This window comes from Isoalcanivorax pacificus W11-5 (assembly GCF_000299335.2).
Classification (GTDB): domain Bacteria; phylum Pseudomonadota; class Gammaproteobacteria; order Pseudomonadales; family Alcanivoracaceae; genus Isoalcanivorax; species Isoalcanivorax pacificus.
This window is the reverse complement of the sequence record NZ_CP004387.1, coordinates 1,029,202-1,086,872: the sequence shown is the minus strand read 5'-3', so window position 1 is coordinate 1,086,872 and position 57,671 is coordinate 1,029,202. Positions and strand designations below refer to the sequence as shown.

General features: G+C 62.4%; 49 protein-coding genes and 1 pseudogene (2 of these 50 only partly in view). 31 read left to right on the top strand and 19 right to left on the bottom strand.

What is annotated here, in order from left to right; translation table 11 throughout:
* The 6 genes from S7S_RS05085 to S7S_RS18765 form a co-directional block, all read left to right on the top strand.
* A protein-coding gene (locus S7S_RS05085) for a sensor histidine kinase (RefSeq protein WP_008737339.1) crosses the window boundary here: on the top strand, positions 1–220 show its 3' end. 1,574 nt of this gene lie to the left of the window's left edge; the window shows 220 of its 1,794 coding nt (coding positions 1,575–1,794); its start codon lies beyond the left edge, outside the window; the stop codon is at positions 218–220.
* Positions 221–227: 7 nt separating this feature from the next.
* Positions 228–2,447, top strand: a complete 2,220-nt coding sequence (locus S7S_RS05080) for a multiheme c-type cytochrome (RefSeq protein ID WP_008737338.1) — start codon at positions 228–230, stop codon at positions 2,445–2,447.
* 25 nt (positions 2,448–2,472) lie between these two features.
* Positions 2,473–4,731, top strand: a complete 2,259-nt coding sequence (locus S7S_RS05075; protein WP_008737335.1) for a sulfatase-like hydrolase/transferase — start codon at positions 2,473–2,475, stop codon at positions 4,729–4,731.
* A gap of 95 nt (positions 4,732–4,826) precedes the next feature.
* On the top strand, positions 4,827–5,615 hold the full coding sequence (locus S7S_RS05070) for an outer membrane protein (protein WP_008737334.1): 789 nt from the start codon (positions 4,827–4,829) through the stop codon (positions 5,613–5,615).
* 63 nt (positions 5,616–5,678) lie between these two features.
* Complete coding sequence (locus tag S7S_RS05065; protein ID WP_008737332.1) at positions 5,679–8,051, top strand: sulfatase family protein; 2,373 nt, start codon at positions 5,679–5,681, stop codon at positions 8,049–8,051.
* 406 nt (positions 8,052–8,457) lie between these two features.
* The gene (locus S7S_RS18765; protein WP_008737330.1) at positions 8,458–10,170 is read left to right on the top strand and encodes an outer membrane protein assembly factor BamB family protein; all 1,713 of its coding nucleotides are present in this window, start codon (positions 8,458–8,460) and stop codon (positions 10,168–10,170) included.
* Positions 10,171–10,420: 250 nt separating this feature from the next.
* On the opposite strand, the gene groL is transcribed toward S7S_RS18765, so the two are convergent.
* Together groL and S7S_RS05050 are read right to left on the bottom strand one after the other, a co-directional pair.
* Positions 10,421–12,067, bottom strand: coding sequence for a chaperonin GroEL (gene groL, locus S7S_RS05055; RefSeq protein ID WP_008737328.1), 1,647 nt, complete (start codon positions 12,065–12,067; stop codon positions 10,421–10,423).
* Between the two features lie 56 nt (positions 12,068–12,123).
* Complete coding sequence (locus tag S7S_RS05050) at positions 12,124–12,414, bottom strand: co-chaperone GroES (protein ID WP_008737326.1); 291 nt, start codon at positions 12,412–12,414, stop codon at positions 12,124–12,126.
* Positions 12,415–12,755: 341 nt separating this feature from the next.
* On the opposite strand from S7S_RS05050, the gene S7S_RS05045 reads away from it, so the two are divergent.
* The 11 genes from S7S_RS05045 (at position 12,756) to S7S_RS04995 (ending at position 22,966) form a co-directional block, all read left to right on the top strand.
* Positions 12,756–13,514 carry an SDR family oxidoreductase gene (locus tag S7S_RS05045; RefSeq protein ID WP_008737324.1) on the top strand — a complete coding sequence of 253 codons (759 nt, stop codon included), beginning with the start codon at positions 12,756–12,758 and terminating at the stop codon, positions 13,512–13,514.
* Positions 13,515–13,516: 2 nt separating this feature from the next.
* Positions 13,517–13,807, top strand: a complete 291-nt coding sequence (locus S7S_RS05040; protein ID WP_008737322.1) for an MGMT family protein — start codon at positions 13,517–13,519, stop codon at positions 13,805–13,807.
* A 53-nt stretch (positions 13,808–13,860) separates the two neighbouring features.
* Positions 13,861–15,228, top strand: a complete 1,368-nt coding sequence (locus S7S_RS05035) for an AmpG family muropeptide MFS transporter (protein WP_008737320.1) — start codon at positions 13,861–13,863, stop codon at positions 15,226–15,228.
* Positions 15,229–15,309: 81 nt separating this feature from the next.
* Positions 15,310–16,290 (top strand): GGDEF domain-containing response regulator, encoded by a 981-nt coding sequence (locus S7S_RS05030; protein ID WP_008737318.1) that lies wholly within the window; start codon positions 15,310–15,312, stop codon positions 16,288–16,290.
* 2 nt (positions 16,291–16,292) lie between these two features.
* Entirely contained in the window at positions 16,293–17,162 is an 870-nt protein-coding gene (locus S7S_RS05025) for a ketopantoate reductase family protein (protein WP_008737316.1), read from the top strand.
* A 101-nt stretch (positions 17,163–17,263) separates the two neighbouring features.
* Entirely contained in the window at positions 17,264–19,276 is a 2,013-nt protein-coding gene (locus S7S_RS05020; RefSeq protein WP_008737315.1) for a TonB-dependent receptor, read from the top strand.
* Positions 19,273–19,827 carry a cob(I)yrinic acid a,c-diamide adenosyltransferase gene (locus S7S_RS05015; protein WP_008737313.1) on the top strand — a complete coding sequence of 185 codons (555 nt, stop codon included), beginning with the start codon at positions 19,273–19,275 and terminating at the stop codon, positions 19,825–19,827. Before S7S_RS05020 ends, S7S_RS05015 begins: the two co-directional genes overlap by 4 nt.
* Positions 19,820–20,230, top strand: coding sequence for a YkvA family protein (locus S7S_RS05010; RefSeq protein ID WP_082027790.1), 411 nt, complete (start codon positions 19,820–19,822; stop codon positions 20,228–20,230). Before S7S_RS05015 ends, S7S_RS05010 begins: the two co-directional genes overlap by 8 nt.
* Positions 20,231–20,478: 248 nt before the next feature.
* Positions 20,479–21,795 (top strand): ATP-binding protein, encoded by a 1,317-nt coding sequence (locus S7S_RS05005; protein WP_008737309.1) that lies wholly within the window; start codon positions 20,479–20,481, stop codon positions 21,793–21,795.
* Positions 21,796–21,806: 11 nt separating this feature from the next.
* Entirely contained in the window at positions 21,807–22,505 is a 699-nt protein-coding gene (locus tag S7S_RS05000) for a response regulator (protein ID WP_008737308.1), read from the top strand.
* Between the two features lie 98 nt (positions 22,506–22,603).
* Positions 22,604–22,966, top strand: a complete 363-nt coding sequence (locus S7S_RS04995) for a periplasmic heavy metal sensor (protein ID WP_008737306.1) — start codon at positions 22,604–22,606, stop codon at positions 22,964–22,966.
* A gap of 61 nt (positions 22,967–23,027) precedes the next feature.
* Here S7S_RS04995 and aceF read toward each other — a convergent pair whose 3' ends face one another.
* From aceF to S7S_RS19980, 5 genes are all read right to left on the bottom strand, one after another.
* Positions 23,028–24,638: a dihydrolipoyllysine-residue acetyltransferase gene (aceF, locus tag S7S_RS04990; RefSeq protein WP_008737304.1), complete on the bottom strand. Its 1,611-nt coding sequence runs from the start codon at positions 24,636–24,638 to the stop codon at positions 23,028–23,030.
* A 32-nt stretch (positions 24,639–24,670) separates the two neighbouring features.
* Positions 24,671–27,370, bottom strand: coding sequence for a pyruvate dehydrogenase (acetyl-transferring), homodimeric type (aceE, locus tag S7S_RS04985; protein ID WP_008737303.1), 2,700 nt, complete (start codon positions 27,368–27,370; stop codon positions 24,671–24,673).
* A 220-nt stretch (positions 27,371–27,590) separates the two neighbouring features.
* Positions 27,591–28,439 carry a regulatory signaling modulator protein AmpE gene (locus S7S_RS04980; RefSeq protein ID WP_008737300.1) on the bottom strand — a complete coding sequence of 283 codons (849 nt, stop codon included), beginning with the start codon at positions 28,437–28,439 and terminating at the stop codon, positions 27,591–27,593.
* Positions 28,436–29,002: a 1,6-anhydro-N-acetylmuramyl-L-alanine amidase AmpD gene (gene ampD, locus S7S_RS04975; protein WP_008737298.1), complete on the bottom strand. Its 567-nt coding sequence runs from the start codon at positions 29,000–29,002 to the stop codon at positions 28,436–28,438. Before ampD ends, S7S_RS04980 begins: the two co-directional genes overlap by 4 nt.
* Before the next feature lie 44 nt (positions 29,003–29,046).
* On the bottom strand, positions 29,047–31,686 hold the full coding sequence (locus S7S_RS19980; protein ID WP_238582939.1) for a DUF1631 domain-containing protein: 2,640 nt from the start codon (positions 31,684–31,686) through the stop codon (positions 29,047–29,049).
* Between the two features lie 359 nt (positions 31,687–32,045).
* Between S7S_RS19980 and S7S_RS04965 the strand changes: the two genes are divergently transcribed.
* From S7S_RS04965 to S7S_RS04945, 5 genes are all read left to right on the top strand, one after another.
* Positions 32,046–33,401 carry an alanine/glycine:cation symporter family protein gene (locus tag S7S_RS04965; RefSeq protein WP_008739591.1) on the top strand — a complete coding sequence of 452 codons (1,356 nt, stop codon included), beginning with the start codon at positions 32,046–32,048 and terminating at the stop codon, positions 33,399–33,401.
* Positions 33,373–34,239, top strand: a complete 867-nt coding sequence (gene nadC, locus S7S_RS04960) for a carboxylating nicotinate-nucleotide diphosphorylase (RefSeq protein WP_008739588.1) — start codon at positions 33,373–33,375, stop codon at positions 34,237–34,239. The genes S7S_RS04965 and nadC overlap by 29 nt, the downstream gene beginning before the upstream one ends.
* 58 nt (positions 34,240–34,297) lie before the next feature.
* Positions 34,298–34,549 carry a hypothetical protein gene (locus S7S_RS04955; protein WP_008739587.1) on the top strand — a complete coding sequence of 84 codons (252 nt, stop codon included), beginning with the start codon at positions 34,298–34,300 and terminating at the stop codon, positions 34,547–34,549.
* Positions 34,549–35,337, top strand: a complete 789-nt coding sequence (locus S7S_RS04950; RefSeq protein WP_144401595.1) for a nucleotidyl transferase AbiEii/AbiGii toxin family protein — start codon at positions 34,549–34,551, stop codon at positions 35,335–35,337. Before S7S_RS04955 ends, S7S_RS04950 begins: the two co-directional genes overlap by 1 nt.
* Before the next feature lie 138 nt (positions 35,338–35,475).
* Positions 35,476–35,850: a hypothetical protein gene (locus tag S7S_RS04945; protein ID WP_008739585.1), complete on the top strand. Its 375-nt coding sequence runs from the start codon at positions 35,476–35,478 to the stop codon at positions 35,848–35,850.
* 184 nt (positions 35,851–36,034) lie between these two features.
* On the opposite strand, the gene S7S_RS04940 is transcribed toward S7S_RS04945, so the two are convergent.
* Positions 36,035–37,108: an Rpn family recombination-promoting nuclease/putative transposase gene (locus tag S7S_RS04940; RefSeq protein ID WP_041025931.1), complete on the bottom strand. Its 1,074-nt coding sequence runs from the start codon at positions 37,106–37,108 to the stop codon at positions 36,035–36,037.
* 246 nt (positions 37,109–37,354) lie between these two features.
* Here S7S_RS04940 and S7S_RS20180 point away from each other — a divergent pair, with 246 nt between their 5' ends.
* The 3 genes and pseudogenes from S7S_RS20180 (at position 37,355) to S7S_RS04935 (ending at position 38,409) form a co-directional block, all read left to right on the top strand.
* The gene (locus S7S_RS20180) at positions 37,355–37,810 is read left to right on the top strand and encodes a transposase (protein ID WP_008739576.1); all 456 of its coding nucleotides are present in this window, start codon (positions 37,355–37,357) and stop codon (positions 37,808–37,810) included.
* A pseudogene (locus S7S_RS20175) lies at positions 37,720–37,962 on the top strand (transposase); the annotation flags it as partial. The gene S7S_RS20180 and the pseudogene S7S_RS20175, both read left to right, overlap by 91 nt.
* Before the next feature lie 180 nt (positions 37,963–38,142).
* Complete coding sequence (locus S7S_RS04935) at positions 38,143–38,409, top strand: hypothetical protein (RefSeq protein WP_008739575.1); 267 nt, start codon at positions 38,143–38,145, stop codon at positions 38,407–38,409.
* A 36-nt stretch (positions 38,410–38,445) separates the two neighbouring features.
* Here the strand turns inward: S7S_RS04935 and S7S_RS04930 are convergent, their stop codons facing one another.
* From S7S_RS04930 to S7S_RS04915, 4 genes are all read right to left on the bottom strand, one after another.
* Positions 38,446–39,438 carry a transposase gene (locus S7S_RS04930; RefSeq protein WP_008739573.1) on the bottom strand — a complete coding sequence of 331 codons (993 nt, stop codon included), beginning with the start codon at positions 39,436–39,438 and terminating at the stop codon, positions 38,446–38,448.
* Between the two features lie 147 nt (positions 39,439–39,585).
* The gene (locus S7S_RS04925) at positions 39,586–40,680 is read right to left on the bottom strand and encodes an acyltransferase family protein (RefSeq protein ID WP_202966526.1); all 1,095 of its coding nucleotides are present in this window, start codon (positions 40,678–40,680) and stop codon (positions 39,586–39,588) included.
* Positions 40,681–40,926: 246 nt separating this feature from the next.
* Entirely contained in the window at positions 40,927–42,087 is a 1,161-nt protein-coding gene (locus tag S7S_RS04920; protein ID WP_169745548.1) for a serine hydrolase domain-containing protein, read from the bottom strand.
* Between the two features lie 225 nt (positions 42,088–42,312).
* Positions 42,313–42,780: a pilin gene (locus S7S_RS04915; RefSeq protein WP_008739567.1), complete on the bottom strand. Its 468-nt coding sequence runs from the start codon at positions 42,778–42,780 to the stop codon at positions 42,313–42,315.
* 486 nt (positions 42,781–43,266) lie between these two features.
* Here S7S_RS04915 and pilB point away from each other — a divergent pair, with 486 nt between their 5' ends.
* The 5 genes from pilB to yacG all read left to right on the top strand — a co-directional run bounded on the left by pilB (position 43,267) and on the right by yacG (position 47,990).
* Positions 43,267–44,973 (top strand): type IV-A pilus assembly ATPase PilB, encoded by a 1,707-nt coding sequence (gene pilB / locus S7S_RS04910; RefSeq protein WP_035205748.1) that lies wholly within the window; start codon positions 43,267–43,269, stop codon positions 44,971–44,973.
* Positions 44,974–44,975: 2 nt separating this feature from the next.
* Positions 44,976–46,205, top strand: coding sequence for a type II secretion system F family protein (locus S7S_RS04905; protein ID WP_008739564.1), 1,230 nt, complete (start codon positions 44,976–44,978; stop codon positions 46,203–46,205).
* Between the two features lie 12 nt (positions 46,206–46,217).
* Positions 46,218–47,090 (top strand): prepilin peptidase, encoded by an 873-nt coding sequence (locus S7S_RS04900; RefSeq protein ID WP_008739563.1) that lies wholly within the window; start codon positions 46,218–46,220, stop codon positions 47,088–47,090.
* Between the two features lie 98 nt (positions 47,091–47,188).
* Complete coding sequence (gene coaE, locus S7S_RS04895) at positions 47,189–47,803, top strand: dephospho-CoA kinase (protein WP_008739562.1); 615 nt, start codon at positions 47,189–47,191, stop codon at positions 47,801–47,803.
* Positions 47,804–47,807: 4 nt separating this feature from the next.
* A complete protein-coding gene (gene yacG, locus S7S_RS04890; RefSeq protein WP_008739561.1) occupies positions 47,808–47,990 on the top strand; it encodes a DNA gyrase inhibitor YacG in 183 nt (60 codons plus the stop codon).
* 48 nt (positions 47,991–48,038) lie between these two features.
* On the opposite strand, the gene S7S_RS04885 is transcribed toward yacG, so the two are convergent.
* From S7S_RS04885 to S7S_RS04870, 4 genes are all read right to left on the bottom strand, one after another.
* Entirely contained in the window at positions 48,039–48,950 is a 912-nt protein-coding gene (locus S7S_RS04885) for a Nudix family hydrolase (RefSeq protein WP_008739560.1), read from the bottom strand.
* A gap of 30 nt (positions 48,951–48,980) precedes the next feature.
* Complete coding sequence (argJ, locus tag S7S_RS04880) at positions 48,981–50,180, bottom strand: bifunctional glutamate N-acetyltransferase/amino-acid acetyltransferase ArgJ (RefSeq protein ID WP_008739559.1); 1,200 nt, start codon at positions 50,178–50,180, stop codon at positions 48,981–48,983.
* Between the two features lie 138 nt (positions 50,181–50,318).
* Positions 50,319–53,051, bottom strand: a complete 2,733-nt coding sequence (secA, locus tag S7S_RS04875) for a preprotein translocase subunit SecA (RefSeq protein WP_008739558.1) — start codon at positions 53,049–53,051, stop codon at positions 50,319–50,321.
* A 283-nt stretch (positions 53,052–53,334) separates the two neighbouring features.
* The gene (locus S7S_RS04870; protein WP_008739551.1) at positions 53,335–54,267 is read right to left on the bottom strand and encodes a M23 family metallopeptidase; all 933 of its coding nucleotides are present in this window, start codon (positions 54,265–54,267) and stop codon (positions 53,335–53,337) included.
* 105 nt (positions 54,268–54,372) lie between these two features.
* Here S7S_RS04870 and S7S_RS04865 point away from each other — a divergent pair, with 105 nt between their 5' ends.
* Positions 54,373–54,813, top strand: a complete 441-nt coding sequence (locus S7S_RS04865) for a DciA family protein (RefSeq protein WP_144401594.1) — start codon at positions 54,373–54,375, stop codon at positions 54,811–54,813.
* 319 nt (positions 54,814–55,132) lie between these two features.
* Here S7S_RS04865 and lpxC read toward each other — a convergent pair whose 3' ends face one another.
* The 3 genes from lpxC to ftsA all read right to left on the bottom strand — a co-directional run.
* Complete coding sequence (gene lpxC, locus S7S_RS04860; RefSeq protein WP_008739548.1) at positions 55,133–56,047, bottom strand: UDP-3-O-acyl-N-acetylglucosamine deacetylase; 915 nt, start codon at positions 56,045–56,047, stop codon at positions 55,133–55,135.
* 161 nt (positions 56,048–56,208) lie between these two features.
* Positions 56,209–57,369, bottom strand: a complete 1,161-nt coding sequence (gene ftsZ / locus S7S_RS04855) for a cell division protein FtsZ (protein ID WP_008739547.1) — start codon at positions 57,367–57,369, stop codon at positions 56,209–56,211.
* A gap of 112 nt (positions 57,370–57,481) precedes the next feature.
* Positions 57,482–57,671, bottom strand: the 3' portion of a protein-coding gene (gene ftsA, locus S7S_RS04850) for a cell division protein FtsA (protein ID WP_008739546.1). The gene runs 1,049 nt beyond the window's last position; 190 of the gene's 1,239 nt are visible here — the last part of the coding sequence; the start codon falls outside the window, past its right edge; its stop codon occupies positions 57,482–57,484.

Genomic DNA, 57,671 nt, shown 5'->3' with positions numbered 1-57,671 from the left:
CAGCGTGCAAGGCAGCGACGACGATGGCCACGCGCGCATCGAAGTGGAAAACAACGGCCTGCCCTTCCCGCGCAACCCGGACCGCTGCGGCACCGGGCTGAACAATATGCGCCGCCGCATCCGCGCGCTGGACGGCCGCATCGAGATAGAGCCACTGGAACAGGGCACGCGCCTGACACTGTGGCTGCCACGGCAATTGCCGGAATCGTCCCCGGAGTGAGTGGCCCATGCGACCGTCCCGCGCACTGCTGCTGATCCTACCCCTGAGTGCCGTGGCGCTCGCTGGCGGCTGGTGGCTGTCGCGTGGCGAGAGCGGTGACGTCGCCAGTGCGCCGCACTGGGTGGACGAAAACCAGTGCCGGCAATGCCACGCGCCACAATTCCGAGACTGGCAGAATTCCCATCACCATCTTGCGATGCGGTTGCCCACCGGCGATACCGTGCGCGGCGATTTCAACGACGTCACTTTCCGGAGCGATCGGGAAACCACCCGCTTCTTTCGTGACGGCAACAGGTTTCTGGTCCACACGCCAAATGCCGACGGGCAACCCGAAACCTTCCCGGTCGCCTACACCTTCGGCTGGGCACCCTTGCAGCAATACCTGCTGGCCCTGGACGACGGCCGCCTGCAAGCCCTCGGCGTGGCCTGGGATACCGCACAGCAACGCTGGTTTCACCTCTACGACGGCGAAGGCGTGGACGCGCACCATCCGTTGCACTGGCAGCAACCGGCACAGAACGCCAACACCCAATGCATCGAATGCCACACCACCGATTTCCGGACCGGCTTTGACGAAACCACGCAACGCTTCGACAGCCAGTGGCACAGCCTCGGCGTCGGCTGCCAGGGCTGCCATGGCCCCGCCGCCGATCACCTGCGCTGGGCCAACGCACTGAATGAGACGCCGGATACCACCGCCGGCAAGGGTTTTGCCCGCCAACTCGACCGGGCCCCGCAACAGCTCGACACCTGCGGCACCTGCCACAGCCGCCGCACGCCACTGGGCACGCCCACTCACAGCGCGACATTGCAGGACGATTATCTACTTAGCCAGTTAACGGCGGACCTGTACGAAGTGGACGGCAAGATTCAGGGCGAAGTGTTCGAATACGGCTCCTTCCTGCAAAGCCGCATGCACCAGGCCGGCGTGGTCTGCGCCGATTGCCACAACCCGCACAGCGGCCAGTTGCGCGCGCCGGACAACGCCGTCTGCACCCAGTGCCACAACCCGGCAGCCACGCCGGTGCGCGCAGCGATTCGCGGCACGCATCTGGCGGCAAAGGACTACGACAGCCCGGCGCATCACCATCACGCCCCCGGCTCGCCCGGCGCCGCCTGCAAGGCGTGTCATATGCCGGGCAAAACCTACATGGGCAACGACCTGCGCCACGATCACAGTTTCAGTTCACCCGATCCCGAACAGGCACTCGCACTCGGCCACAGCGATGCCTGCCTGGGATGTCATGAAAACAGCGATACCGACACACTGCTGACTCACTTTCGCCAGTGGTATCCCGCACACCAGCCGCGCGACGGCGGCTATGCGCGCGCGCTGTTCAAAGCGCGGCACGGTGACGCCGGCGCGGCCGAGGCACTGCTCACGCAACTGGCGCGCGGCGACCTGCCGGGACTGCGCCGCGCCGCATTGATCGCGGAATTGCCGGCGTACCCTTCCCGCGCTGCGCAGCAGGCCGTGTCCGCCGCACTGACACATGCCGACCCGAGCGTGCGCCGCGCCGCCATCGAGGCGTTACCACCCGGCATGCAATCCGAACTGCCGGGCTTATTGAACGACCCCGTGCGCGCCGTGCGTCTGGGCGCCGCCGAACAATGGCTCTCGCTGGCCGACCAGCAAGGCATGTCATTACCCGCCGACGCACTGAGCGAATACGAACAGGTGCAACGGCAACTGCCAGCCAACGCCGAAGCCCACACCAATCTCGCCAACCTGTACCGGCTCACCGGCCGCGACGAACAGGTGGCACCGGCCCTGCACGCCGCACTGCAACGCAACCCGCGCTTCGTGCCCGCCATCGTGCTGCTGGCCCAGTGGCAGGCCGCGCAGGGCGACGGCGACAGCGGCCGCCGGCAATTGAGCCAGGCGCTGCGCGACCAGCCCGACAATGCCGTGCTGCATCACGCCTACGGCCTGGCCAGCATCCGTGCAGGGCAACTGCAAGAAGGCGTGCGCGCACTGGAAAAAGCCCACGCCCTGGCACCGGACAACGACACTTACGCCTTTGTACTGGCCGTGGCCTGGCACGACACCGGGCAACGCCCGCGCGCGCTGCAACTGCTGCGCGAACAACTGGCGCGCCACCCGGCCAGCCGGTCACTGCGGCTGGCGCTGTACCAGTACCTGCCGCGCGGCCCGGAGCAGGACGCACTGCTGCAAACACTGACACAACAAAACCCGCAGGACCCACTGCTGCACGCACATCACTGATTCACGGACGAGGGGGGACTCTCATATGAAACTGCATAGCCTGTCATTCATCATCCTGCCACTGCTGGCCCTCGGTGGCTGCGGAGGTTCCGGTTCATCCGGTTCGGGCGGCGGCACACCGCCACCGCCGAAACCGAACATCCTGCTGGTGATCATGGACGATGTGGGCATCGACCAGATGTCCTCCTTCGGTTACGGCGGTGTCGAAACACCTTTGCCGCCACCGCTGACCGGCGACCACCGCGGCCCGGCCCTGCCCAGCATCGATGCCATCGCCGGCCAGGGGCTGAAGTTCCGCAACACCTGGTCGATGCCGGAATGCTCGCCGGGCCGTTCCGTGCTGCTGACCGGCCGCTACCCGCAGCGCAACAACATCTATCAGGCCATTGGCCCCAATGACCTGGCCAACTCGCAGCTTTCCGAATACGAAATCACCGCGCCGAAACTGCTGAAACAGGCCGGTTATGAAAACGCGATGTTCGGCAAATTCCATCTGGCCGGCCCGGACAACAACATGGCGGGCAGCGACACACCGGCACAACTGGGCTGGGATTATTTCTACGGCTGGATCGAGGGCCTGCCGGCCTCCATCGATACCACCGCAGGCGGCGTTTACGACGAAGGCCGCTGGTCATGCGGTTTCTATCCGCATCATCTGGCGGGCGCCTGCTACTACCCCGACGGCACCTGCCAGGACATGAGCGCACCGGACTTGACCGGGGATGGCAGCGGCCTGCTATGCCTGAGCCGGGGCGGTATTTTTGTGCGCGGCTTTGATGTGCCGGAAGATCACGACGGCCTGAGCGGCTACCAGACCTGCGACGACCCGCTACCTAATGACGTCACGCTCGATTTTGAAAAACAGAATGCCTACTACGTGTCACCGCTGGTCATCATCGAGAACGGCGCGCGCGAAGACGTACCGCTCACCGATCCGCGCGCACGCGGCTACCGCACCACCATCGAAACCAATGCCGCCATCGACTGGATCACCTCACGCGACGACAGCACGCCCTGGATGGCCACGGTCAGTTATTCCAGCGCCCACACCCCGTGGCAACAGGCGCCGATGGAGCTGACACCGATCACGCCCAACCTGTCCGGCAACATTCTGGACTGCACCAGCTCACTGCATGGCCGCGTGATTCAGGACCAGATGACCGAAGCGATGGACACCGAATTCGGCCGCCTGATGGTGGAAACCGGGCTGGCCACCCGCGCTGAAGACGGCACCCTGAACTACAACCCGGACAGCAACACGCTGGTGATTATCGTGGGCGACAACGGCACCCTCGGCAACGCCGTCAAGCTGCCGTTTGATCCGACCCGCGCCAAGAGCACGGCCTATCAGACCGGCGTCTGGGTGCCGCTGATCATCGCCGGCCCGATGGTCAGCGAACCGGGCCGCTCGGTGGAAGCCATGGTCAACATGGCGGATATTTTCCATCTTCTCGGCGAAACCGCGGGCATCGACATGTCCGCCGCCGTGCCGCGCGTGCTGGATGCCGAACCGCTGCTGCCCTACCTGCTCAATCCCGAACAGGAAAGCCTGCGTCAGTTCAACTTCACCCAGGGTGGCCTGAACCTGCAGAAAGACGGCGGCCGCAACGGCCCGTGCGCCATCGGCAATCTCTGCTCCCACACTCCGGTCAACAAAGGCGTGTGCGAGGACAATGGCGGTGTCTGGTGGGGCCAGGGCGCTGACGACAGCAATGCCGTGGCGGCTATCAGCAACCTGGGCTTCAGCCCGGAAGAAGGGCTGGAAATGTGCTGGCAGATCAACCAGGCACTGCATCAACTCGATCCGGACAATTACTCAAGCGATAAAAAAGAAATCGCCACCACCTACGCCGTCGCGGTGCGCAACGAGCACTACAAACTGGTGCGCAACGAAATCACCGACTACGACATCGCGTCCGACACCGGCGTCACAGTCAACACCGAAGAGCTTTATGAAATCAACCAGGACGCAGAAGCCCCCCTGCTGGACCGGGCAGACAGCGATCTGCTCGCGGATGGCGAAGGCGCGCTGACACCAGCACAAGAGCAAAACCTGACACAGCTTCGGGCGGAACTGGCCGCGATACTGGATTCACAACACGCCTGCCCCGGTGACGGCAATGACGATGGCGCGGTCAATCAGACCGACCTGGACGAGTTCGAACGCATCACTGTGACCGAAGGCTGGAGTGGCTCCAGCACCTACGACTTCAACCTCGACGGCGCCACCAATGAACAGGATCTCCAGGTGATCGAGGACAACCTGGGCACCACCTGCTGGTAAAAAACGGCCCTTGCCCCGTCACCCCGGACACACATGGTGCGGCCGGGAATGGCGGGGTGACTGTCCGCCATGGATAAAGGACAGAGACAAAAAAGATGAACGGAAAAATCACCACAAGCACCGCCCTTTGCCTGTGCGCGCTGGCCACCGCACCCGGTGCCAGCGCCGGGCACGGTTTTTATCTCGGTGCCACTGCCGGCGCCGGGGATGTCATGGCAACAGACCTGCGGCAACGCGGCGCCGTGCATTTGGGACCTGGCAAGCTGCCCATTGACGCCGAAGGCCCCACAGAACATCGCACGCGTGTGCATCTCGGCAGCCTTCAGCTCGGCTACGATTTCGCCCCGTGGCAGACAGCGCAATCACCGTGGGGCATCACGCCCGCGCTGGAACTGGAAGGGATTTACATCGACAAGCACAGCCCCACCGGCAACATGCCGGTGCATCCCGCGTTTCTGGGCACGCAATACGTCACCGTGCCGACGCGGGCCGGGTTACTGATGGGCAACGCCGTCCTGACCTTCCGCACGCCCTGGGCCGAGAGCATTTTTCCCGTGCTCGGCGTGGGTGCCGGTGCCGCATTTGTTTCCATCCGGGGCGCGGATTCCGCCAACCCAGGGGAGCCGGGTATCAATCATTTCAACAGTGACCCGGATGCCTCGGACACGGCGCTCGCCCTGCAACTCCGTGCGGGCCTGAACATAAAACTGGGCGCGAACCTGCATCTGCTGACCGAATACCGCTACCTGACAATCGATGCAACACGCTACACCTTCGGTGCTACCGATTACCCCGGCGAGCATCAGCCAACAGACCGCTGGCGGCTCGACATGGCGCGCCAGATATATCACCTGATGACCGTCGGCATTCACTATCGCTTCTGAAAAAACCTGTGCACTCGCAAACCGGAACATTGCGAGACAACACATCACAAGAGGGGGATATTCATGATGAAAACCTGCCACAGCATACTGGCCGGCCTGTGCCTGGCCACCATCGCCGGGTGTGGAGGCTCCAGCTCCGGCAAAAGCAACCCGCCGGACGCGCCCACACCGCCGAACATCCTGTTCATCGTGATCGATGACGTCGGTGTCGATCAGTTCGATTTTTACGGCTACGGTGGCGCCGTGCCGCCACAGACGCCCAACCTCCAGACAATTGCCGACGAGGGCCTGAAGTTCCGCAATGCGTGGGCGATGCCCACCTGCACGCCGACACGTGCCACCTATTTCACTGGCCGCTATCCGTCCAGCACCAATATCCTGAACGCCGTGGTGCAAACCGACCTGGCCAACTCGGAAATCTCGCCGTATGAGATGACACTGCCCAAGCTGCTGAAAACCGCCGGCTACACCAGCGCCATGATCGGCAAAATGCACCTGACCGGCACCAACCTCGGCACCTCGGCGAACCTGCCCTACGGCCTGCAAACCATGTGGAAGCTGGGTTTCGATCACTTCGACGGCTATCTCGACGGCGCGCCGTACCCGATCGATACCCGCGCCGGCCTCAAGACCTGGGGCGACGATGTGGCCGAAGGCCCGTATCAGTGCGGTTTTGTTCCGCGCGCCAGCTTCGAAAATGGCGCGGACAGTGGCGCCTGTTATTTCGTGGACAACACCTGCACCGATCTCAGCGTGTCCGAACCGGATGACACCGCCCCCGGCCGCACCTGCATGGAACAGGGCGGCATTTTTGATCCCGGCCAGATCTGTCAGGCCACGACACCCGAGCACATCGACTTTGAAGCCCAGAACGGCTACTACACCGGCAAGTTCGTCTGGAGCGATGCCGACGGCAACGCGGGCGAAGTGCTGGCGACCGATGCCTCGGCACGCGGTTATCGCAGCACGCTGGAAACCGACCGTGCCATCGAATGGGTGAACGCCCAGTCCGGAGACAAACCCTGGATGCTGTCGCTGGGCTACTCGGCGGTTCACGCACCATTGCAACTGCCGCCCAAAGCGCTGATTGCCGAAGACACTCCCGGCCGCAACGACCCGCTGGTTTGCTCGCCAGCCAGCAGTGAAATTGAAGGCGTACCGGGGGCCATCACAAGCATGGTTGATGACCGCCTGATCACCAACCTGATGCTTGAAGCGATGGACAAGGAAATCGGCCGCCTGCTGGTGGAAACCGGCCTGGCCACCCGCGCTGAAGACGGCACCCTGGCCTACAACCCGGACAGCAACACCGTGGTGGTCATCACGGGCGACAACGGCACCTACGTCAACAGCGTGAAAATCACCGCGCCCGGCCAGTTCGACATGACCCGCGCCAAAGGCTCGCCGTACCAGACCGGCGTCAATGTGCCGCTGCTGGTGGCGGGAGCCATCGTCAGCGAGCCTGGCCGTGAAGTGCCGTATCAAGTGAGTTCGCCCGACCTGTACCGCCTGTTTGCCGACATCGCCGGGGCCGGCATCGACGCCCACATTTCCGCCCAGCGCCCACTGGATGGTCAGCCAATGCTGGCCTACCTGACCGACCCGGCGGCGGAGGCCGTCCGTGAGATCAACTTCAGCGAAATGGGCACCAACTTCGTCAACCCAGAAGCCGGTATCGTGCCGCAGCCGTGTGTGGTGGAAGCGGCGGATACCTGTTTTGTCATCTTCCCGAACAAGGCACTGTGCGACGATCAAAGCGGCGTCTGGTATGGCGAAGGCTCAGGGCTGCCAGGCGTGCCGGAAGACGGCTTTGCACATTGCGGTCAGGTCATGTCCTATCTCCAGGCGCTGAACCCCGCTGACGCGACCAAGGTACTGCCGGATTCCTCCAAGGCCGCCAGCGACGGCACGTACAAACTGGTGCGCATGAATCGCAGAACCTATACGGAAGACCTGGAGAATCCGGTGAACTCCGCATATACCGGCGTGAACACCAATATGGACGAGTTCTATCAGATCAACATGCTCGCCACCCCCAACCCTGTCATTGACAGGGAAGGAGATGAACTGCTGATTGGTGAAGCACCGCTGGATATCTCCGACCCCGTTGGCTTTGGCCAACTGGACACCGAGGCTCAGGCTGCGTACATCCAGCTCAAGCAGGAAATGGACAAGCGCGATGCCGTGGCGGCCTACAATTACAACTACGACACGGATGACATCAATGGCTGTCCCGGCGACGGCAACCGTGATTTCAAAGTGGATGAAACCGACCTGGCCAACTGGGAGGAATTAAGCGAACTGAACAGGCATCCGACTGAGCACTACGCACAATCCACCTGGTATGACTTCAATCACGATGGCAAAACCGACGAGAACGATCGCTACATTATCGAAGCCAACCTCGGCCGGATTTGTACACCACCGGAAGCCTGAACCTTTCACCCGGCCCGTTCAGGGCCGGGTGAAAATCCGGCCAATGAGGGGCGTTGCCGGTTATCCCGGCCCTTTTTTCTCCCGCCTTGCACCGCCCCGCCGGGCACGCTTGCTGGCGACCAGCGGCATACCCGCCTGCCTCGCCCAATCGATGGGAGGGCGCTGCACAGCCCAGAAATGTTTCTCGGGATGCCATGTATTGTCTATTGGCGGTTGATCAGGGAACGCTTCTTTCTTGTATCATTCGTCACAGAAGCGCGGTGGATTCTTACAGAGCGTCGCAACGACTGTAAATCGAAGTCCATGACTGATGTGAACAGTGCCTGAAGCCGGGGCATGGCTGTCTCTTTGCCGCGTCGGCAGTGTTCGCAATAACAATATTCCAGATTCATCGAGGGGGAAAATAATGGCCGCGGAAACAAAACGGATTACCCTGGCACTCATGCTGCTATGGCTGACCAGCGCGCTCGCCGCCTGCAATGGTTCCGACGGTGCCACGGGGGCTCAGGGCGAACCCGGCGAACCGGCCGGCCCGGTGATCGCCAATCTGTCGGTACTGGGCTCACCCATCCATCCCGGTGGCCAGGCGCAGGTGTTTATCTCCGCGTACAGCCCCACCGACCAGCCGCTGAGTTACAGCTGGCATATTCCCGCGGGATGGGGTGGCACCGATTCCGGCAGCAACCTGGTGGTGCTGACGGCACCGGAGGAGCAGGCGGCTACGGCGCTGGTGGGCGTGACGGTCAGCGACGGCGTGCGCACCCGTGAAGCGCAGGTCATGCTCGCAACACGCGGGCCGGCCATTGAAGCCTTGTCCGTGGCCGGCAACGAGCCTCTGGCGCCGGGCGACCTTCTGGGCGTGTCCGTGACCGCTTACAACCGGGACGGCGAGCCGCTCAGCTATGACTACAACCTGGGCGGGCTTTCCGTCGAGCCGGCCGCCCCCGAGTGGAGCTGGGTGTCGACGGCCGCCATGAGCGGCATCTACCGCCTCACCTCGACCGTCAAGGATGGCAACGACCTCACCGCCAGCGCGAGCCTGGATCTCCAGCTTCAGGGCATTTCTCCCTGGCCGGCCTTTGGCGGCGACCGGCACCACACCCGGCGCAGTGCCAGCGCCGGCGCCACGGTTGGGGAAGGCACCGTGCGCTGGGCGGTGACAACGGGCGGCCCTATGTATGCCTCGCCGGTCATCGGGCCGGATGGCACCGTGTATATCGGCTCCCTCGACAAAAACGTGTACGCGCTGGACCCGGACGATGGCAGCGAGATCTGGTCCTTCCTGGCGGGCAGCGCGGTGCGGGGTTCACTGGCCGTCGGGGCGGACGGCACGGTGTATGCGGGGTCATCCGACGGCACGGTGTACGCACTGGATCCAGACGACGGCAGCGAACTCTGGTCCCAGCCGCACGGCATCGGGGCGGCGGTCTTCTCCCTGGCCCTGGGAGCGGGTGGCACCCTGTATGTCGGTTCGATCAACGGGACGGTGTACGCGCTGAACCCGGACAATGGCAGCGAGATCTGGTCCTTCGCCACCCACAGCGCTGTGCGTTCCACCCCGGCCCAGGGCGCCGACGGCACCCTGTATATCGGCTCGACCAACGGCAAGACCTACGCGCTGAATCCGGAGGATGGCAGCGAGCGCTGGTCTTTTAACAGCGACTCTGTGCATTCCTCACCGGCCGTCGGGGCGGACGGCACCGTGTATGTGGGGTCGTACAACGGGAAGGTGTACGCACTGAATCCGGACGATGGCAGCGAAATCTGGTCCTTTACAACGGCCGGCTCCGTAGGTGAATCCTCCCCGGCCATCGGGGCGGACGGTACCGTGTATATCGGCTCGTACGACAAGAAGGTGTACGCGCTGAACCCGGACGATGGCAGCGAAATCTGGTCCTTCACAACCGGCTATCTGTTGAGATCCTCCCCGGCCATCGGGGCGGATGGCACCGTCTATATCGCCTCCTCCGACCAGCAACTTTACGCACTGGATCCGAGCGACGGCAGCGAGATCTGGTCCGTGACAACCGGCGAGGCGGTGGAATCCTCTCCGGCCATCGGGGCGGACGGCACGGTGTACATCGGTTCGCTCGGCGGGACGATCTATGCCATCCAGTAACCTCGTCATCCGGACTGGGCAACGCATCGTGGACATTATCGATCTGATGGAATCCGGCTGCCGCGCCAGGCGCCGCCGGAAACCGGCATAGCCGTCAGGCGTCCTGCCTGATCGGGCCTGGGGCGCGCCTCGCGTCCGGCTTCAAGCGCTTGACGGGGATACTGTCTCCTTCCGCGATACCACAAAAAAGCCCCGCGATGTTCATCGCGGGGCTTTTTAGGTGTTGCCTGGATCGCAGAGGACGAACGGCTTACATCATGCCGCCCATGCCACCCATACCGCCCATGCCACCCATGTCCGGCGCGCCGCCTTTGCCGTCGTCCGGCTTGTCGGCCACCATCGCTTCGGTGGTAATCATCAGGCCGGCGATGGAGGCTGCCGCCTGCAGGGCGGAACGGGTCACTTTGGCCGGGTCGATGATGCCCAGCTCCAGCATGTCGCCGTATTCGCCGGTGGCGGCGTTGAAGCCGAAGTTGCCTTCGCCGTTACGCACGGTCTGCACCACAACGGAGGCTTCTGCGCCGGCGTTGTAGGAGATCTGGCGCAGCGGAGCTTCCAGCGCGCGGATCGCCAGGGCGATACCCACGTTCTGGTCTTCGTTGTCGCCTTTCAGGCCGCCAATCTTGCTCAGGGCACGTACCAGCGCTACGCCGCCGCCCGGTACCACGCCTTCTTCAACGGCTGCACGGGTCGCATGCAGAGCGTCGTCGACACGGGCTTTCTTCTCTTTCATTTCCACTTCGGTGGCCGCACCAACCTTGATGACCGCGACGCCGCCGGCCAGTTTGGCCACGCGCTCTTGCAGTTTTTCGCGATCGTAGTCGGAAGAGGATTTCTCGATCTCGGCACGGATCTGGTCAACGCGGGCCTTGATGTCGCCTTCGTTGCCGGCACCGCCAACGATGGTGGTGTTTTCTTTATCGATGTTCACTTTCTTGGCAGAACCCAGGTCTTCCAGGGAAGCGCTTTCCAGGCTCAGGCCTACTTCCTCGGAGATCACGGTGCCGCCGGTCAGGATGGCAATATCCTGCAGCATGGCCTTGCGGCGGTCACCGAAGCCCGGCGCTTTTACGGCGGCGCACTTGATGATGCCGCGCATGGTGTTCACCACCAGCGTGGCCAGTGCTTCGCCTTCCACGTCTTCGGCGATGATCAGCAGCGGTTTGCCGGATTTGGCAACGGCTTCCAGTACCGGCAGCAGCTCGCGGATGTTGGAGATTTTCTTGTCCACCAGCAGCAGGTAGGGGTCTTCCAGCTCGACCGCCATTTTTTCCTGGTTGTTGATGAAGTACGGGCTCAGGTAGCCACGGTCGAACTGCATGCCTTCGACCACTTCCAGTTCGTTGTCCAGGCTGGTGCCTTCTTCAACGGTGATCACGCCTTCCTTGCCGACTTTTTCCATGGCGTTGGCAATGATCTTGCCCACGGAGCTGTCGGAGTTGGCGGAAATGGTGCCGACCTGCTCGATACCCTTGGAGGTTTCGCACGGGGTGGACAGTTTTTTCAGTTCCTCGACCACCGCCGTCACGGCCTTGTCGATGCCGCGCTTGAGGTCCATCGGGTTCATGCCGGCGGCAACGGATTTCAGACCTTCGTTGACGATGGCCTGGGCCAGCACGGTGGCGGTGGTGGTGCCGTCACCGGCTTCGTCGTTGGCCTTGGAAGCGACTTCCTTGACCATCTGTGCGCCCATGTTCTCGAACTTGTCTTCCAGCTCGATTTCCTTGGCCACGGACACACCGTCTTTGGTGATCAGCGGTGCGCCGAAGGATTTTTCCAGGACCACGTTGCGGCCTTTCGGGCCCAGGGTCACTTTTACTGCGTCAGCCAGGATGTTGACGCCACGCAGCATGCGCTGGCGGGCTTCATCACGGAACAGAACTTCTTTAGCGGCCATGTTATTGATTCCTCAATTCTGAATTCGGGGTGGTTGCGTGAATCCGGCGGGCCGGATCAGCCTTCGATAACGGCCAGGACTTCGCCTTCGCCCATCACCAGCAGCTCTTCACCGTCGAGCTTGACGGTGTTGCCGGCGTACTGGCCGAAGATCACCTGGTCACCCACTTTCACGTCCAGCGGGCGCACATCACCGCTGTCGGTGATCTTGCCGTTGCCCACCGCCAGCACTTCGCCACGGGCCGGTTTCTCAGCGGCCGAACCGGGCAGTACGATGCCGCCCGCACTTTTGGTTTCTTCTTCAGCGCGGCGTACCACGATGCGATCATGCAAAGGACGGATTTTCATTGCCTCTGTTCTCCTGTTGAGGTCCAAGCAATTTGCGGTTTCAGCGTTCCGGCGGCGCGGCACCGATCTGGCACTCGCGTCGCCCGAGTGTTAGCACTCTCTCTTCGAGAGTGCCAATCATAGTAACCCGGCCGCGCGAGTCAATAGCGCTGGCCAGCATTCCGGAAGGCCCGGACGGGTCTGGGAGTTGAGGATCAGGGCCGCGCTTTTCAAGGGCCGGCGCAAAGATAGTCCGTCCGGGGCGGGCTGCCGGGCGTGCGCGCCCCGGTCATGGCGGGCCCGGCCTGCCCCACGCATAATCGGCACTTCGCCCCACTGCCTGTCTGAAGAAGGAGCATTGCATGAACGTGAATGACCGGGTTGTCGTGGTCACCGGTGCCGGCCGTGGCCTGGGCCGTGGCATTGCCACGCTGTTTGCCGGCAAGGGTGCCAAAGTGGCCTGCGTGGACCTGAACCAGGCCGATCTGGACGAGACCGTGGCCCAGTGCAAGGCCGCCGGCGGCGATGGCCGGGCCTACCTGGCCAACGTCGCCAAAGAGGACGACGTGGTGAAGCTGTTCAATGACGTGGTGGCCGATTTCGGCACCCTGCACGGCGTGGTCAACAATGCCGGCATCACCCGCGACGGCCTGCTGGTAAAGGCGAAGGACGGCGAAGTCAGCAGCATGAGCCTGCAACAGTGGCAGGCGGTGATCGACGTCAACCTGACCGGCGTGTTCCTGTGTGGCCGCGAGGCCGCCGCCCACATGATCCGCCTGGGCGTGGACGAAGGCGTGATCGTCAATATCTCCTCGCTGGCCCGCCACGGCAGCTTTGGCCAGACCAACTACTCCGCCGCCAAGGCCGGCGTGGCCGCCATGGCCGAGGTGTGGGCAAAGGAACTGGCGCGCTACAACATCCGCACCGGCGCCGTGGCGCCCGGCACCATCAACACCGACATGATCGCGGCGATGAAGCCGGAAGCCCGCGAGCGGCTGGTCAGCGCAGTGCCGCTCAAGCGCCTGGGCGAGCCGGACCATATCGCCATGAGCGTGCTGTTCATCTTCGAGAACAGCTACTTTACCGGCCGCTGCATCGATACCGACGGCGGGCTGCGCTGAGCGTGGACGCGCCGTCGTTCGAGGAGGCGGTCTGGCAGATCGTCGGCGCGGTCCCGCAGGGCCGCGTCTGCAGCTACGGCCAGGTGGCGGCGCTGGCGGGTTATCCGCGCCATGCCCGCCACGTGGGCCGTACCCTGTCGCACCTGCCGCCCGGCTCAAAACTGCCCTGGCACCGCATCGTGCGTGCCGATGGCCAGTTGCCGATGGGCGCCGAACAGGCGCGCCGGCTGCGTGCCGAAGGGGTGGTGGTGCGTGCCGGCCGCGTCAGTGTGGCGCAGCTCGGCTGGCCGTGATGGCTTGCCCGCAGGCATACTTGCCAGCTTGTGTTTCCACCTGAAGGCTGCCGATGCGACCCCGTCTGTTCCCGTCCTTTGCCCGTGGCCTGCAACCCTATCTGACCCGCCGCATGCTGACGCTGCTGGCGCTGGGCTTTGCCAGCGGCCTGCCGGCGCCGCTGGTGTTCAGCAACCTGTCCATCTGGCTCAAGGACGCTGGTGTCAGCCGCACGGATATCGGCCTGTTCGCCCTGGCCGCCACCCCGTACGCCATCAATTTTCTCTGGGCGCCGCTGATCGACCGGCTGCGCCTGCCCTGGTTCTGCGCCACCTTCGGCCAGCGGCGTGGCTGGGCGCTGTTTACGCAGCTGTGGCTGATGGCTGCGATCCTGTGGATGTCATTCGCCTCACCCGGCCAGCACCTGCTGATGATGGCCATGGCCACGCTGCTGGTCACCACCGCCAGTGCCACCCAGGACATCGTCATTGATGCCTACCGCATCGAAGTGCTGCCTGCGGAACAGCTCGGCAACGGCTCCGCCGTGGCGATCTGGGGCTGGCACCTGGGCGGCACTGTGATCGGCGGCGCCGGCGGCCTGTATCTGGCCAAGGCGTTTGGCTGGCACACGGCCTATCAGGTGCTGGCACTGGCCGTGCTGGTGGGCATGCTGGCCATCCTGCTCAGCCCGGAACCGCAGCGGCGCAGCGTGCAGGCGGTGGACGAGGAAGAAGAGAAGACCCGTGCCCGGCTGGCCGCACGCTTCCCGTCACGGCTCGCGGCGCTGCTGGCCTGGATGAACAGCGCCGTGGTGGCGCCGTTTGCAGAGTTCATGCGTCGCGACGGCTGGCTGCTGATGCTGGCGTTCATTTTCCTGTTCAAGTTCGGCGACGCCATGCTCGGGCGCATGTCGGGCGTGTTTTACCGGGAACTGGGTTTCGAGCTGGACGAGATCGCCAATATCGCCAAGCTGTACGGGTTTGCTGCCAACATGCTCGGCGTGTTGCTCGGCGGTGTGCTGGCGCACCGGCTCGGCTATCTCAAGGCACTGTTCGTCGCCGGCCTGCTGGCGGCGGCCACCAACCTGACCTATTCCCTGCTCGCGGTGGTCGGCCAGCAGACCTGGATGCTGGCCATTGCGGTGATCTCCGACAACCTCACCAGTGGCCTGGTGACGGTGGCATTCGTGGCCTATATCTCCAGCCTGTGCAACGTGGCCTACACCGCCACGCAGTATTCACTGCTGGCCTCGCTGGGCAACCTGTCGCGCATCTGGCTGTCCGCCGGCAGCGGCTATATGGTCGACCGGCTCGACGGCAACTGGTCGGTATTCTTCCTGATCACCGCCGCGCTGGCACTGTGCGGGCTGCCGCTGCTGTGGCTGCTGATGCGCCGCTTCCCGACCCACACCGAGGTCGCGCGCCGCACTGACAGTGGCTGACCGGCGCGCCGGCGATTTCCCCACCGCAGGCGCGCGACTATAGTCACCTCGCACAATGATGGACTCTCCGGCAGGGCAACCATGACCAATCCCGACACCCGCGTACTGGTGGTCGATGACACCCGCTTCTCGGCCACCCTGGTCGCCCGCACGCTGGGCCAGGCCGGCTACCGGGACGTGCGCCACGCCAGCTCTGCCAGCGAGGCCCTGAGCGTGCTGGCCGAACAGCCGGCACAGATCGTCATCGCCGACTGGATGATGCCGGACATCGACGGCCTCGCCCTGACCCGCCGCATCCGCCAGATGGATGAAGCGCACAACCGCTACACGTACGTGATCCTGCTCACCGCCCGCGAAGAACAGGACGCGCTGCGGCAGGCGTTCGATGAAGGGGTCGATGACTTCGTGCCGAAATCCGGCATGACCGCGCAGCTGCTGCCACGCGTGTTCGCCGCCGACCGGCTGGTGGCGATGCAGAACCGCATCCTGGCCGACAACCAGCGGCTCCTCGACGCCCTGTCGACCATGCAGAAGCAGACGCTGATCGACCCGCTCACCGGCTTCGGCAACCAGCCCTATGCCAAGCGCCGCCTGCACGACGCCCTGCGCCATGCGCACGCCCGCGGCGGGGCCGCCAGCCTGCTGCTGTGCCGCATCGACACACTCGACGCCCTGCAACAGCAATTCGGCACGCGCCTGTGTGACCAGCTGCTGCTGGCCTTCAGCCGGCGCCTGAAGCAGATGGTGCGGCCGCTGGATATTCTCGCCCGGCTGGCACCGGATACCTTTGCCCTGATCACCTGGCAACCGGACCGGGCGCACAGCACCCCCGGCAGTTTCAAGCGGCTGTATGATGGCCTCAATCACCGCGCCTTCCAGACCACCGGTGGCTTCCATTCGCTGCAGGTCAGCATCAGCCTGTGTACCGCCGACCAGCCGTCCCGCCAGCAGGCCGATGACCTGTTCAGCGCTGCCCGCGACGCGCTGCCGGAATCGGCGCTGTTGCAACGCATTGTCGAAGTGCCCTGCCCGATGCTCGCCCCCCATGCCCCGGGCGCCTGACCATGCACTGGCATCTGCTCGGCGCCGGTAACCTTGGCACGCTGGCGGCCTTTTATTTCGGACAGGCCGGCTTTGCCGTGCGGCTGGCCGGCCGCAGCGCCACCCGCCGCCGCCTGACACTGCCCGACGGCACGGTGCACGATCTGCAGCTGGCCGGCGACGACAACGCGCCGATCACCCATCTGGTGCTGGCCACCAAGGCGGCCCAGAGCCTCGGCGCGCTCGCACCGCTGCGAGCGCGCCTGAACGCAGACACCACACTGATCCGGTTACAGAACGGCCTCGGCAGCCTGGACGGCCTGCCGGCGCCGTCTCCGCATATCATCGAGGCCATCGCCAACAGTGGTGCCTGGCGCGAAGCACTGCCCGGCGGTGGCGAACATGTTCACCTCGCTGCGCAAAACCCGACGCTGTTCGGCGACGGACACAGCACGCCGCCGGACTGGTTCGCCCCCCTCGCCCGTCACTGGCCGCAATTGCACTGGCGCACCGATATTCACCTGCAGCAATGGCTGAAACTCTCCGTCAACGCGATCATCAACCCGCTCACCGCGCTGCATGATTGCGACAACGGCGCGCTGCTCACCGATACCGCGTTGCACCCGCGTCTGCATGCCCTCGCCGCCGAGGTCGATCAGGTCGCCAGCCAGCTGCTGCCGGACTGGCCCGGCGACACCGCCGGCCGCGCGCTGGCCCTGGCCCACGCCACCGCCGCCAATACCTCGTCGATGCGCGCGGACGTGCGTGCCGGTCGCGTGACCGAAATCGATTTCATCAACGGGTATCTGCTGCGCGAGGCGGCCCGGCTCGGCATCGCGCTGCCCGGGCAGGCCCGTCTCATTGCGGAAGTTGGTGCGCTGGCGCCGCGTTGATTACCATGGCACACGACTTTCACAGACGGCATCGGCGCGCTGTTGTAAGGTGCGTCAGACGGCGCATTCCGGACGCGCCGCTGCCCGCAGAGGACATCAGGATGTTCAGATCCACCTTGCTTGCTCCCCCCGTACGCCTCACCGCCCTGACGCTGGCCCTGACCTGCGCCCTGCCCGTGCAGGCGGATGAGCCTGGCCGGCTGTCGCCGGTGGAAGTGACCGCCTCGCGGACCGGCGACCGGGTCAGCCGCCTGCCCGTCGGCAGCGTGGTACTGACCGCCGAGGATATCCGCCGCATGCCGGTCACCACACTGGGCGATGTGCTGGACAGCGTCGGCGGTGTCAGCGCCGCACGTTTTTACGGTATCGGCGACAGCCGCGTTGCGGCGGATCTGCTCGGCTTTGGTGGCACCGCTGCACAGAACACACTGGTGCTGCTCAATGGCCGGCGCCTGAATGACGTGGACCTGGCCGGGGTGGATTTCTCCGCCATTCCGCTGGCCATGATCGACCGTATCGAAGTGCTTCCCGGCGCAGGTGCCGTGCTGTACGGCAGTGGCGCGTCGTCGGGGATCATCAATATCGTCACGAAAGAAGACCCGCACACCGGCGCGGGCGTCTCGGTGACAGGCGGCAGCTACGACACCAAGGCTGGCGACGCCTGGGGCGCGCTGGCCAACGAGCGCAGCAGCGTGCTGGCCTCGGTGCAGGCGCGCAACACCGACGGTTACCGCGACAACAACGCGCTCAAGCAGCGCACTGCCTTTGCCGACCTGCGCCACCGGCTGGACGACACGACCTTCTATCTCACCGCGCAGGCCGACAGGCAGGAGTTGGGTATTCCCGGCGGCCGGCAGGTCAATCCCGGGGCCGGCATCAATGCGTTCCGCGATGACCCGGAGGGTACCGGTACGCCACTGGACTGGGCCGATCAGGACGGCGTGTATGTGATGCCGGGCGTCGTGATTCACGGCGACAAGGTGAACATTCACCTGGAAGCCGGCGCACGCCGCAAGCGCCAGCAATACTACTTCGACGACTCCAGCTTTCCGTTCTATGCGGAAACCGAGATCAAGGGCTTCAGCGTCACACCACGCCTGACCGGCGTGCTCGATACCGGGCCAGTGCGTCACGAATGGACGCTCGGCTGGGATCTGTACCAGAGCGATTACGAAGCCGACACCGCCGATGTGAAAGCCAATATCGGCAACCCCACCGGCACAAAGGACATCGATCAACGCCAGGAAGCCTGGTACGCACAGAGCACCAGCCGCCTGACCGAGCGTCTGCATGTCACCGCCGGGGTGCGCAGTGAAAAGGTGACGCAAACCACAGATGAAATGAACCCATTTGCCAGCGCCTCGGACCGCTTCACCGATCGCTATGAAATCTACGAGGCCGGCCTGACCTATTTCCCGGTACAGCAACTGGCGCTATTTATCAGCGGCAGTCGCAACGCGCGTGTCGCCACGCTGGATGAGCTCTCGCCGGCCACCGGCGTCGGCACCGTAATCCCGCAGACCGGCAAGCTCTACACCACCGGCCTGCGCTGGCAACAGGGTCGCCAGCGCTCGTCGCTGACCTACTGGCGCGGCCGCTACGAGAACGAAATCATCTATGACCCCGGCGCCGGCCCGTTTGGTGGCAACACCAACCTCGACGACGACACCCGCCGCGACGGCGTTACCCTCAATAGCCAGTGGCAACTCGAAGAAGGCCTGTGGCTGACCGTCAACGGCACGCTGCAACGCGCACGCTTTGTCGACGGTCCTTATGCCCGCAATGACGTCCCCGGCGTGCCGGAACGCAGCGGCTATCTGCAACTGGACTGGCAGGCGCTGGACTGGCTGCGCCTGGCCGTGTCGCAACGCTATATCGGCAAGCGCTATATCGGTAACGATCTGGACAACAACCTCCAGCAACTGGACAGCTATCGCTGGACCGACCTCGCCGCCACGGCGCGCTACCGCGCGCTTTACCTGCGCGCCGCCGTGCACAACCTGCAGGATCGCAATGTCACCGACATCGCCTTCCTGAACGCCGCCGGCGATGCGTGGGACACCTACCCCCTGCCGGGCCGGCACTACATGGTGACGCTGGGAGCCGAGTTTTGAACGACGACAAGCATCGCATCAGCCGTGTCACCACCCGCAGTGGCGACGGCGGCGAAAGCGGCCTGGCGGACGGTTCGCGGCATCCGAAAGACGCACCGGTATTTGCTGCGCTCGGCGATCTGGATGAACTGAATGCCGCGCTTGGTGTATTGCGTACCCACACCCTCGGCGACCTGGACGGGCCACTGGACAGCGTGCAGCAGCGGCTGTTTGATCTCGGCGCGGAACTGGCGGTGCCGGGCCTGATACGGCTGCGCGACGAGCACGTCAGCGAACTGGAACATCAACAGGTGCTGCTCAACGACACCCTGCCACCGCTGAAGGAATTCGTGTTGCCCGGCGGCCATCCGGCCGCTGCCTGGGCGCACATGGTGCGCACCATCGCACGCCGCGCCGAGCGCCGTCTGGTGACGCTGCATGCCGTGCAATCCCAGAACACCGTCAGCCTCGCCTACCTGAACCGGCTGTCGGACTTTCTGTTCGTACTGGCCCGCGCGCTGAACCAGCGGCACACCCACCCGGAAACCCTGTGGCGGAATGATCATGGCTAAAATCACCTCGTTTCTGCGCGACCGCTTTCTGCGCTTCCGGCGCGAAGTCATCGTACTCTGGTATGCCTTCCGCCACCCGGCGACGCCAACCTGGCTCAAACTCGTCAGCCTGCTGCTGGCGATCTACCTGATCAGCCCGTTTGATCTGATCCCGATCATGATTCCGTTTCTCGGCGTGGTGGATGATCTGATCATTGTGCCGCTGGGGGTGAGCTTCGTGGTCAAGCGGCTGCCGACAGAGGTGCGCACCGAGTCCGAGCAACAGGCGACACGCTGGATCGGCCGCTATATCAAGCGTCCGTTGCTGTTCACCCTGATCGTGCTGCTGGTGCTGCTGCTTATCTGGGCCGGGTTGTTCTGGTTGCTCTGGCACTTTTGGTTGAGTGGCTTGTTGGGGGGGTGAGAGGCGGTTCTGCCGGGGTTGCGGGAGAGCGGCGGGCATGGACACGGTGGGATTCGCCGTTGGCTCTTCCCACCCTACGGCAGCGTCGACGGGGGGGTAGGGTGGGAAGAGCCAACGGCGAATCCCACCAACCAGACACCCAGCAAACACCAACACCACAGGCAATATGAAAAAACGGTGCACGCCGGCGCCAGGTTCAGGCGCTGGGGTATCATGCCGATAACACGCACCCTGCCCCGGGCCTTGTCATGCACAGTATCCGCACCCGCCTGTTTCTGGTTCTCTCCGCCACCGGCATCTTCCTGGTGCTGGCGGCGGCGGCGTTATACCAGTTCAGTTTCGAGCGGGCATTGCAGGACTATCTCGACAAGCGCGAGCGCTACCGACTGACGGAATTCAGCGAACGGCTGGCAGACTATTACCTCAACGAAGGCGGCTGGCCGGAAGGCCCGGGCGCGCACCCTCGCCCCGGCCTGCGCATTCCGCCTCACCTGATTCTGCTGGATGCGCACCGACGCCCGGTGGCCGGTGGCTTGCCGCCCTCACCGGCCGTGGTCTTCCTGCCGGTGAAGGCCAACGAGCGCACTGTCGGCTGGCTCGGCTACCAGCCACGCGAAGCGCGCATCAGCGATGGCATCGACCGCAGTTTTGAAGCACGCCAGTGGCGTACGCTGCTGCTCACCACCTGTATCGCGTTGCTGATCGCGCTGCTCGGTTCCTGGATTGTGTCGCGTTACCTGGTGCAACCCATCACGGCCATTGCCGCGATGTCGCGACGCATGGCCAACGGCGATTATTCGCGCCGGCTGTATGCTGACCGCCGCGACGAACTCGGCGCCCTCAGCCGCGACATCAATCACCTGGCCGGCAATCTGGAACGCGCCGCACGCGCACGCGATCGCTGGCTGGCGGATATCTCGCACGAGCTGCGCACGCCGCTGGCCATCCTGCAGGGCGAAATCGAGGCCCTGGTGGACGGCATCCGCCCGGCCGACCCCAAACGGCTGGAGTCGCTGCACCAGGAAATCCTGCACCTGCGCCGGCTGATCGACGATCTGCACGATCTGGCCCTGGCGGATGCCGGCACGCTGCGCTATCGCATGGAGCAGCTTGACCTCGCCGACCTGATCGAAGAGCAGGCCAGCCTGTTTGAGGATTCATTCCGGCAGCGGCATATCGATTTTACACGGCAGATGCCCGAGACATTACCGATCAACGGCGACGCCACGCGCCTGCGGCAACTTCTCGCCAACCTGCTGCACAACAGCACCAAGTACACGGATACCGGCGGTGAGGCACGGCTGCGCGCCCTTCGCGACGGCCAGCGCATTGTCGTGACACTGGAAGACAGCGCACCGGGGGTGCCGGAGGAGGCACTGGAGCGGCTGTTTGATCACCTGTACCGTGCCGAAACCGCCTCGCGCAACCGCGAGTTCGGTGGCTCCGGCCTCGGCCTGGCGCTGGCGCGCCGGATCGTCGAAGCTCACGACGGCGATATCTCCGCCAGCGCCTCGCCACTGGGCGGCCTGTGCCTGCGGGTCAGCCTGCCTGCCGCTGATCATTGAAGGAGAGCCGTATGCCCGCGCAGATTCTGATTGTCGAGGATGAACCCAAAATCGCCAGCCTGCTGTCAGATTATCTGGCACATGGCGGTTACCAGACGCGCATCTGCGGCACCGGCGAGGACGCGCTGGACGTGCTCCGCCGCGACCCGCCGGATGTGGTGCTGCTGGATCTGATGCTGCCGGGCATCGACGGGCTGGATGTGTGCAAACAACTGCGCACGTTCTCCGACGTGCCGGTGATCATGATCACCGCCCGCGCGGATGAAGTAGACCGCCTGCTCGGCCTGGAGCTGGGTGCCGATGACTACATCTGCAAGCCTTTCAGCCCGCGCGAGGTCGTGGCCCGCGTGCGTGCCCTGCTGCGCCGCATCCAGACACTGAAAGAGAACGGTCGCGCCGACACTGGCGGCCTGCTGCTGGATGAAAACCGCTTCGAGGCCAGTTGGCAGGGCCGTGCCGTCAGCCTGACCGTCGTGGAATTCGCGCTGCTGAAAACCCTGGCCGACCATCCGGGCCATATCCGCTCGCGCCAGCAACTGATCGACCGCATCTACACCGACAATCGCGTGGTCAGCGACCGCACCGTGGACAGCCACATCAAGAAACTGCGCCGCAAACTGGCCGATGCCTTTCCCGAGGTGGAGTTCATTCATTCCATCTACGGCGCCGGCTATCGCTTTGAAGCCAGCCCGGCGGAAACCGCCGATTGATCACCACACTCTTTCCCGATTGCTGCATATTCCTTGCACAGTGCCGGCCGAGACTGAACCTGTCGCATCCACCGGATGAATCAACAGGAGCACAGACCATGCAACACTCTCTGAGAAAGACACTGATCGGTACAACCCTGGTTTCCCTGCTGGCCGTATCCGGCCTGAGCCTGGCCGGCCCGCGCCATGACGGCCCACGGGGTCCTGAGCAACGCCTGGCACATCTGAGCGAAGTACTGTCGCTGACCGATGACCAGCGCGCCGCCATGGAGGATATTTTCCGCGAGCAGGGCCAGGCCATGCGTCAGTTGCACGTGGAAACCGAGAGCAAGATCGCCAGTGTGCTGACCGAAGAACAGGAAGTGAAACTCAAGGCGATGCGCGATGAGCGCCGCGAGAAGTGGGAAGAACGGCGTGAGCACCGTGACGAACGTCGCGCAGAGCGTGGCGAGAGAAACTGACCCCCTTCCCTGAAACGAAAAATGCGGGCATGCCCGCATTCTTCGTTTCGTGGTGGCGTGATTACAGCAACGCGCGCCGCATATCCGCCAGCACACCGGACAGATACGTAATAAAGCGCGCCGCGTCCGCCCCGTCAATCACCCGGTGATCATAGGACAGTGACAGCGGCAGCATGTCACGGGGCTCGAATTCCTTCCCGTTCCACACCGGCTTTTTCTGCGTGCGGCTGACGCCCAGGATCGCCACCTCTGGCCAGTTCACGATCGGCGTAAAGGCCGTGCCACCGATACCGCCCAGTGAGGAAATGCTGAACGTGCCGCCCTGCATGTCACCCGGCGCGAGCTTGCGATTACGCGCCTTCTCCGCCAGCTCACCGACTTCACGGGCAATCTCCACCACGCCTTTTTTGTCGGCATCACGCACCACCGGCACCACCAGCCCGTTCGGTGTGTCCACCGCCACGCCGATGTTGATGTAGTGCTTCTGGATCAACGCTTCACCGCCGTTTTCCAGCGAACTGTTGAAGTGCGGGAATTCGCGCAGTGCCACCGCGCAGGCTTTCACCAGGAACGCCAGCATGGTCAGCTTGGCGCCGGATTTCTGCAGGCGCTGGTTCTCGCTCTGGCGGAACGCTTCCAGCGTGGTAATGTCCGCGTCGTCGAACTGGGTGACATGTGGAATCGTCACCCAGGCGCGGTGCAGGTTGCTGGCAGACACACGACGCAGCTTGTTCAGCTCCACGCGCTCGATCTCACCGAATTTGCTGAAGTCGATTTCCGGCAACTCGATGCTGAAACCGCCGCCAGCGGACGCCGCCGGGCGCTCGCTGAGCAGGGATTTCACATGGGCGTGCACATCGTCTTTCAGGATGCGGTTTTTCGGGCCGGTGCCCCGTACGCGCGCCAGGTCCACACCCAGCTCGCGGGCCAGTTTGCGCACCGCCGGGCCGGCGTGGACCGGCCCGGACGGGCCGCTGTCGCTGCCGGCAGGCCGCGCAGTGTCCGGGGCCTTCGCCGGCGCGGCGGGTTTTTCGTTGGCGCTGGCTTTCGGTGTTTCCTCTGGTGTGCCGGCCGGTGCCTGTTCCGGTTCAGCGTCGCCGGCACCTTCCAGTTCCAGCAAGGCATCGCCCGTGTTCAGCTTGTCGCCCACTTTCACTGATACCGACTTCACCACCCCGGCAGCCGGCGCCGGAATTTCCAGCGACGCCTTGTCGGATTCCAGCACACCGAGGATCTGCTCCGCGTCGATGCGGTCGCCCGCCTTGACGTTCAGTTCGATCAGTTCGGCATCCTTGATATCGCCGAGATCCGGCACCTTCACCGTTTGCGAAACGGCTTTCGCCGGTGCAGCGGCCTTTTTCTGTTCAGGCGCGGCCTGGGCCGGCTTTTCCTCTGTCTTCGGGGCAGCAGGCTTTGCTTCCGCCTTGGCGTCATCCGCTGTTTCCACTTCCAGCAGCGGATCGCCTTCCTTGACCCGGTCGCCTGTGTTGACCAGCAGCTTCAGTACCTTGCCACCCAGCGGCGCCGGCACTTCCACGGTGGCCTTGTCGGATTCCAGCACCACGATGGTGTCTTCCGGCGCAATCTGGTCGCCGGCCTTGACGGATACCTCGATCACATCAACAGGATCACTGCTTCCTGTGTCGGGCACCTTGATGATTTCAACGCTCACGCGTCACTCCTTCTTGTGGAAGTTGTTGTCATTCAGGCCCGGGCGGGATTGACCTTGTCCGCGCTGATGCCGAATTCCTGCATCGCCTTGCTGACCACCGACACTTCCAGCTCACCGGCATCCGCCAGGGCTTTCAGTGCCGCGAGGGTGACAAAGCGACGGTCCACTTCGAAAAACTCGCGCAATTTGGCGCGCGAATCGCTGCGACCGAAACCGTCCGTGCCCAGCACCTTGTAGGGGGCGCTGATATAGGGGCGAATCTGGTCGGCATAGATTTTCATGTAATCGGTCGCCGCCACTACCGGGCCGCTGCGGCCGTCCAGGCATTGGGCAACCCAGCTCTGGCGCGGTTTGTCTTCCGGATGCAGCATGTTCCAGCGCTCGGCATCCATACCGTCACGGCGCAGCTCGTTGAAGCTGGTAACGCTCCAGACATCCGCCTCAATGCCGTATTGCTCGCGCAGGATATCCGCAGCCGCCTCGACCTCGCGCAAGATGGTCCCGGCCCCGAGCAACTGCACCCGTTTTGCTGCTTTCTTGCCCCTGCCGGGCTTGCCTTCACGCAGCAGGTACATGCCCTTGCGAATGCCTTCCTCGGCACCGTCCGGCATCGGCGGGTGTGCGTAGTTTTCGTTCATCAGGGTGATGTAATAGAACACGTTCTCCTGCTCGCCATACATGCGACGCAGGCCGTCCTGCAGGATCACCGCCAGTTCGTAACCGTAGGCCGGGTCGTAACTGACACAGTTCGGCACGGTGCTGGAGAGGATATGGCTGTGGCCGTCCTGGTGTTGCAAGCCCTCGCCATTGAGCGTGGTGCGGCCCGCCGTGGCACCGAGCAGGAACCCGCGCGCCTGCAGGTCGCCCGCCGCCCAGGCCAGGTCGCCGACGCGCTGGAAGCCGAACATGGAATAGAAAATGTAGAACGGCACCAGCGGCAGGTTGTGATTGCTGTAGCTGGTCGCCGCCGCCATCCAGCCGGACATGGCACCGGCCTCGTTGATGCCTTCTTCGAGAATGCGGCCCTTGGTGTCTTCGCGGTAGTACATGACCTGGCCGGCATCTTCCGGCTGGTATTTCTGGCCACCGGCGGAATAAATGCCCAGTTGCCGGAACATGCCTTCCATGCCAAAGGTACGCGCTTCATCCGGCACGATCGGCACGACACGCTCGCCAATGCCTTTCTCCTTGATGATCGCCGACAGCATGCGCACGAATGCCATGGTGGTGGACAGTTCACGCTCGCCGCTGCCTTCCAGGAAGGTATTGAACACACTGAGCGCAGGCACCGGCAGGGTTTCCGATTCACGCCGGCGCACCGGCACGCTGCCGCCCAGCGCCTTGCGGCGCTCGCGCAGGTAACGCAACTCGGCGCTGTCTTCATCCGGCCGGTAGTACGGCAGGGTTTCCAGTTCCTTGTCGGAGAACGGCATGTTGAAGCGGTCGCGGAAGCCCTTGAGGCTGTCCAGATCCAGCTTCTTCATCTGGTGGGCCTTGTTCACCGCTTCACCGGCGCCGGTGGCATAGCCCTTGATGGTTTTTGCCAGAATCACGGTCGGCTGGCCGGTGTGGTTCACTGCCGCGTGATAGGCCGCGTAGACCTTGAACGGATCGTGCCCGCCCCGGTTCAGCGCGTAAATTTCCTCGTCGGTCATGTCGGCGACCATTTCCTTCAGCTCGGGGTATTTGCCAAAGAAATGCTCGCGGGTGTAGGCGCCGCCGTTTTTCTTGTAGGCCTGGTACTCGCCATCGACGCACTCTTCCATGCGGCGGCGCAGCAGGCCCTGGGTGTCACGTTCCAGCAGCGGGTCCCACAGACGGCCCCAGACCACCTTGATCACGTTCCAGCCGGCCCCCCGGAACAGGCCCTCCAGTTCCTGGATGATCTTGCCGTTGCCGCGCACCGGCCCGTCGAGGCGTTGCAGGTTGCAGTTGACCACGAAGATCAGGTTGTCCAGATGCTCGCGCCCCGCCAGGGACAGCGCTCCGAGGGATTCCGGTTCATCCATTTCCCCGTCGCCGAGGAAGGCCCAGACCTTGCGCTGCTGCGACGGGATCAGTTCGCGGTTCTCCAGGTACTTCATGACGTGCGCCTGGTAGATCGCCTGGATCGGCCCCAGGCCCATGGACACGGTCGGGAATTGCCAGAAATCCGGCATCAGCCAGGGGTGCGGGTAGGATGACAGCCCCTGCCCGTCCACCTCGCGACGGAAATTGTTCAGTTGCTCTTCCTTGATGCGGCCTTCCAGGAAGGCGTGGGCGTAGATGCCTGGTGCAGAGTGGCCCTGGTAGTAGACCAGGTCGCCGCCGTGCTCCTCGGTGGGCGCACGGAAAAAATGATTCAGGCCGACATCGTACAGCGTCGCCGACGAGGCGAAGGACGCAATGTGCCCGCCGAGTTCATCGTCGTTGAGGTTCGCGCGCATCACCGTGGCCAGCGCATTCCAGCGCACCAGGGAACGGATGCGGCGCTCCATGAACATGTCGCCGGGGAAAGTCGCTTCGTCGCGGGTATCGATGGTGTTCAGGTAGGGAGTGTGAAGATGGGAACGGTACAGGCCCTGGTCCTGGGCAATGTCGGTGAGGCGGTTGAGCAGCCAGGTGGCTCGCTCGGGGCCCTCTTCCTCAACCACGGAGCTGAGGGCTTCCAGCCATTCGCGGGTTTCATCCGGGTCGGTATCGTCAAAAAAAGCGTCGAGAATCTTGTTATTGAATACGCCACGTTTCTTCATGGGGTGATGCGTCCTTTTCGCTGTACCCGGGTTGACCAGGCATGGACTCACCAGGGCGGGGGTCACCCGACCATCTGGCATGGTGTGATCGGCGCGCGGGGTGGGCGCACCTTGGCGCCAATCCTGACGCAGTGTGACTTCCGGGTCAACTTAGATAAAGGTCGAAACATGTTTCAAATCAACCGACTAGCCCTCCCGCCACAGGCTGGAATCTGGCCGGTCAGCCGGCCAGCACGGTCCACAAGGCACCGAGAATCAACCAGATAGCCAGGCAACGCAGCAGCATGCCCTGGAGCGCCTCAAGCTGGTTCGGCCCCTGTTCTGCCTCAACGCTGTCCAGCGCCGGGATATCCAGGGCCGCCGCCGCCGCATCGTTGAGCAGCGCTTCGCTGTTATCCAGTTGCAGGATGCGCCCGCGCACGGCGTCGGCGACCCGTCCAAAGTTGCCTGCCAATGCCAGGCACAGCACCAGCAGGCGCGCCGGCATCCAGAACAACGCGGTGTGCATCATCCACGCCGGCCCCTGGCGGTCTTCGGCGTCGTTGCGCAGCATGGCCAGGTTCAGCACGTACAGCAGCGCGGCCCAGTAGCCCAGTGTCAGCAGCCAGAAAAGGGTGGCGAACAATTGCCGCGCATCCTGTTGCAGAATGCGGCGCAGCAGCGCGCCGAAATAACCGGGGGCCTCAGGTGTGCCGGCCATGCCAAAATGCGCTTCGGCGCCTTCGGCAAAACGCGCCGGGTCGTTCATGCGGCTGCGCACCAGCAGGTCGTCCACGTGACGGAATTCGCTTTCGCCGCCCAGCAGCCAGAGCAATAGCAGGCCACCGGCGATGAACCCCGGCAGCCCCCAGAGCATCTCGTGCAGCAGGCCCAGCACCAGCGCCACCACGAGTACAGGCAGCGCCACCAGCACCAGCCAGCGGGGTACGCCGGTCAGGCCGAACGGATCGGTTTTTTCGCGCCAGCGGTCCAGCGCGTGGCTGACACGATGCCGGTCGAGCATCCATTGCGGCCAGGTGAAGTCCAGGCGTCTGAGCGCCAGCACCAGCAACAGCACCAGGAATTTCATTGTTCCGTGTCCTCCTTGGCCGCGAGCAGGCCAGCCAGCCGCGTCCAGTCAAAAGCCGGGCCGGGGTCGGTCTTGCGGCCCGGCGCGATGTCGCTGTGGCCCACTATCGCATCTGCGGCGATGGCCGGGTAGGCCCGGCGCAGAGCCTGAATCAGTTCGGCCAGTTGTCGATATTGTGCGTCGGTGTAGGGTGTCTCGTCGGTCCCTTCCAGCTCGATGCCGATGGCGAAATCATTACAGTTGTCGCGCCCGCGCCACTGCGACTGGCCCGCATGCCAGGCACGACGATCGCAGGCCACGTACTGGCGCACGGCACCGTCGCGGCGGATCAGGAAATGCGAGGACACTTCCAGGCCGGCGATGCTGGCAAAGTACGGGTGGGCATCAGGGTCAAGGCGATTGGTGAACAGCGCGTCGATATGCGGGCCGCCGAATTCACCCGGCGGCAGGCTGATGTTGTGCACCACGATCAGGCTGATATCGGCCGGGTCCGGGCGTTCGCCGGCGTTGGGGGAATCCAGGCGGGTGGCCTGGTCGAGCCAGTGGTCGGTGAGTGTCAGCACGGTGTGTCCGGTCGGCGGTGCATCGATGGCCGTGCCGGTCGTCGTCAGGGTTGCTGCGGGCGCTGCATCCTGCGCAGATCGCCGATCACGGCTTCCAGCGCCCGGTCGAACAGGGCGCCTTCCTCGATGAGTTTAGCGGCCCCGTCCCGCAGCGCAACGGCCAACGACATGGCGCTGTGCTCGCACACCTTGATGCCGCGCCGGTTGATGAACACCATCTTGTCGCCGCTGCGCAGGTTGGCGGCCAGGCGGCAGCGCTGTGTCTCGTCACCGTCGCTGAATTCCACCCACTGGCCTGGCCGCAGTCCGCGCAGGGCACGCACTTGCGGATGGTCCGCCGGCAGTGCCTTGCCGGCATCGACCGGCACCGGGGCCACGCTTTCCTCGATCTGCGGTTTTTCCGGCGCGACCATTTCGCGCGGCGTTTCCAGCCCCTGCAACAGTTGCTGATGCAGTTGTTGCAGGCCCGCCAGCAAGTCGCGGGTTTCCAGCGCGTCGTAACTGATGCGCTCCAGCCCGCTTTTCAGGCTGTTGAGCAGCTTCGGGCTGAGGGTTTTCAGGCGCTCCAGTGCCGCCTGTTCCTGATGCGGCAACACCGACCAGACCACGGCATCGACCACTTTTACATCGCGCGCCCAGCTTTCCGACTGGTCGCCCTCACGCAGGCAGGTGAGATACAGCACCTGTTGCCAGGCCTGCCGCAGCAGGCGCACCGCCAGCGCCGGCAATGGCCGGCCGGCCATGCGCGCATCCAGCACCTCGGCGACCGACAGCCGCGCGCTGTCGGCACGGGCGCGCCCCTCTTCCACTTCGCGCAGACGCGCCTCGACGCGCTCGGTGTGCTGCGTCTGCCGCTGGAAGAAATCGCCGAATTCCGCCAGCAGCGTGGCAAACAGCGACACGTCTTCCTCGTAATCGTTGAGGATGCGGAACACGGCCTGTTCGATCTGCTGATACAGCTCGTCATCCAGGCCCTGCACCGGGCTCCACTGGGCACCGGCGCGCGCCAGGGTGTTGAGCAACTGGCGCGCGGGATGGTCATCGTTGCTGAAGAAACGCTTGTCGCTGATCGCCACTTTCAAGAGCGGAATCTGCAGGCGGCTGATCAGCGCCTTGACCTCGGTGGCCAGCCCCTGATCATCCAGAATGAAATCGAACAGCATCGAGACAAGGTTAATGACGTCGTCATCAGCCTGTTCGAGTGCGTGTACGCCGTCACCGCCGAGGTCACTCTCCAGCAGGCTGGACAGGCCGGCGCGGACATCCACATCTTCCGGCGTGTCCCGCTGCTCACGCGCTTCGATGGAGGATTCCAGCCGTTGCAGGCGGTTGAGCATGCCCATCAGGTCACTGGAATTGACCGGCGTCACCTGCGTGCCCGGTGCCAGCGGAACCCCGTTCACCACCGGCACACCGTTGTGCATAACGGCGATATTGGTCGGCCCGTCCGTGGCTGCGGCCACCGGCAGGCCAGCGGGCAGACCCGCCACGCCGCCCACGCCGCCCACGCCGCCCACGCCGCCCACGCCGCCCACGCCGCCCACGCCGCCCACGCCGCCCACGCCGCCCACGCCGCCCACGCCGCCCACGCCGCCCACGCCGCCCACGCCGCCCACGCCGCCCACGCCGCCCACGCCGCCCACGCCGCCCACGCCGCCCACGCCGCCCACGCCGCCCACGCCGCCCACGCCGCCCACGCCGCCCACGCCGCCCACGCCGCCCACGCCGCCCACGCCGCCCACGCCGCCCACGCCGCCCACGCCGCCCACGCCGCCCACGCCGCCCACGCCGCCCACGCCGCCCACGCCGCCCACGCCGCCCACGCCGCCCACGCCGCCCACGCCGCCCACGCCGCCCACGCCGCCAGCCGGCAGACGCAACGCCGATAACAATTCCTGCAACAACCCGAACATCTGGGCGCCATCGCCGGCTTCCGCCGCACCTGTGGCGCTTGCCGAAGGCCGCGCCGCGCCAGGTGACCGGGCCGGGCGAATGGGTGGCGCCTTCAGGTCCGGCAGGATGCCCGCGTCCACCAGGCACTGGTTCGCCTCGCTGACAACAAAGCCGATTTCCGACAACACCATGCGCTCGAACAGCTTGAACACGATCAGGGCGCTGCGGATGTCCATCTCCAGCTTGTCCACGCATTCTCGGAAGCACTCCGCCACCTGGCGCGGCTCAAGCGGATTGTGGCGTTCGCCAAATTCGCGGCGGCCCTCGAACAGGTATTCCAGCCGGTGATTGAAAATCCGCAATTGCTGCTCGCAGGGGGCGCGCACGCGGCGCGCCATATTGTCGATGGCAACGCCGGTTTCCACTTCGTCTTCATTCACCAGCGCCAGGCTGTCGATATCAATGTCCTGGTTGTCCAGCACGCCCTGCCCGCGTTCACTGGCCAGCGTCCGGAAGCTGTTGTGCAGTGCCTGGCGGAAACCGGCTTCCAGCCCGGCGCGCTTGACGCGCAGCTCCCGCATGGCATCGAAATAACGGTCGCGCTCGCCGTCTGCGGCGCTCTCCGCCAGATCAAACAGCCGGTCGTCGGCACCGTCGAGCATGCCGGAAAGGTACTTGCCGAGCAGTTCCGTGGCACGCTGCTGCACCTTGTCCAGGGGACGCGGCAACGGGCGTGGGCTGTTCTCGGGTTTACCGCCGTCCACGGGCATGAGACGGGCTACCTTTTTCATGACACGCTCCACCTGGCGCCGCCGGGGAGGTGAGTCAGCGCATACTGCATCACGTATTGCCCGGCGGCCGGCTGTTTTCAGAGGAATAACTGTCCAGGGCACGCTAACACGGCTTAGGGTGAACGGATTATGAACGGGTTGGCATATCAGTATTATTACTGAGCTTCACGCGACGACCGGTGATTCACCGGGGGCGACAGCGGCCACCGCCTTCCGCTAGGCTTGCAGCGGGACACGCGCCAGGCCGGTGGCTTGGCGCAGGGGATATCTCTCGGATGAGTGCACGTCTGCACTCACCCATTCAGCGCAGGTCAGGATTGCGGTTCCAGTGGACACCGCGTTGCCAGGAGTTGTGGAACATGGAAGCACTTGCCGCCGCCCTCAAGACCATTTCGGGGATTGTCTGGGGGCCTCCCATGCTGCTGCTGATCGGCGGCACCGGCCTCTACCTGACACTGCGGCTGGGCTTCCTGCCGCTGCGCCAACTGGGCTTTGCCTGGCGCCAGCTCCTTGGTGGCCGGCGGCATGGCGAAGGCACCATCGGGTCGCGCGCCGCGCTGGCGGCAGCGCTGGCCGCCACCGTCGGCACCGGCAACATCGCCGGCGTCGCCACGGCCATCCATAGCGGTGGCCCCGGCGCGCTGTTCTGGATGTGGCTGATCGCGCTGGTCGGCATGGCGACCAAATATGCCGAAGCCGTGCTCGCCGTGCATTACCGGACACAGGACGGCAAAGGGGAATACGTCGGCGGCCCCATGTATTACATCCGCAACGGCCTGGGCCAGCGGTTCGGCTGGCTGGCGGTGGTCTTTGCCGTGTTTGGCATGCTGGCCGGCTTTGGTATCGGCAACTCGGTGCAGGCGCACTCGGTCGCCGATGGCCTGTCCTCCACCTTCGGCATTCCGCCGCTGGCAACCGGCCTGGTGCTGGCCGTGCTGGTGGCGCTGGTGGTCCTCGGCGGCATCCAGCGGCTGGCGCATGTCGCCTCGGCCCTGGTGCCGCTGATGGCCCTGGCCTATGTCGCGGCGGGCCTGATCGTGCTGGTCACTCATGCCGAGGCACTGCCCGATGCCGTCGCCCTGATCATCAAGAGCGCCTTCAACGGCACCGCCGCTGCCGGCGGGTTTGCCGGCGCCACCGTGTGGGCGGCCATCAGCTTTGGTGTGGCACGCGGCATCTTTTCCAACGAAGCGGGCCTGGGCAGTGCACCCATTGCCCATGCCTCGGCCACCACGGATCATCCCGCCCGGCAGGGCACCATCGCCATGCTGGGCACCTTTATCGATACGCTGATCATCTGCACCATCACCGGGCTGGCCATTGTCGCCACCGGCGCCTGGGAAAGCGGCCAGGACGGCGCACCGCTGTCGGCGCTGGCCTTCTCCGCCACCTTCGGCGCCTTCGGTGAAACGCTGGTCGCTGTGGCTCTGGCCATCTTCGCGTTCACCACCCTGCTGGGCTGGAGCCTGTATGGCGAGCGCTGCGCGCAGTATCTGTTTGGCGACCGCGCCGTGGTACCCTTTCGCGCCATCTGGGTGCTGGTGGTGCCGGTGGGTGCCGCTCTGAGCCTGAAAATGGTGTGGAGCATCGCCGACATCCTCAACGCCCTGATGGCCGTCCCGAACCTGATCGCGCTGCTGCTGCTGAGCCCGGTGGTAGTGGCCCTGACAATCGAGTTTTTCCGACATGACCGATCCCGTAACACCCCGCCCTGAACTGCCCGAATGGGCGCGCGCCGACCTGCCCGGCCAGGTCGCCGCAGCCCTGGCCGAAGATGTCGGCAGTGGCGACATCACTGCCGAGTTGATCCCGGTCGAGACCGACGCCAGCGCACGGGTGATCACCCGCGAAGACATGGTGCTGTGTGGCACCGCCTGGGTGAATGAAGTGTTCAATCAACTCGGCGGGCAGGTCAGCGTGGCCTGGCAACACCAGGATGGTGACCGCGTTACCGCCGGCGATACCCTGTTCACCCTCCAGGGCCGCACGCGCACGCTGCTGACCGGCGAGCGTACCGCACTGAACTTCCTGCAAACGCTGTCCGCCGTCGCCACCAGCGCCCGCCACTACGCCGACAAGGTGGCCGGCACCGGTGTCACCCTGCTGGACACCCGCAAGACCCTGCCCGGCCTGCGCACCGCCCAGAAATACGCCGTGCTGTGCGGCGGCTGTGCCAACCACCGCATCGGCCTGTACGATGCCTTTCTGCTGAAGGAAAACCACATCGCCGCACACGGCTCCATTGCGGCCGCCGTGGCGCAGGCACGCGCCCTGTACCCGCAGCGCTGGATCGAGGTGGAAGTGGAAACCTTCGAGGAACTGGACCAGGCCCTCACCAGCGGCTGCGACATGATCATGCTGGACAATTTCAGCCTGGACGACATGCGCGAAGCCGTGCGCCGTGTCGACGGCCGCGCAAAGCTGGAAGCCTCCGGCGGCATCACCGACGAGACGCTGCTGGCCGTGGCACAGACCGGGGTGGACTACATTTCCATTGGTGGGCTGACCAAACATGTGCAGGCCATTGACCTGTCGATGCGGGTCACGGGCTGAACTCACGAGTCTCTGGCGGGCAATTGCCCTCGCATACCTCGCTGGTTAGTATTTGCTCATGATGCCCAACGAGTTCGGTACAGCACGCGGCGCGCTTGTCACCACGTATGACAAGCCGCTGTTGAAGGCCCTTATCTGGCAAGGTCGCCATAACGACGTCTTGCCGGAAGAAGAGGTGCTGGCCATTTATGAGCGCAATTGGGATTTCGCCGGCTTGCTCGCCACGCCGGATGCTGCAGAACTCGATTTTATTCATACGCTCGGCCAGCGCCATCGTAGCTGGCTGGCGACGGCCACCCTCGCAGCATAGTGGCCGCCGCTCTCCTGCAACCTCACCATCAACGTATCGCCAGGGTATTGCAGTGGCTGAATGCCCCCTTGCTGAGCGAAATGGGTGTCGTATTTGGCGGTGGCACGGCGCTAACCTTCCTGCTTGGAGAATATCGCCGCAGTGACGCTATTGACTTGATCATCAATCACCTTTCGCCCGGACAGGATCGTATTGCACTGCTCAATGCCCGCCATGGCCCGGCATTTCTGATTGATGGCCCGGCGCCTGACGGCATTGAAATAGGCCCCTTTCGCGCCCACCGCGACAAATATGCAGGGAGCTTCATCGTCGACAACATACCCATCCGTTTTGAAATCATCTATGAAAGCCGGGTCACCATCCCGGCCGGCGAAAGGCATCCCGGCATTCCAATCTGCCACGCCCCCCTGCCCACACTTGCCGAAATGAAATGGCACGCGTTACTGGACCGAGGCTTTGATAACGGCGTGCACCGCAGAGATCTTTATGACCTGGCCATGCTGGCCCGGCATGGCGTGGATATTGTCAAAGCACTGCGGTGCGCCGCCACCACCTTGCCCTCCGTGCCAATAGTCTGCCGACAGATCATGGAAAGTGCAGATGCCTACGCGGTACGCCGGGCCGACTATCGCTTTCTTGATATTCCGGATGAGCAGGCACCGGCGCTATATGAAGGGCTATGCCTGGTTGCCAAAGCGCTCGGCCTCCCTCCGGCACTGCCCTACCCCTTTGAAATAGCCGCTGGAAAGCCTGACACGGAGTGTCGTCTGCCACCCTCGGATCTTTGATACGGCACACGACGGCAGCCCCGTTCAACAGCACGCGTATCCCGGATGTAAAATACTGCCCGATCGCCTGAACCAGGCTACAGGCACGCCGGTCACACGCTAGACTGGGTCAGCACAGCCCCGTTAACGGAGGTCACCATGCGATATTGTTCAACATCCCTGCTGATTGCCTTGTGCGGCACCGCCCTGCTGGTTGCGGGCTGCGCCTCATCCAAGCGCGTCGTGATCGACGACAAGGGCGTGGACCCGGCCGCCTATCAGCAGGATCTGGCCGAATGCCAGACCATTGCCGATCAGGTCACCACCGGCCGCGACGCTGCGGGCGGGGCCTTGGGTGGCGCAGTCATTGGTGGCGCGCTGGGCGCGATCTTTGGCAACAGCAGCACCGCCGGGCGCATGGCCGGTGGCGGTGCGGTGATCGGTGGTGCCGGCAAGGCCGGCGAGGCCGAACAGGAGAAGGGGCAGGTGTTGCGTAATTGTCTGCGTGGGCGGGGGTATCGGGTGCTTAACTGAGGGCACCGGTCAAAGCGAACAGGATCTAGCTTTACGTCAGCCCATGTGCCCAATCGGTGGGTCAGAGATTGCGTCGCGTCCCGAACTGCGCGAGACACACGGTGTACCCGCCAACAAAAAATCCGCCGCCGCCAGTCCAAACGGTCTACGCCGACAGAAAGTACCGTTTTAGGTACATGGGCAATTAGCGAAACACGTCCTCAAGGCTGCCCACTTCATAAGGCTTGTCGATCCATTGCTCCAGTTGCTCCCGGCTCGCCTGGGCCAAACGATCTTCCACCCATGCCGGTACGTTGCCAAAGCGGCGGATCAACTGGCGCTGCAAAATGGCTCTGGCTTCCCGCAGCGATCCTTGCTCTATGCCTTGCTCTATGCCTTGCTCTATGCCTTGCTCTATGCCTTGCTCTATGCCTTGCTCTATGCCCTCTTCGCGTCCTGCAGCAATACCCTCTTTCCTGCCCGCAGCGATACCTTCTTCCCTCCCTGCGGCGAGACCTTCCCGGCGATACTGTGCCTTCCACTCTCGTATTCTGTCTTCGAGCATGGTGTTCGCCTCCTGTAAGTCATTGATCTCGCGCCAATGTGTCGCCGGATCCAGGCTCGGGCCGCGGCGCCGCAGCCACTCCACAAAGTGACGGCGCAAATCCGCCATTTCCGGGGTACTGAGCCAGTCTACCAGAAGCACCAAGACCCGCTGAAGCGCCTCCGGTGATGTACTGTGCTCAAGCTGGAACAGGGCCGCCACCAGATTTCGCTGCGTTCCCGGCACCTTTGTGTGCACGCCCTCATCCAGCAACAGAAAGCGCTGTTGCGGCTGAAACTCCTGCAAGGCTGCCGGCATCGCCTGGATCAGCGCATCCAGCGTGATCGGCGCACGCCAACGGCGTTTGCCATTGTAGAGTACGATCGGCAGCACGGGCGGCAAGCGCCGCTCCTTGTCCAGCTCTTTACGCTTTATCAGATCCTGATACAACAGGCTGATATAGCTCATAATGCGTACCGGCATAAAGCGGTCCACTGTGGACTGGAATTCCAGCAGCAGGTAGATGTAGACCCAGCGTGGCCCCCAGCGCACCCGCCAGACCGCATCACTATGCCGGCTGCGCAGGTCATCGCTGATGTAACTGCCGTTCATTTTCTCCAGCGAGTCGAAATCGAGCTCGCCGACCCAATCGCCTGGCACAAAACCGCGCAGCAACTCCTTGATCATCTCGGCGTGGGAAAACAACAAACGGTAACTGGTATCGTGCTCATCCATGACAGACTCAATCTGAAGACAGATGTCAATCTTCTCAGGTGAGCCAACCCGATTGCGTCCGGGAAACACGTAAAGTGCCGTAAGCGAAAGCCGTTTTGATGTGTAAGTGAATGGCCATGCCAGAAGCGGACGGCCGATTGGATTGCTCGCCTCACCTGCAGCCATTCTAGGACAGCCATTCTAGAAGCTGTTTCATAACTTGAAATAGTCTATTCTTTGCTCTCCACGAGCTATATTCTTCCGTCGATGAAACGTCTGCAGTCAGAAGTTACAGATGAGCAATGGAATAAGATCAAAGCGCACCTCCCAGCCCCGCCTCGTGGACGAGGAGGCCCGAAACCGATAGACAATAGGCGATGTTTCGAGGGCATCTTGTGGGTGCTCCGCTCTGGCGCGCGCTGGCGGGACCTGCCAGCCCACTACCCATCGCCGAGCACCTGCTGGCGCCGTTTGCAGTTCTGGGAAGACGAGGGCGCCTGGTTAAATGCCTGGCGAGCGCTGTTGAGGGAGATGGATCGCAAATCTCTCCTGAACTGGCAGGAAGTATTCTCTGACGGCAGTTTTGCCTCAGCAAAAAAAGGGGCCTCGAAGTCGGGAAAACCAAGCGCGGAAAGGGTTCAAAGTGGATGGTGGTGGTCGACGGCGAAGGTGTTCCTCTTGGAAGCACCATTACCTCGGCCTCACCAGCAGAAGTCAATTTGATTGAGCCTTTGCTGGACGGGGCATACGGTCGCAGCAAAATACGACGGCTGATATATGACCGAGCGGCTGACTCTGACCCACTCAGGCAGAGACTGGCCAAGAGACGTATAGAGCTGATCTGTCCACATCGCAGCAACAGAAAGCCATTCTAGGACACGCATAAACTATCTCTTCCTGGTTTTCACGGCATGGTTTTTCCGGGATATCTCTTTCTAGGGCACACATAAATTATTCATGGCACCACACCTGAACCGACGACTACCTCTGTAAGGCTGGCCGCCACTTCACGCTTGTGCACAATCCGGGGCACACCCACAACCCAAGGCGCCACCATGCTGATCAACGATCCGAAACAAGCTGGGGAAAAGTATTTTCATGAAATGCCGGAGGCAAGACTTGACTTACAGGTGCTCCCAGAACAAAAACATGAGGGGTTGCATCTGACCAGCGAGTGCAAAAATTACAGAATCAGGCTTATCATTGTGTTCAATGCCCATTTCAATGACGCGGAGAAACAACAGAGGTTCGGTTTCACCGTTATAGCGCCGGCATGCCGCCAGCCAACCCAGGCGCAGGACAACGATTCCGGAGCAGGCTGAGTTTGCCATGGCGCAGACGATCAACCGCCTGAATCTCTACCCCAAAGCACAAGCAAATTTTTGTCCTGAAACCCAGCGCCGCCCTGTCGAGGCTGCAAAGGCTTGCAACCGGACCAAGGAACCCAGCGCCAATGGAGCGCGGCATTTTCTCGGGGTCATATGACTCAACCATACGCGCTGGTCGATACCCAACCTTTGAAGTATCGCGGCAGCCTCTTTAGCAATAAAACCTCGCTTTCCCGCCATGATGGCCCGCCCAGTGGCATCTACCAACTCCAGGTAATCAAGCAGCCGCACCCCATGCAAAGTGCATTCTTCGTCGGCTCCTGTCGTGTGTTCGTCCACGAACGGCAATAACTGCGGAACACTCATTCCTTCTTCTCGCTCACTTTTCTCCAGTGCCACACTACGTTGCCGTACCGATGTGTACGCAGAAGCTTCCGGTGTTTCTGCCAGCCCGGCCCGAACAGGGTTCAAATCCACATAAGCCATGCAACGTAACAATGATTTCTCATCCAGCAGCGCCTGGCTCTTGTAACGGCTTTCCCAGAAGCGACCAGTACATTTATCTTCCTCGTTGGCTCGACGTGCCAGATGTTCATTCAGGCACTTCATGAACCAGCCGAGATCAAACAGGCGGGCACGCCAACTTTCAATAATTTCCATGGCTCTGCGGCTTTCTGCTGCGTCAGCAGAACCTGCTTGCCAACGTATCACCAGTGGATGGCCTGAGAACAATCTCATCCAGCGGCAAGCTACCTCCTCAGCCGGCCAGGACTGTGCCTTGTGCCGGTCAATCTTCACCACAAGATGGTAATGATTGGACATCACCGCGTAAGCGCACAGGTCTACAGCAAAGACTTCCGCCAGCAGCGCCAGCCTGTCGACCGCCCATTGCCGGCGATGCTCGTAATCCTGACCTGAGTAATGGTCCCTGCCACACAGAAAGGCACGCCGAACACAGCGGCAAATACAGTGGTAGTACGGCGTGTCATCCAGGGATACCTGGGATGCTCGGGATTGGGTCATGGCAGCGCTCCTTGCTTGTCGAATTGCCACGATAACCAGAATTAGCCCGCACCGCTGTCAGCCTATGAACCGAATCCGTGTAAGAGATCGTCTAATTCGTGCGTGTCCTGGACTTCTACCGGACCTGTCGCTTTGTTAAGAGATTAACTAATTCGTGCGTGTCCTAAACTGCATTTCCTGGACTTCGGTCCTGGACTTCGCTGACCTACGGTAAAAACGGCGCTCGACGAAACGGTAGCTGATCATCGCTGCGAGCAAGCCCAGCCCCCCCCCGACCAGTAGCGTTTCAGGCCATTCCCAACCCCACTCCCGTAATATACGCATAAACAGGTAATGCCACAGGTACAACCCGTACGACAAATTGCCGATCCACACCAACAGCCGACTCCCGAGCCAGGCAGGTTGCGCCAAGATCAGCAGGGCGGCCCCAATTTCCGCAAGCGTAAAGCCGTAGCGTGCAGTGGGGAGCCAATGAGTGCTATAGAAGGTCATAGAGAAGGCCAGCAGTAGGAATGCCGGCCATGCCCACCGCGCATTGATCCGACAATTCAGGTAACCCAGCAAGCATCCCAATAACAGGCCGCTGGCCCGGGTATCCGCTCGCACATAGAAGTCCCAGAGATTGGGGAAATTCTCTGCAGCCCACCAACGCCAAGCAGTGGCTAGCATATACAGTAAAATCAGGCTACAGATCACGCCACGGTGACGAAAGCGCAGCAGCACAACAAGCAGCAAAGGCCATAGCAGGTAGAACTGCATTTCCACTGCCAGGCTCCAGACCTGGCCCAGCACCGCCACGCCAGCACTCAGGCTGGCTGCGTAGTTTACCAGATAGATTGCAGACCAGCCGGCGTCTTGCGCATGCTTTTGCCACGGTGTTTCAATAAATATCAGGGGAGCCACTAGCATATAAACCAGCAGAAAAACCCATAATGCAGGCGCCAATCGACGTAGTCGCCGGACCATGAAAGCACGATAATCTATCCGCCCTGCTTGCTCATGTTCTGCAACTAACAGCCTGGTGATCAAGTAACCTGACAATACAAAGAAAATATCGACACCGAAAAACCCCCCTGACAATGAAGGCACCTTCGCGTGATAAAAGACGATAATCAGCGCAGCTATCGCGCGCAGTCCATCTAGGCCTGGACTATAGCGCATGCTGGCCAACTGTGACGCCGAAGCCACCTGATCAGCCTTATTCACGTTTGCGCTGTTTTTCATATTGCTGGCGAAAAGCACGTTCCTCGCGGCCTCGAAGGTATCGCACCAGAAGAAAAGCACCGCAAGCGAGAATAGTCATCGCCATCACGACCAGATCGACAACTGGCGGGATCATCCGATGCCATTGAGGCTGAACCGTGATGGCCCTGACACAAGCGCCACAGCGCAATAGCTAGGTACACAGCGATAAAGCCGGAGGAATCATAAAATAGCAAACGCGAAAATCGCTTTGGATCAGGCGCCATCTGCTTCCCCAACATTTTTTCAATGTAGCGTGTAGTACTCGCTCAGCTCGCCATATGCAATATCTTTTATCTTGTCCATCTTTTCCTGCATCTTACGAGGCATTCCATTGCCCACCCAGACAAGCACTCCACCATGATTATCAACCATTACCATTGATGAAGCACCAATCAAATTACCGCTCTGGATATAAGCAACCAGCGGATCATCCGGACGCTGGTAAATATTGAACACATGTCCATAGCACGAACGGAAACGCTCGCGACTGCAGAGGATATCGGCCTCAACCTCCCGCAGGGGATGCCGCTCGCGGGCCAACATACGGTTAATCAGCTTAGCATATCCCAAGGCACTGCCGGTTAGCCCAGCAGAAGAGGACAGCGCCTCGAAATCAAAATAGCGATAATAATTTTCCATATAAAAATCGCTATTCCTGAAATCATATTGAACTTCATCAGACAGATAAGGCCCATCCACAAACTTCAAATCATAATCGCTCAAAGCGTAACGGCGCTCTACAAGTGCCCTGAAGGGCTCTTCGTAGACTCGCTCCAAAACGACACCAAGTAGGCAATAGCCAAGATTTCCATACGCGTGCCGAGCCCCTGGATCGAAATCGAGCGTCACTTTTTCTAGATTGGACAACTCGCTTGGACACCATGGTGTTTTTGCATGCATAAACATAGTGTCGGGTGTCCGCGACCGATCAAACCCAGCGGAATGATTCAATAGCTGGCGAAGAGTCACATCGCGTAAGCGCTCATCCGCCAGATTGTTCACCTCCGGAAGGTAGCCCAATAAAGGATCATCCAGCGCCAACTTCTGTTCAAGGGCCGCTGCCAATATTGCATCCGCAGTAAGTACTTTGGTGGCACTGGCAAACCTGAATCGCAACTGCGGAGTAACCATCTCTCCCCATGCTTGATCGCGCCATCCGTGCTCACAATGAGAAAGGTCACCATTGGGTGAGATGTACGCAACTTGGCCAGCTAAAGATCCTCCATGCCAAGTCGCCGTCTTCGAAAATCTCTCAAGCCAACCAGGGGAACCTGGAGAACATTTAGCAGCCAGCCCAAACACTACAGATTCAATCGGGAATATAAGCCGGGGCAAAACAAGAGGGCGCACCACCTTAAGATGTGCAATAACAGTTATCATCAAAAATACAGCGGCGACAAGCACGACACACCTGCGATCGACAGGTCTAGATAGTATATTTTTCATTTGTCATTTTTTACGGCATACAATTACTATATTTTTCTTATAGGGAGAATCCACTCTCCCTGATTATCTTCTTACTCTAATTCAGCACACTCCAACTGCACCACCTATAAAAAAAAGCACCCCCGGATTATGGCAGGTGCTTTTCCAAAACAAATTTAATGCCTTATAGAATGGCTTTAGTCATCAGCCGCCGGTAGTCGCAGGACAACCGGAAGGAGCAAACTTCGCGTCAACAGTGGTTGAACAGGCCCAAGTACCCTGATCGTCACGACTCCATGTCAAGCCACTACCCGATATTGCGGAAGAAGCATTTTGGCCGAAGGTAGCATCGATCGAAGCCGTATTGTCCGCAAGACTGATGGTCACATCAGGGAAGCCTTCACCAGACTCGTCCTCATCACCACCTCCGCCAAGCAGGTTGCTTGCGGTCATGCCTAGCTGACATGGAGGGGTAGTGGTAGCATCCCGACCTTCCATCATGCATGTCTCAACAATGGTGCGCAGCGCACCAGTTTCACTCATCACACGGCTCACCTGCGACCGCGCAATATAATCCTGATACTGCGGAATCGCGATCGCCGCCAGAATACCGATGATCGCCACCACGATCATCAGTTCGATCAACGTAAAACCTTTCTGCACCTGTTTCATACCAGTCTCTCCAGTCATCTTGGTTCTAAAGAATCTTTTTATTGACCCGCCCCCCCGGTCCAGTCCCCGGCGGCAGACGACACAAACTTTGTAATGCATATTGCAGGCCAAAAGCAACGGACGCAGATCAAAAGCCTGACTGACTGCCGTTTTTTCCGGCGTGGCTTGCAAATCCGCCACGCCAAACTGACAACACAAGTCACAACATGACATTTATTGTCACCATGTTATGACCAAATTTGCGCGTCGGGCACACCGCCGCGCGCCATGATGCTCCGCTCTCCACATTGCACATCACCTCCCGGCATGATCACATAATCACCACACCAGGCCACCGCCGGTTTGCGAACCCGGTCGCTGGCAGCCTCTGTGCTTTCTGTGTACAGTGACTCAGGTTCGGAGGGAGCCGGCATGCCGGCCCGGGCGGGGCGCCCGAGGCACGGTAGACAATAATAGAGACGTCCAACTACCACGGCCGAAATCAGCATGTCGACGCAATTGAGCGGTCTTGCCCGCAGGCTTGTCAGTGAATCCGTGCTCGCAGAAGACCGAGCGCGCGAGGCGCTGGCTGGCGCCCGTCAGGAAAAACTCAGCCTCGTCACCTATATTGTCCGCAAGGGCCTGGCGCGGGCCGCCGATGTCTCCCGCATTGTGGCGGAAGAGTTTGGTGATCCGGTCATCGATCTGGCTGCCTTCAACCCCGAAATGCTGATCAAGGGGCTGGTGGATCACAAGCTGGTCGAGAAGCACCGGGCGCTGCCGCTGTTCCGTCGTGGCAGCCGGCTGTTTGTCGCCGTCTCTGATCCCACCAACCTGCAGGCCCTGGAAGACCTGCGTTTCAACACCGGCCTCAACATTGAGACCATCATCGCCGAGGAAGACAAACTCGGGCAGTTGATCGACGCTGTCGTCAATGAGGCCGAGGGTGGCGCCTTCAAGGATCTTGATGAGGGCCTGGACGACATTGACATCAGCGGGGGGGAAGCCGCCCAGGAAGGGGCGGAGGATGTCGCCTCGGCGTCTGACGATGCCCCCATCGTCCGGTTCGTCAACAAGCTGCTGCTGGACGCCATCAAGATCGGCGCGTCCGATCTGCACTTCGAGCCCTACGAAAAGACCTATCGCGTGCGCTTTCGCCAGGACGGCATCCTGCGCGAGATCGCCAAGCCGCCCGCCAATAGTGCCGGCAAGATTGCCGCCCGTCTGAAGGTCATGTCGCAGCTCGATATCTCCGAGCGCCGTGTCCCGCAGGACGGCCGGATCAAGCTGAAAGTATCCAAGACCCGCGCCATCGACTTCCGCGTCAACACCTGCCCCACCCTGTTCGGGGAAAAGATCGTGCTGCGTATCCTCGACCCGGAAAGCGCCAAGATGGGTATTGATGCGCTGGGCTATGAGGAAGGGCAGAAGAAGCTGTACATGGATGCCCTGAGCAAGCCGCAGGGCATGATCCTGGTGACCGGACCGACCGGCTCCGGCAAGACCGTTTCCCTGTACACCGGGGTCAATATCCTCAACACGCCGGAGCGTAATATCTCCACGGCGGAAGACCCGGTGGAGATCAACCTGGAAGGTATCAACCAGGTCAACGTGAACACGAAGACCGGCATGGACTTCTCCGCTGCCCTGAAAGCCTTCCTGCGGCAGGACCCGGACGTGATCCTGGTGGGCGAGATCCGTGACCTGGAAACCGCCAGCATCGCGGTGAAAGCAGCCCAGACCGGTCACCTGGTGCTCTCTACCCTGCACACAAACAGTGCGCCGGAGACCCTGACCCGCCTGCGCAATATGGGGGTGCCGTCGTTCAATATCGCCACGTCGGTCATCCTGATCATCGCCCAGCGTCTGGCCCGGCGGCTGTGCGAACATTGCAAGCAGCCGGTGGAGGTGCCCCGCCAGTCGCTGCTGGAGATGGGCTTTACCGAGGAAGATCTCGCGCAGCCTTTCACCGTGTACGGCCCCAAAGGGTGCGAGAAGTGCAATAACGGCTATAAAGGACGCGTGGGCATCTATGAGGTGGTCAGAATCACCGATGGTATCGCCCGCATCATCATGGAAGAAGGCAACTCCATCCAGATCGCGGACCAATGCCGCAAGGAAGGCTTCAACGACCTGTCCCGTTCCGGGCTGGTCAAGGTCATGCAGGGCATGACCAGCCTTGAAGAAGTCAACCGTGTAACCTCCGGACACTGATCATGGCGAAAGCAGCAGCAGTCAAGCAGGTCAAGAAAGCCACCTTCCAGTATGAAGGGACGGACCGCAAGGGCTCCCGCATCAAGGGCGAGATACTGACCACCAATCCTGCACTGGCGCGCGCCGAACTGCGCAAGCAGGGGATCAATGTCAAACGGGTGCGTAAGAAGTCGGAGCTCAGCTTCGGCGGCAAGAAGAGCATCAAGCCCTCGGACATCGCGATCTTCACCCGCCAGCTCGCCACCATGATGAAGGCCGGCGTGCCGCTGGTGCAGTCGTTCGATATTGTTGCCGAAGGTCTGGACAACGCGACCATGAAAGAGGTGGTGCTGAAGATCAAGACCGATATTGAAGGCGGCACCAATTTTGCGAATGCCTTGCGCAACCATCCGAAGTATTTTGACGATCTCTACTGCAGTCTGGTGGAAGCCGGTGAACAGTCCGGTGCGCTGGAAACCATGCTGGACCGCGTGGCGCTCTACAAGGAAAAGAGCGAGGCACTGAAAGCCAAGATCAAGAAGGCCATGAAATACCCCGCTACCGTAATGGTCGTGGCCGGCGTGGTTACAGGTATCCTGCTGATCAAGGTGGTACCCACCTTCCAGACCCTGTTCGAAGGCTTCGGCGCCGAGTTGCCGGCCATGACCCAGTTCGTGATCAACCTGTCGGAGAGCATGCAGAAGAATGGCCTGATGATCGTGGTGGGCATCGCCGCCTTCATTTTTGCCATCACAACATTGAAGCGTCGCTCCAAGGCGTTCTCTGATGCACTCGACCGGCTGTACCTGAAGCTGCCGGTCGTGGGCGACATCATCTACAAGGCCACCGTCGCCCGTTACGCCCGCACGCTCTCCACCACCTTCTCGGCCGGCGTGCCGTTGATCGACGCCCTGGAAGCCTGCGCCGGCGCCACCGGCAATGCCGTCTACCGTAACGCCGTCTACCGCATCCGCGATGATGTCTCCACCGGCCAGCAACTGCAGTTCGCCATGCGTTCTACCGGCGTATTCCCCAGCATGGCGTTGCAGATGACCGCCATCGGCGAAGAATCCGGCGCACTGGATGCCATGCTGGCCAAAGTTGCCCAGCACTTCGAGGATGAGGTGGACAATGCGGTGGACGGTTTGACCAGCATGATGGAACCGCTGATCATGAGCTTCCTCGGCATCGTCGTGGGCGGCCTGATCGTCGCCATGTACCTGCCTATCTTCCAGCTCGGCAACATGATGTAAGACGACGATACGATGACCTTGACGGATCTGCTGCAGACCAGCCCGGTACTGCTCACTGTACTGGTATTTATTCTCGGCCTGCTCGTGGGCAGCTTTATCAATGTGGTGGTGTACCGCCTGCCACGCATGATGGAAACCGCCTGGCAGGCAGAGGCCCGTGCCATGCTGGATCTGCCGGAGGAACCCGCAGGCCCGCGTTTCAATCTGGTCGTCCCCCGCTCGCGTTGCCCGCACTGCAATCATCAGATTCGCTGGTACGAAAACGTGCCCGTCCTGAGCTGGCTGTTTCTGCGCGGCAAGTGCAGCCAGTGCGACAACGGTATTGCCATGCGTTACCCGGTGGTGGAGCTGTGCGCGGGCCTGCTCGGCGCCCTGGCCGCCTGGCATTTTGGTTACGGCCCCTGGCTGGCCGCGATGCTGTTCGCGCTCTGGACCCTGCTGGCGCTGGCACTGATCGACTTCGACACGACCCTGCTGCCCGACTCACTCAACTATCCGCTGCTGTGGGCCGGCCTGCTGGCCGCCTGGGCAGGCATCTCGCCCGTCCCGCTGCATGACGCCGTGGCCGGTGCCGTGCTCGGCTATATGACGCTGTGGTGCCTTTACTGGGCCTTCAAGCTGCTGACAGGCAAGGAAGGCATGGGTTACGGCGACTTCAAACTGCTCGCTGCACTCGGTGCCTGGCTGGGTTGGCAGTTGCTGCCACTGGTGATTCTGCTATCGTCCCTCGTCGGCGCCGTGGTAGGCGGCATCCTGCTCGCCACGGGCACGATCCGCCACGGTCAGGGCATCCCGTTTGGCCCTTATCTGGCGGGTGCCGGCCTGATTGCCCTGCTCTGGGGCAACCAGATCATCGATGCCTACCTTGGCCTGATGAAGTTTTGAGCCGCTGCGCGGCAGCTGCGAGCCGCAGGCTACGGGCTACGAGGAAAAAGCTCGCCGCTCGCTGCTCGTAGCCCGCAGCGGGCTCCGAAGGAGTCCCCATGTTCGTTGTAGGACTGACCGGCGGCATCGGCAGCGGCAAGACAGCCGCTTCGGATTACCTCGCCGGCAAAGGCATTACCATCGTCGATGCCGATCTGGCCTCGCGAGTCATCGTGGAGCCGGGCCAGCCGGCGCTGGGATTGATTCGTGAGCGCTTCGGCACTGGCGTAATTGCTGCCGACGGCAGTCTCGACCGCCGCGCCCTGCGCGAGATCGTGTTTGCCGATGCGGCCGAACGCCAGGCTCTGGAAGCCATCACCCACCCCGCCATCGGCGAGGAAATCCGTCGCCAGATTGCCGCCTCGACCTCGCCGTATACGCTGCTGGTGTCCCCCCTGCTGCTGGACACCAGCCAGCACCAACTGACGCACCGTATTCTGCTGATCGACGCGCCGGAGACACTGCAACTGGCACGCACCACCGCCCGCGACAAGGTGGCACGCAAACAGGTGGAGGCCATCATTGCCGCACAAATGCCGCGCCAGGCGAGAATCGGGCGGGCCGATGATGTACTGCTCAACGATGGCCTGCTTGCACACCTGCATCAGAAACTGGACGCTCTGCACCAGCAGTACCTGGCGCTGGCGGCCGACCATTCAGCCAGCGGAGGATGATCCGATGACCGACGACACCGCCCGCATCCTGGCCTGCCCGCAATGCCGCAAGCCCATACAATGGCGCAGCGACAACCCATGGCGGCCCTTCTGTTCGGAACGCTGCAAGCTGATCGACCTGGGAGACTGGGCCGCAGAACGGCATGCGATACCGGCGGAGCCTGAAGACTTCAACGATGAGTTCTGAGCACGGAGGGAGAGATGGCAGGATTCGCCGCGCTCCCTCCGCCACAATTCAACAAGATCGCCAGAACCCTCTGATCCCCGCCACTCCGCGCGCACCGGCTTCGCGCGCCTGCCGCACCTCCGCAGGCGTCACGCCTCCCAGTGCATACACCGGCAACGGCAGGCCTTCCGCCAGCGCGCGAAACGATGGCCATCCCATTCCTGGTTGCCCCGGATGGGTCGGTGTCTCCCGGACAGGGGACAACAACACCATGTCAGCACCCAACGCCACGGCGTGTGCCAACGAGGCCTGGTCATGACAGGCCATGGAAATCCAGGGCTGCGCGGGTTTTTGCTTTAATCGCATCGCCTGCTGCTGACGCAGATGCACCCCATCGGCCGCCACGGCGGTAGCCAGTGCCGGGTCATCCGCCACCAACGCCAGTGCACCGCCGGCATGGCAGCACTGCACCAGCTCTCGCAACAGCGACACCTCCTCCACACCACGCAGGTACACCAGCGTCGCCCCAGCCGCGATACTGCGCGGCAGTGCCTCGCGCCAGTCCGCTGGCAGGGGGGTTGGCAGGATCAACCATTGATCCGGCAATGCCAGCGCCTTCACCACCGGCTGATTGGCCTCCGGAAAATCCAGGGCGCCCAGCTCTCCCGGCGTGAACCACTGCACGGGCTGGCCTTCGCGCCCGACCGGCTGCCCCTCGAAGGCAGTGACTTCGCGGAAACACAGACGAACGGACAATTCCGGGTAATGATGCTCAATGGTCATGAATGGCTGGCAGGCGCGCACACGCAGACCAAGCTCTTCTTCCAGCTCACGCGCCAGCGCAGTGTCCAGTGCTTCACCCGCCTCGACCTTGCCGCCGGGAAATTCCCAGCAGCCGCCCTTGTGTTTGTGAGCGGGCCGCTGGCTCAGCAGGATGCGACCGTCCGGGCCACGGATGATGGCAGCAACGACGAGCAGCATCAGTAGCGCCCCGTGGGGACATACGGCAAATCAGGTACGGTATTCGGCATTGATCTTGACGTAGTCGTAACTGAAATCGCAGGTCCAGACACAGCAAGTGCCTGCGCCCGCCCCCAGATCGATACGGATGTTAATGTCCGCCTGGGCCATCACCGCAGCGCCACGGGCTTCGGTGTAATCCGGTGCCACACCGCCGTTGGCGACGATCTGCACGGCATCCAGCCAGATATTGACCTGGCCCACATCCAGCGCGGCAATCGGCGCACGGCCCACGGCGGCAAGAATACGGCCCCAGTTGGGATCCGACGCGAACAGTGCGGTTTTTACCAACGGCGAATGGGCCACGGTTTCGGCCACGATGCGCGCGTCCTCATTGCTGACCGCACCGGCCACGTCCACGGCAACGAACTTGGTCGCGCCTTCGCCATCGCGCACGATGCCCTGGGCCAGTTCCACAAACACCTGCTCCAGCGTCTGGAACAGCATGCGTGCATCGGCGTCGTGCTCGTCGCTGATCTCCGGGCCGGTCTGGCCGGTGGCGATCAGCATGCAGGCGTCATTGGTGGAGGTATCGCCATCGATGGTGATGCGATTGAAAGAGCGATCCGCCAACTCGCGTGTCCAGCGCTCCAGCAACGGCTGGGCAATATTCGCGTCCGTGGCAATAAAACCCAGCATGGTCGCCATGTTCGGTTTGATCATGCCGGCGCCTTTCGCCATGCCGGTGACGGTGATCTCGTGCTCGCCGAGGCGCACGCGACGGCTGGTCAGCTTGGGCCGGGTGTCAGTGGTCATGATGCCTTCTGCGGCACGGCCCCAGCCGTGTTCATCCAGCGCATCCAGTGCCAACGGCAGCCCTCGCTCGAACGGCGGCAGGCTGAACAGTTCACCGATCACGCCGGTGGAATACGGCAGCACTTCCTCCGGCGCGCAGCCGGCCTGTTCCGCCAGCAACGCGCAGGTCGCCAGACAACGGCGCATGCCTTCCTCGCCGGTGCCTGCGTTGGCGTAACCGGTGTTGATCAACAGATAACGGGGAGCACGGGTAGCCAGGTGTTCTTTTGCCACCTGCACTGGCGCGGCGCAGAACCGGTTCAGCGTGAACACGCCGGCGGTGCGGCTGCCTTCCGACAGTGCCAGCACCACCAGATCACGCCGGTTGGCTTTCTTGATACCCGCCTCGACGGCTGCCAGGCGCACACCCGGCACCGGGAACCACTGACTCTGCATTGCATGCCTCGGCAACGAATAAGACTGAAGAGGGTGCATTATTCATGGGGGCCGGCACGATTGCCAGCGCCTGCGGGGGCCACAAACGGACAACCCGCCAGGACGGCGGGTTGTCGGATACGGCCTTGTGGCAAACGGTCAGCTTTCGAGCTGGCCGTGACAATGCTTGTACTTCTTGCCCGAACCACACCAGCAAGGCTCGTTGCGGCCGACCTTGCGACCGTCACGCACGAACGGCTGCGCCGTGTCGCCACCCGTTTCCGCGCCGCTCTGTTCACGCGCCACGCCACGGGTCCCCATTTCCGGTGTCTGTGCACGCATTTGCTCGGCCATACGGCGGGCTTCCTCGGCACGCTGCTGCTCCAGACGTTCCACCGCATCGTCGCGCCGCAGTTCCAGCGTGCTGAGGACACGGATCAGTTCGTGCTGGATCTGCGTCATCATTTCCTGGAACAGCTCGAATGCCTCGCGCTTGTATTCCTGCTTCGGGTTTTTCTGTGCGTAACCACGCAGATGAATACCCTGGCGCAGGTGGTCCATGCTGGCCAGGTGATCTTTCCAGTGGCGGTCGAGCACTTGCAGCACCAGATGCTTTTCCACCTTGCGCAGCGAGATGCCCATGGTGTCCACCTGATCTTCCTTGGCGGCGTAGGCTTCTTCCATGGTCGCCACCACGCGCTCCACCACACCGTCGATATGCAGGCTGGTATCTTCCTCCAGCCAGCGGCTGACCGGCATCTGCACGTGGTATTCGTTTTCCAGCGCCTGTTCCAGCCCGGCAACATCCCATTGCTCGTCAATGGAGCCCGGCGGCAGGTACGTATGCACGACCTCGGTCATCACATCACGGCGGATGGCGCGCACGCTTTCAGACAGATCGTCGGAGGCCAGGATTTCATCGCGCTGGTTGTAGATGACACGGCGCTGGTCGTTGGCCACGTCATCGTATTCAAGCAGGTTCTTGCGGATATCGAAGTTGCGGCCTTCCACTTTGCGCTGCGCATTTTCGATCGCACGTGTGACCCAGCGGTGTTCGATCGCCTCACCCTGCTCCAGGCCCAGCGAGCGCATCATATTGCGAATGCGGTCGGAGGCGAAGATGCGCATCAGGTCATCTTCCATGGACAGGAAGAAGCGGGTGTGGCCCGGATCGCCCTGACGGCCGGCCCGGCCGCGCAGCTGGTTGTCGATACGCCGCGATTCGTGACGCTCGGTTCCGATGATGTGCAGGCCGCCGGAAGCCAGTACCCGCTCATGGTCCGTTTTCCATTGCGCACGTGCCGCCGCAATATCGCTTTCGGTGGGGTTTTCCAGCGCACGGACAGCTTCGTCCGGATTACCGCCGAGCACAATATCGGTACCCCGGCCGGCCATGTTGGTGGCGATGGTGACCGCGCCCGGCCGCCCGGCCTGCGCGATAATTTCCGCTTCGCGGCGGTGGAACTTCGCGTTCAGCACTTCGTGCGCAATACCGGCCTGCTTCAGGCGATTGGACAGATATTCCGAAGCGGCAATCGTGGCGGTCCCCACCAGCACAGGCGCGCCTTTCTCCACGGTCTCTTGCACCGCCTGGATGATGGCGTCGTATTTTTCTTCCAACGACAGGTAGACCAGATCATCGGCATCGACCCGCGCCATCGGCCGGTGCGTGGGGATCACCACCACGTCCAGCCCGTAAATCTGACGGAATTCCGGCGCCTCGGTATCCGCCGTACCGGTCATGCCGGAGAGCTTGCGATACAGGCGGAAGTAGTTCTGGAAGGTCGTCGACGCCAGCGTCTGGTTTTCCTGCTGGACTTCCAGTTGCTCCTTGGCTTCCACCGCCTGGTGGATGCCTTCCGACCAGCGACGGCCCGGCATGGTACGGCCGGTGTGTTCATCGACAATCACGATCTGGCCGTTCTGCACGATGTAATCGCGGTCACGGTGAAACAGGACATGCGCTTTCAGCGCCGCATGCACATGGTGCAGCAGCGCCAGGCTCTGGGCGGAATACAGGCTCTCGCCCTCTTCCAGCAGGCCCGATTCGGACAGCAGTTGCTCAACCAGCTGGTGACCCTGTTCGGTCAGTTCCACCTGGCGGCTTTTCTCATCGATGATGTAATCGCCGTCTTGCTCATCCGTATGCCGTTTCAGGCGCGGCATCAGCGTGTTGATGCGCTTGTACATTTCAGAGCTGTCGGACGCCGGGCCGGAAATGATCAGCGGCGTACGCGCTTCATCGATCAGGATCGAGTCCACCTCGTCCACCAGCGCATAATTGAGCGGGCGTTGCACCCGGTCTTCCAGGCGGAAAGCCATGTTGTCGCGCAGGTAGTCGAAACCGAATTCGTTGTTGGTGCCGTAGGTGATGTCGGCCGCGTAGGCTTCCTTTTTAACATCGGGGGGCTGCTGCGACAGGATCACTCCCACCGACAGGCCGAGGAATTCGTACAGCGGCCGCATCCAGTTGGCGTCACGCTCGGCCAGGTAGTCGTTCACCGTCACCACATGCACGCCGTCGCCGGACAGTGCATTGAGATACACCGGCAGGGTCGCCGTCAGCGTTTTACCTTCCCCGGTACGCATCTCTGCGATACGGCCTTCGTGCAGGGCAATGCCGCCCATCAACTGGACATCGAAGTGACGCATGCCCAGCACCCGGGTGGCGCCTTCGCGCACCACGGCAAAGGCTTCCGGCAAGAGTTCGTCCAGTGAGCGGCCTTCCTGATAGGCCTGCTTGAGCTCTGCCGTACGTGCCTGAAGGGCCGCGTCGTCAGCCTTCTGCAGGTCCTCACCGAACGCGTTGATTTCCGTGACGATGCGCCTCATGCGCTTGATTTCACGTTCGTTCTTGCTTCCAAAGATGGACTTTACAATGGCTGAGAGCATGGAACTTCCGGCATCTGATCAAAAATTAAACGCAGCGCACAGCGCTGCGAACGGGCCTTGCCACCCACGGCAAACAAGCGGGTGTCAGGCAACATGGGGACATAAGAGTACGGATCAAGACCGCCTGTGCCAAGCGGTGATGACATTGACCGGATTGCCGGATTTTTATGCAGGAACGGCACACAATCGGCGTGATAGCTGATATCACGCCATGCGATAAGACGGCAGCGGACACACTTCAGGAACGGACGCCTGCAACCAGGCACAAGGCGTCCCGACGCGCTCAGCGGCGCGCCCGGACAATATACGGTGTCGGGTCAACCTGACGCCCGTTGCGCAGCACTTCATAGTGCACGTGCGGGCCAGTGGAACGGCCGGTGGAGCCCACAACGGCAATCACATCACCGGCCCGCACGATGTCACCCGCGCTCACCAGCACTTCTTTCATGTGGGCATACCGGGTGGCGACGCCATTGCCATGATTCACTTCCACCAGGTTGCCATACCCCCAGCGCTGACCGGCAAAGGTCACCACGCCGGCACCGGTCGCCACCACATCCGACCCGTCCTTGGCGGCGAAATCCACACCACGGTGCATGGTCAGGCGGCCACTGAACGGATCCGTACGCTGGCCAAAACGGGAGGACAGCCAGCCGCGCACGATCGGACGGCCAGACAGTTCTGCCTTCTCGGCAATCCGGCGGTTGTCCATCAGGCGCTCAAGGATGGAGAGCTGTTCTTCACGACGGTCCAGGGTCACGGCCAGATCGGTCAGTGCCTGAGTAAAGGAAGGGGCGGTATAGGCCAGGGACCGTTCTTCAGGCAATTCCGGGCCACCTACGGCGGCCGGAGCGCTGAAATCGAATTCATCAGAGGGGATGCCGGCGATATCCACCAGCCGTTCTCCCAGGGCATCGATCCGCATCAGGCGGGCCTGCATGTCGGCAAGACGGATGGTGAGCGCACGCAATTCTTCGTCGGTACGACGGTTGAGCTCGTCCAGCGCACCGCGCTGGGACGCCAGTTCATCCTGCCAACGGGCGGTCATGCGCTGATCCAGCACCGGATCACCCCAGTGGTACATCGCGTAATAGGCCCCAACGCCCACCATCGCCGGTATCACAAACAATACCGCCAGCAGGAGTCCGGGCAGGTGACGCGGCAATCGCAAAGCGCGCGACTGGTGGCCACGGCTGTTGAGGACTATGATGTTCATATTTCCGCTTGCTCGCTTCGGAAGGAAAACACCCTAAAAATCAAAATGTTAGAGCAGAGTTTTATAATTCGTTTACATTCTGTGCGGTTATACTAGGAAAATACTATGGCTAAGGCAATTGGCCCTCGCTCCATTAGTCGACTGCTTCACGGCAGCCCCGACCTGGAAGCGTTGCGTCACCGTGCTGCCGAGTACCGCGCGCCCGCGCCGGTCAGTTGCCGCTCACTTCCGCCGGCACTGGCGCCACGCGTCCATATCCTTCAGGAAGACGGCCGCCTGCTGCTGATGGCCGACAACAATGCCGTGGCCCAACTGCTGCGTTTCCATGCACCACGTATCGCCAAGGAGCTGCAGGCCAGCGACTGGCAAATCCGCGTCACCCGGGATACCACACCACGCCCGCCGGTGGCGGCAGCGCCGGTGCGTACCGGTGCGGCGCCTGTCCTGCCCGCCTCCGCCGCCGCCTGCCTGCGTGACGCCGCAGCGGGCATTGAGGACGAGGGGCTGCGCGAATCACTGTTGCGTCTCGCCAACCTGGCAGACTGACAGCAACCATGCGGTGCAGGTTCCCGGAAACCGCCCTTGATTGACCAAAAAGAAAGCAATATCCGGGCCAGGATCATGGGGCCATGGCCGTTGCCAGGTGCAGGGCGGCAGGATTGACCGGGCTGCTTTTCCCCACCCGGCGACCGGACCTCGTGCTGTATCCCATCGCCTGCCTGTAATAAAGAAAGGCCCGGCGGGAATCCGGGCCTTTCGATTCAACGACGTCATTCTTTACTTGCCAATGGCAGCGGGCAGCGTCCTTGTCTGCGGCGCAGGCAGTCTCCGGGGCCAGGGAAAACCCCTTTCGACCATTGCAGCCTTACTCGCTCGCCAGTACCGGCTTCATGTAGGAAATCGGCGCGGTGGAGGCGTCCTCGAAGGTCACCACTTCCCAGGCGTCGGTTTCCTTGATCAGCTTGCGCAGCAACTGGTTGTTGAGCGCATGGCCGGACTTGTGGCCGACAAATTCGCCAATCAGGCTGTAGCCGAGCAGATACAGGTCGCCAATGGCATCCAGCATCTTGTGTTTGACGAACTCATCCTCGTAACGCAGGCCGTCCTCATTGAGGATACGGTAGTCGTCCACCACGATGGCGTTGTCCACGCTGCCGCCCAGCGCCAGGTTCTGCGAACGCAGAAACTCGATGTCGCGCATGAAGCCGAAGGTGCGCGCGCGCGCCACTTCCTTCACGAACGAGGTGGACGAAAAGTCGATGCTCGCCATCTGTGACCGGCCGGCAAACACCGGATGGTCGAATTCGATGGAAAAGCTCACCTTGAAGCCGTTGAACGGCACGAAGGTGGCGGACTTGTCGCCGTCCTCGATGGACACCTTGCGCTTGATGCGGATGAATTTCTTCGCCGCCGGCTGTTCCTGGATACCGGCGGACTGCAGCAGGAACACGAAGGGTCCGGCACTGCCGTCCATGATCGGCACTTCCGGCGCCGACAATTCCACATAGGCGTTGTCGATGCCAAGCCCGGCCATGGCCGAAAGCAGATGCTCCACGGTGCCGACCTTCACGCCGTCCTTGACCAGGGTCGAGGACAGGGTGGTTTCACCCACGTTCTCCGCGTTGGCTTCGATCTCCACCACCGGGTCCAGGTCCACCCGCCGGAACACGATCCCGGCATCGACGGGCGCCGGGCGCACCGTCAGATAGACCTTTTCACCCGTGTGCAGACCGATACCGGTCGCGCGGATGACATTCTTGAGCGTTCGCTGTCTGATCATCGATCTTGTCGCTATCTTGTCGGCATCAGGCATGATACCGCGGTCCTGAACACAGAATCTGGGGGGCGATGCTAACAGACCCGCCGATTCTGCACCATTGTCCCTTGCGCCTTCCGTCGGTCCTGCCGGGTCACCCCGGCCAACGGGCCGGCGGTTGATGATCAGTCCGCCTGGCGACGCAGGAAGGTCGGGATATCAATGAAATCCAGATCCTCCGCAGCATTCACCGCTGCCTGCGCGTTGCGCCGGGTCTCGCTCTGTGGGCGCTTGCGGCCAAAGGCCGGGCGCTCCAGCTCATCGTAATCCAGGCGACCGTCTGCGCGTACCGGGGTTTGATTGCCGCGTACAACTTTAAGTTCCTGTACGCCACCCAGGCCGGTGGCAACCACGGTCACGGTCAGTTCATCGCCCATGTCCGGATCAATGGCGGTACCGATGATCACATTGGCGTCGTCGGAGGCCAGCTCCTGAATCACATCGCCCACCGTGGTGAACTCCTGCAGCGAGATGGATTCGCTGGCAGTGATGTTGATCAGGATGCCGCGTGCACCGTGCAGGTCCACGTCTTCCAGCAGCGGGCTGGAAATGGCCGCGTTGGCAGCCGCTTCGGCGCGGCCTTCGCCACGGGACGTGCCCGAGCCCATCATCGCCATGCCCATTTCGCTCATCACGGTGCGCACGTCAGCAAAGTCGACGTTGATCATGCCCGGCTTGACGATCAGGTCGGCAATACCTTTCACCGCACCGAGCAACACATCGTTGGCGGCCTTGAACGCATCCAGCAGGCTGGTGGAACCGCCCAGCACGGCCTGCAGTTTTTCGTTCGGGATGGTGATCAGCGAATCCACGTGTTCGCGCAGTTGCGCGATGCCTTCCTCGGCCACTTTCAGACGCTTGCGGCCTTCGAACGGGAACGGCTTGGTCACCACCGCGACAGTGAGAATGCCCAGCTCGCGCGCCACTTCGGCAACGATTGGCGCCGCACCGGTACCGGTACCACCGCCCATGCCGGCCGTCACGAACACCATGTCGGCGCCTTCCAGCAGTTCGGCCAGACGTTCGCGATCTTCAATCGCGGACTGTCGGCCCACTTCCGGGTTGGCGCCGGCACCCAGGCCCTTGGTGACCTGGCTGCCGAGTTGAATCACTGTACGCGACGAAGCATTACGCAGTGCTTGCGCGTCGGTATTGGCGCAGATGAATTCCACACCGTCCACATTCGAGCGCACCATGTGATCCACGGCGTTGCCGCCGCCACCACCTACGCCCACCACTTTAATGACCGCGCCATGCGGTACGCTGTCTTCCAGTTTGAATTGCATGGTTGATCTCCCGTTTATCCCTGTGTCGTCGAATCGTTCCGGCGTGGCTCCGCCCCGCCAGGAACCTGGTGTCACGACGGCTGCAACGCCGTCGTGTCAGCCGCGTCGGCGGCTAAAAATTTCCTTTGAACCAGCTCTTCACTTTCTCCAGCCAGTCCGTACCGTTGGACGATGTCTCGCGACGCCCGCCCCGGCCCTCCTGTTCCATCCGTTGTCCGTACAGCAACAGGCCGACGGCGGTGGCGTAAATCGGGTTGCGCACCACGTCGGTCAGCCCCGCCACGCCCTGCGGCATGCCCAGG

Bases quoted from the DNA above. Each gene is read 5' to 3' on its own strand.
- S7S_RS05080 (WP_008737338.1), top strand. From the start codon at position 228: ATGCGACCGTCCCGCGCACTGCTGCTGATCCTACCCCTGAGTGCCGTG.
- S7S_RS05075 (WP_008737335.1), top strand. From the start codon at position 2,473: ATGAAACTGCATAGCCTGTCATTCATCATCCTGCCACTGCTGGCCCTC.
- S7S_RS05070 (WP_008737334.1), top strand. From the start codon at position 4,827: ATGAACGGAAAAATCACCACAAGCACCGCCCTTTGCCTGTGCGCGCTG.
- S7S_RS05065 (WP_008737332.1), top strand. From the start codon at position 5,679: ATGATGAAAACCTGCCACAGCATACTGGCCGGCCTGTGCCTGGCCACC.
- S7S_RS18765 (WP_008737330.1), top strand. From the start codon at position 8,458: ATGGCCGCGGAAACAAAACGGATTACCCTGGCACTCATGCTGCTATGG.
- groL (WP_008737328.1), bottom strand. From the start codon at position 12,067: ATGGCCGCTAAAGAAGTTCTGTTCCGTGATGAAGCCCGCCAGCGCATG.
- S7S_RS05050 (WP_008737326.1), bottom strand. From the start codon at position 12,414: ATGAAAATCCGTCCTTTGCATGATCGCATCGTGGTACGCCGCGCTGAA.
- S7S_RS05045 (WP_008737324.1), top strand. From the start codon at position 12,756: ATGAACGTGAATGACCGGGTTGTCGTGGTCACCGGTGCCGGCCGTGGC.
- S7S_RS05035 (WP_008737320.1), top strand. From the start codon at position 13,861: ATGCGACCCCGTCTGTTCCCGTCCTTTGCCCGTGGCCTGCAACCCTAT.
- S7S_RS05030 (WP_008737318.1), top strand. From the start codon at position 15,310: ATGACCAATCCCGACACCCGCGTACTGGTGGTCGATGACACCCGCTTC.
- S7S_RS05025 (WP_008737316.1), top strand. From the start codon at position 16,293: ATGCACTGGCATCTGCTCGGCGCCGGTAACCTTGGCACGCTGGCGGCC.
- S7S_RS05020 (WP_008737315.1), top strand. From the start codon at position 17,264: ATGTTCAGATCCACCTTGCTTGCTCCCCCCGTACGCCTCACCGCCCTG.
- S7S_RS05010 (WP_082027790.1), top strand. From the start codon at position 19,820: ATGGCTAAAATCACCTCGTTTCTGCGCGACCGCTTTCTGCGCTTCCGG.
- S7S_RS05005 (WP_008737309.1), top strand. From the start codon at position 20,479: ATGCACAGTATCCGCACCCGCCTGTTTCTGGTTCTCTCCGCCACCGGC.
- S7S_RS05000 (WP_008737308.1), top strand. From the start codon at position 21,807: ATGCCCGCGCAGATTCTGATTGTCGAGGATGAACCCAAAATCGCCAGC.
- S7S_RS04995 (WP_008737306.1), top strand. From the start codon at position 22,604: ATGCAACACTCTCTGAGAAAGACACTGATCGGTACAACCCTGGTTTCC.
- aceE (WP_008737303.1), bottom strand. From the start codon at position 27,370: ATGAAGAAACGTGGCGTATTCAATAACAAGATTCTCGACGCTTTTTTT.
- S7S_RS04980 (WP_008737300.1), bottom strand. From the start codon at position 28,439: ATGAAATTCCTGGTGCTGTTGCTGGTGCTGGCGCTCAGACGCCTGGAC.
- S7S_RS19980 (WP_238582939.1), bottom strand. From the start codon at position 31,686: ATGAAAAAGGTAGCCCGTCTCATGCCCGTGGACGGCGGTAAACCCGAG.
- S7S_RS04965 (WP_008739591.1), top strand. From the start codon at position 32,046: ATGGAAGCACTTGCCGCCGCCCTCAAGACCATTTCGGGGATTGTCTGG.
- nadC (WP_008739588.1), top strand. From the start codon at position 33,373: ATGACCGATCCCGTAACACCCCGCCCTGAACTGCCCGAATGGGCGCGC.
- S7S_RS04955 (WP_008739587.1), top strand. From the start codon at position 34,298: ATGATGCCCAACGAGTTCGGTACAGCACGCGGCGCGCTTGTCACCACG.
- S7S_RS04945 (WP_008739585.1), top strand. From the start codon at position 35,476: ATGCGATATTGTTCAACATCCCTGCTGATTGCCTTGTGCGGCACCGCC.
- S7S_RS04940 (WP_041025931.1), bottom strand. From the start codon at position 37,108: ATGGATGAGCACGATACCAGTTACCGTTTGTTGTTTTCCCACGCCGAG.
- S7S_RS20180 (WP_008739576.1), top strand. From the start codon at position 37,355: ATGAAACGTCTGCAGTCAGAAGTTACAGATGAGCAATGGAATAAGATC.
- S7S_RS04935 (WP_008739575.1), top strand. From the start codon at position 38,143: ATGCTGATCAACGATCCGAAACAAGCTGGGGAAAAGTATTTTCATGAA.
- S7S_RS04930 (WP_008739573.1), bottom strand. From the start codon at position 39,438: ATGACCCAATCCCGAGCATCCCAGGTATCCCTGGATGACACGCCGTAC.
- S7S_RS04915 (WP_008739567.1), bottom strand. From the start codon at position 42,780: ATGAAACAGGTGCAGAAAGGTTTTACGTTGATCGAACTGATGATCGTG.
- pilB (WP_035205748.1), top strand. From the start codon at position 43,267: ATGTCGACGCAATTGAGCGGTCTTGCCCGCAGGCTTGTCAGTGAATCC.
- S7S_RS04905 (WP_008739564.1), top strand. From the start codon at position 44,976: ATGGCGAAAGCAGCAGCAGTCAAGCAGGTCAAGAAAGCCACCTTCCAG.
- S7S_RS04900 (WP_008739563.1), top strand. From the start codon at position 46,218: ATGACCTTGACGGATCTGCTGCAGACCAGCCCGGTACTGCTCACTGTA.
- coaE (WP_008739562.1), top strand. From the start codon at position 47,189: ATGTTCGTTGTAGGACTGACCGGCGGCATCGGCAGCGGCAAGACAGCC.
- yacG (WP_008739561.1), top strand. From the start codon at position 47,808: ATGACCGACGACACCGCCCGCATCCTGGCCTGCCCGCAATGCCGCAAG.
- S7S_RS04885 (WP_008739560.1), bottom strand. From the start codon at position 48,950: ATGCTGCTCGTCGTTGCTGCCATCATCCGTGGCCCGGACGGTCGCATC.
- argJ (WP_008739559.1), bottom strand. From the start codon at position 50,180: ATGCAGAGTCAGTGGTTCCCGGTGCCGGGTGTGCGCCTGGCAGCCGTC.
- secA (WP_008739558.1), bottom strand. From the start codon at position 53,051: ATGCTCTCAGCCATTGTAAAGTCCATCTTTGGAAGCAAGAACGAACGT.
- S7S_RS04870 (WP_008739551.1), bottom strand. From the start codon at position 54,267: ATGAACATCATAGTCCTCAACAGCCGTGGCCACCAGTCGCGCGCTTTG.
- S7S_RS04865 (WP_144401594.1), top strand. From the start codon at position 54,373: ATGGCTAAGGCAATTGGCCCTCGCTCCATTAGTCGACTGCTTCACGGC.
- lpxC (WP_008739548.1), bottom strand. From the start codon at position 56,047: ATGATCAGACAGCGAACGCTCAAGAATGTCATCCGCGCGACCGGTATC.
- ftsZ (WP_008739547.1), bottom strand. From the start codon at position 57,369: ATGCAATTCAAACTGGAAGACAGCGTACCGCATGGCGCGGTCATTAAA.